Origin of the sequence: Planctomonas sp. JC2975, assembly GCF_012985205.1 — a bacterium.
Taxonomy (GTDB): Bacteria; Actinomycetota; Actinomycetes; order Actinomycetales; family Microbacteriaceae; genus Humibacter.
Window position 1 is genome coordinate 1,547,459 of the sequence record NZ_JABEKS010000001.1, and the last position, 57,047, is coordinate 1,604,505.

The window sequence follows — 57,047 nt, forward strand, 5'->3', positions numbered from 1 at the left end:
GTGCGGTTCACGACGGCCATCACGGCCACTCGCGCTGAGAAGTCGAAGGTGTGGGCCCCGATGGTGCGCACCGGGGTGCGAAGCGGAGGCAGGTAGACGCTCATGCGTCCGCCACGAGGTCGCCGAGCGGCACGGTCGGATCCGCCAGCCGAGCCTCGTCCACCGGTCGTGCGGAACGGATGAGTCCCTGAACCTGCTCGTTCACATCCCACACGTTCACGTTCATGCCGGCCACCACACGTCCCTCGCCGGTCACCCAGAAGGAGACGAACTCGCGCGCCGCCAGGTCTCCGCGGTACACGACATGGGTCCCGGGCATCAGCGGGGCGTATCCCGAGAACTCCATGCCGAGGTCGAATTGGTCCGTATAGAAATAGGGGATGTCGTCGTACTCGACGCCGCGATCGAGCATGTTGAGTGCAGCGGTGCGGCCCGTGCCGATCGCATTCGCCCAGTGCTCGCTGCGCAGCTGCCGCCCGAGCACCGGATGGAACGGGTCGGCCGCGTCTCCGGCGGCGAAAACGTCGGAGAATCCGGCGTGCATCCCGGCGTCGACCAGGATGCCGTTCTCCACCTCGAATCCCGCATCCTCCGCGATGCCCACGAGCGGAACGGCTCCGATCCCGACGACCACCAGGTCGGCGTCGACCTCGCCTGCGCTGTGCACGACACCTGTCACGCGCCCATCCGCGACGCGGAACGCCTGCACGTCCGCACCGCGCACGAGCCTTACGCCGTGATCCAGGTGGAGCCCGGCGAACACCTCGCCCAGCTCGTCGTCCAGGGCCGCCGACAACGGGACCTCCGAGTGCGACACCACGGTCACCTCGTTGCCGAAGCCTCGCACGGTGGCGGCCACCTCCATGCCGATCCAGCCCGAACCGACCACGACGACGCGCTTGTCCCCGGCCTCCGTGGCCTCTCTGATACCGCGGGAGTCTTCGAGTGTTCGCAGGTAGTGGATGCCCTCCGCATCCGCTCCCGGGACGTCCAGCCTGCGCGGCGCGGCGCCCGTGGCGAGCAGCAGGCGATCAAACGGCACCGTCGCGCCACCCTCCAGCACCACCTTGCGGCCGTCGGTGTCCAGCGAGCGCGCGTGCTGTCCGGAACGCACGTCGACGTCGTGCTCGTGCCACCAGGCATCCGGCTGCACCCACAGTTCGGACTCGTCGAGCCGCGCGAGGAAGGCCTTGGAGAGCGGCGGCCGGATGTACGGCTTGTGCGCCTCTCCGGCGATCAGCGTGATGTGTCCGTCGAAGCCCTCGTCCCTCAGTGTGGATGCCGCTGTGCCGGCCGCGAGACCGCCTCCGACGATGACGAATTCCGAAGCTGACATCTGGTTCCTCCCTGCACTGCTGTCGATTCGGCGCCGACGACGCCGTGCTCGTGAACACGCCGACACGGCGCCCGCGTGCATCCGATTCTTCAGTAATCGGCGCCCGAGTGTGCACAGCGCACACTGTTCGCGCCTCAAGCCGATCCCCGGCTCGCACACGTCACTCCACGGGATGTCGCACGACAGACTCACAGGAAGATTCCAGCCCACGCGCAGAGACTGAGCGCATGAGCACCGGACCCCGAATCCTCATCGTCGACGACGAGCCCAACATCCGCGACCTCCTCACCACGAGCCTCCGGTTCGCCGGATTCGCCGTGCGTGCCGTCGGCAACGGCGCCCAGGCCATCAGCGCGGTGCTCGAGGAGGAGCCCGACCTCATCATCCTCGATGTGATGCTGCCGGACATGAACGGTTTCGGCGTCACGAAGCGTCTGCGGGGCGCGGGATACACGGCGCCGATCCTGTTCCTCACCGCCAAAGACGACACCGAGGACAAGATCACCGGTCTCACCGTCGGCGGCGACGACTACGTGACCAAGCCGTTCAGCCTCGACGAGATCGTCGCGCGCATCAAGGCCATCCTCCGCCGCACGATGCAGGCGGACGACGACGCGATCATCCGCGCGGGCGAGCTCACCATGGACCAGGACACGCACGAGGTCTTCGTCGGCGACACCCCCATCGAGCTCTCCCCCACCGAGTTCAAGTTGCTGCGCTACCTCATGCTCAACCCGAACCGCGTGCTGTCGAAGGCTCAGATCCTCGACCACGTGTGGGAGTACGACTTCAACGGCGACGCCGGCATCGTCGAGAGCTACATCTCCTACCTGCGCCGAAAGGTGGATGCGCACTCCAGCGAGCCGCTCATCCAGACCAAACGCGGCTTCGGCTACATGCTGAAGGCCGCGAAGTCCTAGGTCGTGTCGGCCAACTCGTGGCGGCCCTATTCCACTCTGCGGTGACAAGCCGTTCTCCCAGCCCGGGCCGCTTAGGCTCCTACGTGTGAGGCAGGCTGCAATCTCGACGACGCGATTCGCTCTGCGACGCGGCGCCGCGTGCGCCGCTGGAACAAGGTACGCGTCGGCCCAGCCGCGCCGCGCCCGGCAGGGACGAGAGCCGAAGTGATACTCGATCACTGGAATTCGATCTCGCTCCGTACGAAGATCACGGGCGTCACGGTGCTCGTGCTCACGTTCGGCCTGCTCGTCGCCGGCCTCGGCACGATGCTCCTGTTCAAACCGGTGCTGATCAACCTCTTCGACCAGCAGCTCAAGGCGATCGCCGCCCAGCCGGACAGCATCAACGCCATCCTCCCCGACCAGGCCAAGTCCTCCAGCGGCCCGGTGTTGGGACAGGCGGGCACCGCGAGCTACTACGTCGCCCTGTACGGCTCAGACGGTCAGCTCATGCAGGAGAACTGGACCGCGGTTCCGGACGGCAAGAAGCCCGCCGTGCCCAGCTCCTTATCGCTCGAGCAGGGAGCCGCATGCGCGAACGAGGGCGCCGGCTGGGTGCAGAGCCGTGACGGATCCGGATCCTTCCGCAGCGTGTGCGCCGTCGTCCAGCTGCGCGGACAGACGCCGACCTACGGAACGGCGATCATCGCCATCTCGACCGCGCCCCTCGACAACACGCTGGCGAGCTACCTCTCCATCTTCTTCAGCTTCGGTGTCATCGTCGTCATCATCGGCGCGTTCCTCACCCGTGCCCTCGTGACGACCACCTTCCGGCCACTCCGCGAGGTGGAGCGCACGGCAGCCGAGATCGCCGACGGCGACTTCAGTCAGCGCCTCGGCGGCGCGACGCCCAACACCGAAGTCGGCCGGCTGAACCGCTCGCTGAACACCATGCTGAACCGCATCGACCGGGCCTTCAAAGACCGGGCGCGCAGCATCGAGCAGATGCGACGGTTCGTCGGTGATGCCAGTCACGAGCTGCGCACCCCCCTCGTCTCCGTGCGCGGCTACGCAGAGCTCTACCGCATGGGTGCACTGCAGACGCCGGAAGAGGTCGCTCAGGCCATGGAGCGCATCGAGAAGGAGGCCGTGCGCATGGGCCTCCTCGTGGAGGACCTCCTGGAGCTCGCCCGCCTCGACGAGACGAAGCCGCTCAACCTCGGCATCGTCGATCTCGTTCCGCTCGCACACGACGCCGCGCTCGACGCGAACGCGGGCAACCCCGATCGCGCCGTCTCCGTGCAGTTGTCACTGCCGCCCCTGCCTCCGCCCCCGCCGGGGCCGTCGATCGCAGGAGCAGCGGATGCCCACCAGGAGGAGAGCGCAGCGGAACCGGCCCCCACGCGTTCCGCTGGCGGCGAGTCGTCCCGGAACACGGGATCGCAGGGTCCCATCGGGTTCGCCGGCGCGACCCTGGCCCGCCTGCGGCGCCGGCCGCGCAAGGCGGATCCGGGCGTGGAGACGGCTCCGCTCGAGCTGGCAGACATCCCGGAACCGCCGCGCGTACGCGCACTGGTGATGGCCGAGGAGAACAAGCTCAGGCAGGTCATCGCGAACCTGATCGGCAACGCGGTGCGATACACCCCGTCTGGCAGCCCGATCGAGATCGGTGTCTCGGTCGATCGAGACCGCGATGTCGCGGTCCTCTCGGTGATCGACCACGGCGAGGGCATCCCGCCGCAGATCAGGGAGAAGATCTTCCAGCGCTTCTGGCGGGCCGACACCTCGCGCACCCGCGAGACCGGCGGCAGCGGTCTCGGCCTGGCTATCGTCGCCTCGATCGTCGGCGCCCACCACGGCACCGTGGAGGCCGTCGAGACCCCCGGCGGCGGTGCGACCTTCCAGGTGACCCTCCCGCTGGTCGATTCGCCGCATGCACCGAAGACCGCCGCAACGGCCTGACCGCCCGCCGCTCAACGCCCGATCCCGACTCCCACCGTGACGCTCTCCGCGCGTCGACCGATCGGACGCCCGCCGCCGCGTCCGCCGTGATTGTGCCTGCGCCGGCTCTCACATCGGCTCCGATCATCTGCATCCGAATTCGCGACGCAGAGGCGAACGCGCGCGTAATTGCGAGGTCGGCGCCACGGCCGACAGATCCGCGGCACCGCATTGCGGACAGGAATGCAGGAATACCCCTCCCCATCTGGTAAGGGCAATAGGGCTGTACCCCTCCCCATTCGGCAAACATCAATAGCGAATACCCCTCCCCTTCTGGTACTCGACTATTGCTCGGACCCCTCCCCCTGCGGCAATCGGGAATGTCCTGGACCACTCCCTCTTTGGCAAGACTCTGCGGCGATTCGCAAAGGAATCAGGTTTGTCCGCGGTTACCGTGGCGGCGTGCGCGATGACGAGTTACGACGCCTGTTGACCGAGAGCAATCCGTGGTGGACCGCCGCTGCCCGCGGCGCGGATCCCACGTCGTGGGTCGCCGGCAACCGCACGCTCCGCGAACGCACGCGATACGAGCTGGGCTACCGGAGCGGCATCCTCGACGACGTCGCCAGCGTCGAGCCCGATGGACGACTCGTCGTGCTCACGGGACCACGCCGCATCGGCAAGTCGGTGGCCCTGCTGGATGCCGCAGCCAATCTCTGCACGCTGCCCGGCGTCGATCCTCGTCAGGTCATCTACGTGCCGTGCGACACGATGCGCGGCCGCGACGTCACCCGCACACTCACTCTCGCCAGGATGCTCACCCGCTCCGTCGACCAGCCCAAGCCGCGCCCGCGCGTCTGGCTGTTCGATGAGATCAGCATGGTCAGCGGGTGGACGAGTGCACTCAAGCTCGCCCGCGACACCACAGCGTTCGGCGACGACACGGTCGTCGTCACGGGCAGTCGCTGGGCCCAGTCCGAGGACATCCAGGGCAACCTGCTCGCGGGGCGTGCGGGATCGACGGGGTCTCATCGCATTCGCCAGCTGCTGCCGATGTCATTCAGGGATTTCCTCACAGCCGCCTACCCTGGTCTGCCGACCGTCGCGGTCGTCAACCCGGCCGAGTTGCAGAGCGAGGAATCCCGCTGGGCGCTCGACGGCCTCCAGTTCGCCGTTGACGAGCTGGATCTCGCCTGGCAGGACTACCTCACGTGCGGCGGTTTTCCCCGCGCCGTCTTCGAGCACACCCGCGCCGGTGCGGTATCGGACGGCTATGCCCGCGACCTGCACGCGTGGCTGCGCCGCGATGTCGATCCGGATGCGCCGACCAACACCACCACGACACTCCTGCGCGGCATCAGCGAGCGCATGAACAGCCCGATCAACCTGACCTCGACGGCTCAGGATCTCGGATACGCGAGCCGACCCACCTTCACCGCCCGTGTCGACCGGCTGATCAGTACCCACGCCGCTCTCCGCTGCAACCAGGTGCGCGACGAAGGCGACCGCGTCGTCGGGGCGCACTACAAGCTGTATCTCGCTGATCCGCTGCTCGCCTGGATCCCCTCCATCGTGAGCCCTGGCCTGCCGACGCCCGATTTCACGCGGCTCACGGAGTCCGCGCTCGGGATCACGCTCGCCCGCGCGATCGAGGCGCTCGACGAGGGCCGCTGGCTCTCCGACGACTCCGTCGGCTACGCCCGCACGGAGTCGAACAACGAGATCGACTTCGCGCCGGTCCGAGTGCCCGTCGGGGGCACGCATTCGACGACGGTCCCCATCGAGAGCAAGTGGATCGACACGGGCTGGCGTGCGGAATCGCGGGTCATCGATGGCAAGTACGGGCGCGGCATCCTGGCGACGAAGTCCGTGCTCGATCTGGACGGCGACGTCTGGGCCGTTCCGGCACCGCTCGTGGCGCTGCTGCTGGCGTAGGGCCCGCTTGGTCTCGCCGTCCACGGGTTGCGTCTCCGATGTTCATCCACGAAGTGCCGAACGGCGCCGATCCATGCCCTGACGGATGCCTACTCTCGGTTCCACGCGCCCGCGCCGGCGGCGCACGAAGGAGGAACCATGACCACATATCGGGTGGACAGCGACCAGATGATCGCGGCGACGAGCGCCGTGCGCGGATCGATGAGCCGCATCCAGAGCGAGGTGGCGGGCCTGATGGGCCAGCTGAACGGTCTGCAGGGTTCGTGGAGCGGGCAAGCGGCCACTTCGTTCCAGGGCGTGGTCGCGCAATGGCGAGGCACGCAGCAACAGGTCGAAGAATCGCTCGCCGCCCTGAACCAGGCGCTCGGTCAGGCCGGGCAGCACTACGCGGAGGTGGAACTCACGAACGCGAAGCTGTTCTCGGTCTGACCGTGACGGGGCCAAGCACTCCGACCTGCCGCAGGAGCGGGTGCGGAAAACGAGAAGGGCGCCCCGAGGGGCGCCCTTCCGTTGGATTGCTTCGGCTTTAGAAGTCCATGCCGCCGGCGTCGCCACCGGGGATCGGAGCAGCCTTCTCCGGCTTGTCTGCCACGACCGCCTCGGTCGTGAGGAACAGGCCGGCGATGGATGCCGCGTTCTGCAGAGCAGAGCGGGTCACCTTCACCGGGTCGTTGATGCCCGCCTCGAGCATGTCGACGTACTCACCGGTCGCGGCGTTGAGGCCCTGACCCGAGGGAAGCTCGGCGACCTTGGCCGCCACGACGCCCGGCTCGAGTCCGGCGTTGAGGGCGATCTGCTTCAGCGGCGCCTCGATGGCGACCTTGACGATGCTCACGCCGGTCGCCTCGTCGCCACTGAGCTCGAGGTTCTCGAACGCCTTCTTGCCTGCCTGGATGAGCGCGACGCCACCACCGGCGACGATGCCCTCCTCGACGGCAGCCTTCGCGTTGCGCACGGCGTCCTCGATGCGGTGCTTGCGCTCCTTGAGCTCGACCTCGGTGGCCGCGCCCGCCTTGATGACGGCGACGCCACCGGCGAGCTTGGCGAGGCGCTCCTGGAGCTTCTCGCGGTCGTAGTCGCTGTCGGTGTTCTCGATCTCGTTGCGGATCTGCTGCACGCGGCCGGCGATCTGCTCCGGGTCGCCCGCGCCCTCGACGATCGTGGTCTCATCCTTGGTGATGACCACCTTGCGAGCCTGACCGAGCAGGTCGAGGGTCACGTTCTCGAGCTTGAGACCGATCTCCTCGCTGATGACCTGACCACCGGTGAGGATGGCGATGTCCTGCAGCTGGGCCTTGCGGCGGTCGCCGAAGCCAGGAGCCTTGACGGCGACCGACTTGAAGATGCCGCGCACCTTGTTGACGATCAGCGTGGCCAGGGCCTCGCCGTCGACGTCCTCGGCGATGATCAGCAGCTGCTTGCCCGCCTGGATCACCTTGTCGACGATGGGCAGAAGGTCCTTGATGTTCGAGATCTTCTGGTTGGCGATGAGGATGTAGGGGTCCTCGAAGACCGCCTCCTGGCGGTCGGGGTCGGTCACGAAGTACTGCGACAGGAAGCCCTTGTCGAAGCGCATGCCCTCGGTGAGCTCGAGCTCGGTGCCGAAGGTGTTCGACTCCTCGACCGTGACGACGCCTTCCTTGCCCACCTTGTCGATGGCCTCGGCGATGATCGCGCCGATCTCGGGGTCACCGGCGGAGATGGATGCCGTCGCGGCGATCTGCTCCTTGGTCTCGACCTCCTTGGCGGCGGCGACGAGCTCCGCGACGACGGCAGCCGTCGCGGACTCGATGCCGCGCTTGAGGCTGATCGGGTCGGCTCCGGCCGCGACGTTGCGAAGGCCCTCGCGCACGAGCGCCTGGGCGAGCACGGTCGCGGTCGTGGTGCCGTCACCGGCGACGTCGTCGGTCTTCTTCGCGACCTCCTTGACGAGCTCGGCACCGATGCGCTCGTACGGGTCGTCGAGCTCGATCTCCTTCGCGATGGACACGCCGTCGTTGGTGATCGTCGGGGCGCCCCACTTCTTGTCGAGCACGACGTTGCGACCGCGGGGGCCGAGGGTCACCTTGACCGCGTCGGCAAGCGTGTTGAGTCCACGCTCGAGGCCGCGACGAGCCTCCTCGTTGAAAGCAATGATCTTTGCCATGTTGTTTCTCGTCCCTCCCGGACGTACGCGAAAGAATCAATGGGTTAGCACTCAGAAGAAGTGAGTGCTAAAAGGATTCTGGCACTCGCCCCCCGTGAGTGCAAGACGAGCGGATGCGCCGCGTCACAGGGCGACGGCGACGTGCGGCACGCGGGGCTCAGCACGCCCGGCCATCATGGAGGGGCGTCCGGGCACTCGATCTGCAGGCCGAGGCAGCACGGCACTGTCGGCCGAACGAGCGATGTCGTCGGAAAGATCCCGAATGACTCGGCAAGACCGGTGAGCCCGGAGTCAGCGCCGTTCGAGGCGGCGGCGCCTGAGTGCCGACGCAACGGCATGCGCGGCCAGTGAGGCGGCAGCCGCAACCACCGCGCTGAGGAGAGCGAGCGCCGCGAAAACGGGCAGGGCGCCCACCATCGGTCCACCTCCGCTGTATCCGCCGACCAGGAAGGCCGCAGCGACGGCGAACCCGAAGACCGCCGCGCTCGTCACAGCGAGCCAGCGAGAGCGGATGGCGGCACCGATCGCCAGGCAGCACAGCGCCCACGGGATCAGAACCAGCGCTGTGCCCGAGAACAGAATCCTGACGCTCGCTGCGCCGATCAACGCCCCAGCCACCGCCAGCACGACGAACGTCGCGGCCGCTCCCCACCTCGTGGCGACCACGGACACGCTCACGAACGCCCGGCTGGGGTGAGAGTGCTCGCCATGGCGGGCACGAGCCGGATGCAGAAGTATGCCGCCAACGCGAGCGACACCGCCGCCTCGACGTACCAGAGTCCCTGCCCCCAGTGCCCGCGCAGGACGACACCGCCGATGCCTGCCGCGAGCAGCGCGAGTCCTGCGCCGCCGAATGCCGTCGCCCCGACCGCCCAGACGACGGGCCGAGGCACGCGGCGACGCGGGATGCTGGCCGCACGGCGCAACAGGAACGCCGCCAGCACCACGAGGCCGACCACGAGCAGCCCGGCGATGGAGCCGGCGACCGCGAAGAGGAACGAGTCGTCGGACGCCTCCATCGCGGCGGCCGTCCGGCAGTTGCCGGCCGTCGGCTGCACGAGCATCCAGTGCGCGCACTGAGCGGCAGCGAAGCGGTACGAGCTCGGCGCACCGTAGACCCACTGCGTGGACGTGAGCAGCGCGAGGAGACGCGCGATCCCAGCGGAGAGGCCGACGGCCACGAAGCCGATCGCCGCCAGCCAGCCGCCGGCGAGGGCGAAGGCCGTTGCCGCGGCCACGAACGGATGCGGATCGACGGCGCGCGCAACGTGCTCGGCCGACCCGAAGGCGTCGATGGCCGCCTGCTGCGCGGCATCCTCGTCCATCCCTGCCTCGACGGATGCCGCGGCAGCGTCCCGCAGATGGGCCTCCGCCTCCGCGAGCATGCTCCGGCACTCCGCCGGATCGCCGTGCAGACGACCGAAGAGGTCGTCGAGATACGAGTCGATGCGATCGCGCCCGTCGGTCATGCGAGACCCCCGATCACGCTGTCGACAGCGACCGAGAATCTGCGCCACTGGGCGGTCTGATCGGCGAGCTCCCTGGCACCCGCGTCGCTCAGCCGGTAGACGCGTCGGCGGCGCCCCTCCACCGCCTGCCAGTCGCTGTCGACGAGCCCGCCTGCCTCGAGACCGTGCAGCGCGGGATAGACAGTGCCTTCCGCCAGATCGAACTCGCCCTCGCTCCGCGCCTTGAGCGCCGTGATGACGTGGTATCCGTGAGCCGGTCCTGCACTGAGGATGCTGAGGAGCAGGAGGTCGAGGTTGCCCCGGATGCGATCGTGTCCCATACCTCGGAAGCCTAGGTATGGGACATCCGCATGTCAACGATCAACGCGGCACTGCAGTACAGACAAGAAAGAGGGGACGCTGCCTCGGCAGCATCCCCTCTTATCGATTCGTTGTCGTCAGGCGGGTCGGACGGACTCCGCCTGCGGCCCCTTCGATCCACTGCCGACCTCGAAAGTCACCTGCTGACCCTCTTCAAGGACCTTGTAGCCATTCATGTCGATTGCGGAGTAGTGAACGAAAACGTCCTGTCCCCCACCATCGACAGTGATGAAGCCGTAGCCCTTTTCAGCGTTGAACCATTTGACGGTTCCGTTCGCCATTTAATACTCCCATTGCCCTTCTGCAACGCCGCATGGTCGCGCACGTTGGATCCCGATAGTAGCGGGCGCCCTAGCCCAGTACGAGGGGTGTTTCCAGATTGAGACAATCAATGACAGACATCCGCTTCGCGCATCACAGCGCGGCAAACGGGGGCCTTTACTGGTGGGTGGGTTTGTAGTCGTCGCCGAGCACGATCGTGATGTCCGCTCCGGATGCCGCGAAGTCCTGGGTCACCTGGATCGGTGCGCCCGCGAGCTCCTGTGAGACGGCGAGCGCCGCGGCCTCGTTCTTCGGATCCGAGTAGTACACCGTTGTCGTCTTGACGTCGGTCGAGCTCGCGTTGGCCGGGGTGATGTTCTGCCAGCCGGCGGCTTTCAGTGTGGTGGTGGCGTCCGCCGCAAGGCCCGACTTCGTCGTGCCGTTCAGGACGATCAGGTTGAGTGCCGGATTGACGGCCGGCGTGATGGTCGGTGTCGGTGTCGGCGTCGCGGTCGGCGTCTGGGAGGCCGTCGCGTGCCCGAAAGGCAGGTTGACGTTCAGCGTGCCGTTGATGGCGAAGATGGCGAGAGCGCCGAGACCCACGATGACGATGACGGCTCCGGCGCACCAGGCGACCCAGATCCAGCCGTATCCCTTCGGCCGCGGAGCCCTGTGCGCGCCGATGCGCTCGAGATCGTCGGGGATCTGGTCGAATCGGTCGTTCGGGAACTTCTGGGCCATGGGCGGAGGTACTGATCCTTCAGTTCGGGCGCGGTGACCGCGATCGGGTGGCTTCGGATGACGGGATCACTGCGGCGGACGGAGGCGGTCCGCACGCGCTGCGAGACGGGCGGCACGCACCCGCTGCAGGCGACGCACCAGCATCGGGTCGTGCACGAGTGCGGCCGGCGACTCGATCACGCGGCCGAGGACCTGATAGTACCTGGCCGCGGAAAGACCGAACTGATCGCGGATCGCCTGTTCCTTGGCGCCGGCGTGCTTCCACCACCGTCGCTCGAACTCCAGAACCGCTCGATCGCGCTCGCTCAAGGCGCCTTCGTGGTCTGCGCCGACGCCGTCATCACCTGAGGTGTCGCGCGCGCTTCCCGGTTCACCCACGCGCCTCACCTCCTGCCGATCAGCGCCATTGTAGGGGTGCAGCGCAGCCGTCACCGGGAGGCGTGCCGCCTGCGACCGGGTGAGGCGTCGCCACCGGGAACAGCTCTGCGGCGGCGCTCGTTAACCTTGATGTGCCGATCGGCGCAGGCGGAGAGGATGCTCCGTCATTCAGGAAGGATTCCCAGCCATGACGTATGCCGTCTCCAAGTCCGACGACCAGTGGCGCGAGGAGCTCAGCCCGGAACAGTTCGCGGTGCTTCGCGAGGCAGCGACCGAACGGCCGTGGACCGGTGAGCTGCTCGACGAGAGCCGCGCAGGCATCTACACCTGTGCCGCGTGCGGTGCAGAGCTGTTCAAGAGCGGAACGAAGTTCGACTCCGGATGCGGCTGGCCGAGCTTCTACGAGTCCGTGCGTCCCGAGGCTGTCACCCTCATCGAGGACACGTCGCTCGGAATGGTGCGCACCGAGGTTCGCTGCGCATCCTGCGGATCGCACCTCGGCCACGTGTTCCCGGACGGGTTCGGCACCCCGACAGGCGACCGGTACTGCATGAACTCCCTCTCCTTGTCCTTCGCCGCAGACGGCGACCGGCCGGCCGAGGCGTGACGATGGGGTCCGCCCGCGATGCGATCGCCAGCAGGCGTTCGCAGTCGAAGGTGACGGATGTCGCGCCGAGCCACGAAGAGATCCTCGAGTTCGTCACCGTGGCGGCACGGGTCGCCGACCACAGTTCTCTGCGGCCGTGGCGGCTCATCGAGCTGCGCGGCGCCGCGCGCGAGCGGCTGGGCGCGGCGATCGCCGAGGCGGAGCATCCCGGCGAGAACCGCGAACCGTCGACGAAGCCGCTCAGGGCGCCGCTGCTCATCGCTGTGGTGTCATCGCGGCGGGAAAGCGTGAAAGTGGCCGCCTGGGAGCAGGATGCCGTGGCATCCGGCATCGCCCACATGCTCACCCTCCTGCTCGATGAGGCCGGCTGGGGCGTGATGTGGCGAACCGGCCACTACACGCGGTCCTCTGCCGTGGCCGCGATGCACGGACTCGGCGAGCACGAGCGGCTGCTGGGATGGCTCTACGTCGGCGGCAAACCTGATCCCAAGGAAGGGAAGGGCGACGGCGCACCGAAGCGGATCGATGCGCGCGAGTTCGTCAGCGTGCTCCAGTAGTTCCCCTTGAGAGGTCAGCAGACTTGCGGACTCGGCAGGCTTCAGAACTGGGCGCACGTCAGCGACGCCGCCGAATGCCGGAATCGCAGCGGCGCCTCGGATGTGCGGGCGCCCCACTGGCAGCCCGTAAGATGGTTCGGCGAGACGGACCCCCGTCCGGCCGGCTTGGCGCAATCGGTAGCGCAACGCTCTTGTAAAGCGTAGGTTGCGGGTTCGAGTCCCGCAGCCGGCTCAGAAAAGGCCCGGTCAGAATCGATTTCTGACCGGGCCTTTGCCGTCACGTTATGCGAGTCACTTGGTGCTGGTCGCAGTGGGAGTCGGGGTCGGGGTGGGCGTCGAGTACGTGTCGGCCTGCGCCTTCACGATGAACCCGCGGAACTCGTCCGCGTCGGTCAGCGACCCGCCGTACTGCTTGCCGTTGACGAGCACGAGCGGGGTGCCCTTGAGCTGCTTCACGCTCGAGTTCGGGATCGGACCCGTCAGTGTGCGATCAAGGGCGTTCTGCGCCCATTGCTCGTAACGTCCGTCGTCGATGCACTTGGCGATGGAGTCGTAGTTCTTGGCGCCGGACTGCTTCACGAGGTTCTTGAGCTGCTGATCCGTGAGCCCCGCCGTGTTCTCCTGCGGTTGGTTCTCGAACAGCGCCTTGTTGAGGGCCCAGAACGAGTTCGGATCGTAGTTGGCGACGCAGGCCACTGCATTGTCTGCGCGCAGCGAGTACTTGGTGCCGTTCGAGTGGCTGGCCAGCAGTGGAATGGGATGGATCTCGATGGTCGCTGCACCGCTGTCGACGAGCTTGCCGATCTGATCCGCGTTCGTCCGCTCGAAGTCGCCGCAGTAGGGGCACAGGTAGTCGACGTAGGTGACGATGCTGACCGTCTGGCCCGAGGAGTCAGGCTTGTTGGCCACCGGCTTGGCATCCGCTGCCGCCGCGGAGGTGCGATCCACCTTCATGCCCTTGCCGATCAGGATGCCGTCGCTCGCCATGTTCGCCGGCCCGCGGGACGGCTCGTGGATGGAGGAGACGATGACGACGGCCACGATGGCTGCGGCAGCCACGACGAGCGTGATGATGGTGGATCGAATGGCCGCACGGCGACGGCGTTCCTGCTTGCGGTGCGCCTCTCGCAGCTGCCGCGCCTTGTCACGGGCTGCGGCGCGTCGCTCACCATTGATCGGGCGCTGCGCAGGATCGCCGTTGCTCATTCGGTCTCACTTCGGGTGTGGAACTGCGGGGGGGGTCGCGGCATGCACCGGAACCGGCATGCGAACGCACCGACGATCGTAGAGCGGCACTCTGAGAAATGCCCAGACGGGTCCTGGAGATCCTTCGGACGCCTCCGGTGCGAACGCTGCGTCTCAGCCGTCCGGATCGGGCCTCGATTAGCCGGGACGGGCGCCATGTCGTAGCATCGGTGCTGGTCAGCGGCGACTGCCGTTGGCCACATAACATCCATTCACTCGGATCGTCCGGCACGTACCTGCCGGTGAAGGAGACACACAACCATGGCAACAGTCACGTTCGACGATGCGACGCGCATCTATCCCGGTGGCACGCGTCCCGCAGTCGACAAGCTGAACCTCGACATCGCCGACGGCGAGTTCCTCGTGCTCGTCGGCCCCTCCGGATGCGGCAAGTCGACGTCGCTCCGCATGCTCGCAGGCCTCGAAGAGGTCAACGAGGGCAACATCTTCATCGGCGACCGCAACGTGACCGACGTTCCGCCGAAGGACCGCGACATCGCCATGGTCTTCCAGAACTACGCGCTGTACCCGCACATGACCGTCGCCGAGAACATGGGCTTCGCGCTCAAGATCGCCGGCGTCAAGAAGGACGAGCGTGCGACCCGCGTTCTCGAGGCCGCCAAGCTGCTCGACCTCGAGCCTTACCTGAACCGCAAGCCGAAGGCGCTCTCCGGTGGTCAGCGTCAGCGCGTCGCGATGGGCCGTGCCATCGTCCGCTCCCCCCAGGTCTTCCTCATGGACGAGCCGCTGTCGAACCTCGACGCCAAGCTCCGCGTTCAGACCCGTACGCAGATCGCGTCGCTGACCCGTCGCCTCGGCGTCACCACCGTCTACGTGACCCACGACCAGACCGAGGCTCTGACCATGGGCGACCGCATCGCGGTGCTCAAGGACGGCGTGCTCCAGCAGGTCGGAACCCCGCGTGAGCTGTACGCAGAGCCGAACAACGTGTTCGTCGCCGGCTTCATCGGCAGCCCGGCCATGAACCTCTTCGCGGCCGACGTCACCGAGGGCGGCATCCAGTTCGGCAGCGCCGTCGTCCCCGTGGACCGCGAGGTCCTCGCCAAGGCCGGCAAGCAGGTCACCATCGGCGTGCGTCCCGAGGACGTCGTCGTGTCGACCAACGCGAGCTCCGGTCTCACCGTCGCCGTCGACCTGGTCGAGGAGCTCGGTGCAGACGGTTACCTCTACGGCCACACCGAGGTCGACGAGAAGCGCGTCGACATCGTAGGCCGCGTCGACGGCCGTCAGCACCCGAACGCGGGCGAGACGGTCTACATCACGCCGAAGCCGGGCCACGTGCACCTCTTCGACGCCGAGAGCGGCGAGCGCCTCGGCGGCGCCGTGGTCGACTAAGACCCCAGCTGTACGGAAAGCCCTGGCCCGAGTCTCTCGGGCCAGGGCTTTCCGCATTTCACGGATGAGGCCGGCAGCCTGAAGGCCGCTAGCCTTGTCGTCTATGGCTGGCTCCGTCAACATCACCGCGGCCACGGTCGATCCCGCGCTCCTCGACCTCCCGTGGAACCTCCCGTTGGACAAATGGTCCAACGAACACATCGCCATGCTGCCCAAGGGCATCTCACGGCACCTCGTGCGCTTCGCGCACCTCTCCGGCTACGTCATCGCCGTCAAGGAGACGACCGGCGAGATGGCCAGGCGCGAGTACGACATGCTCCGCACCCTGCAGCGACTGGACGTGCCGTGCGTGGAACCGGTTGCCGTGATCGAGGGCCGAACGGATGACAACGGCAAGGCCCTCAAGCCCGTGCTGGTCACGCGTCACCTCAAGTTCTCCCTCCCCTATCGCGCCCTGTACTCGCAGACGCTCCGTCCCGATACGGCGACCCGCCTCGTCGATGCGCTCGCCGTGCTCCTGGTGCGGCTTCACATGGTCGGATTCTTCTGGGGCGACGTCTCGCTCTCGAACACCCTGTTCCGCCGGGATGCCGGCGCCTTCGCCGCCTACCTCGTGGATGCCGAGACCGGCCAGCTCTACGAAGGCGGCCTCTCGAACGGGCAGCGCGAGAACGACCTCGAGATCGCCAGGGTCAACATCGCGGGCGAACTGATGGACATCGCGGCCGGCGGCCGCCTGGCTGAGGAAGTGGATCCGGTCGAGGTGGCAGGGGGCATCGTGGCCGCCTACCGCTCGCTGTGGAAGGAGCTCACGGGCAGCGAGTCCTTCTCCGCGTCCGAGAGGTGGCGCATCGCCGAACGCGTACGCCGGCTCAACGAGCTCGGATTCGACATCGAGGAGCTGGCCATCCGCACCGGGGAGGACGGCGCGAGCGTGCGCATCCAGCCCAAGGTCGTCGACGCCGGACACCACCAGCGGCGTTTGCTGCGCCTGACCGGACTCGACGCCGGCGAGAACCAGGCGAGGCGACTGCTGAACGACCTCGACTCCTACGCCGCGACCGTTGCGAAGCCCGGGCTCGACGAGGAGGGCATCGCCCACGAGTGGCTGCTGCGGGTCTTCGAACCTGTGGTGCGCGCCATCCCGGCCGACCTGAGGGGCAAGCTCGAGCCGGCAGAGGTGTTCCACCAGCTGCTCGACCACCGGTGGTTCATGTCGCAGGAGGAGGGACGGGATGTCCCGCTCGCCGAGGCGCTGACCTCCTACATCAACGACGTGCTGCGCCACCGTCGCGACGAGGCCACCGTGATCGCTCCGGTCACCGAGGCCTTCACCCTGCCGATCGACGTCGCAGACGACGACGCAGACGGCGACGACTGGAGGTCGAAGGTCTGACGCTCAGCCTGCGGACGGCATCGCCGTCCAGCTGATGGTGCCGTCCGTCTGCCAGGTGACGGTGACCGCGAGCGGACGCCCGTCGATGTCCCGGACCGCGTCCTTGGTGAGGGTCAGGCCGTGGGTGGCGATCCCGCCGAGCGACGCGCACGTCTCAGCGGCGCGCTCGCCGTCGACGACGGACACGAGGCAGTACTCGTGGTCGAGGCGCTGAGCCGCGTAGATCGTGCTGCTCTCCTGCATCGTCACGGAGCCCGCCACCACGTGGAACGACGTGGCGACGAATCCACGCGTCACGTCGTCCGGCAGGTCTCCGACACCGGGCGACTTCGCGAAGAACTCCTGGATCGCCGGGCCGGGAAGCGGACGGTATCCGCCGTCGCGCGCAGCCGCCGTCGGCGAGCTCTCCGCGCCGACGGGCGACGACGGCGCAAGGTGTGCGATGGTGGCGGAGACACCCACCGTGATCAGCACACCGAGCACGAACCCCGCAGCGGCGAGCAGCGTGGGAAGGGCACGACGTGAAAGCCGGCGACGGGCGGATGCGGCATCCGCTCCGCGATCGTCCGACCCGGACTCGCCCGGTCCGCCGGCCGGCGGGGCGCCATCGAGCGACGAGGCGAAGCCTTGGGGCTGGTCGGATGGCGGAGGGCCGCCGGCGTCATCGTGCTCTGCGCCGACTCGAGCCTCGCCCTTGGCCGCACGCCGGTGACCGTTCCCTCTGTCGTATTCGGCGAGCGCCCATTCGCTCGGTGTCATGCGCACCGGTCTACCGGTCGACGGGTCGCGGTACTCCCTCGGGGTCTCCTCCGCGCCCTCGCGCGAGTAGATGCGCTCGAACAGCCGTCGTCGCTCGTCCACGGATCCGCACCTCCCGCCGCCTCGCGAGCCGATGCCACCAGGTTATGGCGGCGACCGCGAGCGCGGGGAACGCGGCTACGCCTCCGAGCGACGCTTGGCGATCTCGTAGAGCGTGACGCTCGCCGCGATACCGGCGTTCAGCGACTCCGTCGCCGCGTTGATCGGGATGGACACGATGGCGTCGGCCGTCTCGCTCACGAGACGCGAAAGCCCCTTGCCCTCGCTGCCGACGACGATGACGACGCCTCTGTCGGCGAGCTCGAGGTCGTGCAGAGACACGTCCCCGTCACCGGCGAGTCCGAGGACGAACAGGCCCCGCTTCTGCAGTCCCTTGAGCGTCTGGGTGAGGTTCGCCGCCATCGCGACAGGTGTGCGGGCCGCAGCACCCGCCGAGGTCTTCCACGCGGACGACGTCACGCCGACCGACCGACGATGCGGCACGATCACGGCTTGTCCGCCGAATGCCGCGGTGGAGCGGATGATCGCCCCCAGGTTGCGCGGATCGGTCACGCCGTCGAGCGCCACGAACAGCGGCGTCTGCCCTCTGCCCAGCACCTGATCGAGGAGGTCGTCGATGTGGGCGTACTCGTAAGGCGGGACCTTGAGCGCGATGCCCTGGTGCACTACGTCGCGACCGGACAACCTGTCCAGCTCGGGCCGCATCACCTCCAGCACGGGGATGCCGCGCTTCGTCGCCGTGCTGAGGATCTCCTTGACACGGTCGTCCACCTCGATGCGCGCAGCGACGTAGAGGGTCGTGGCCGGAATGCGTGCGCGGAGCGCTTCCAGCACGGAGTTGCGCCCGGTGACGATCTCCGCCTCGTCTGGGGTGGCGCGACGGGATCCCGTTCCGCCGCCCGTGTTGGAACGCTGGCCGCCCCTCGTCGCCGACTTCGCAGCGGCGCGATCGGCGAGCGTCTTTCGCTTGTTCGCAGCGTGGTAGGTGCGATCCTCCGCCTTCGGCGTCGGTCCTTTGCCTTCCAGCGCCTTGCGGCCCTGGCCGCCAGACCCCTTCGTCGGGCCTTTCTTCGATTTGCGCACGGCTCCCGCGCGAGGCTTATTCGCCATCGATACTCCAATGCGCACCCATAGGGGTGTCTTCGATCGTGATGCCCGCCTCTGCGAGCTCTGAGCGGATGCGGTCTGCCGCAGCGAAATCGCGCGCCTTGCGGGCCGCCTCGCGGTCGTCGAGCAACCGGCGGAGCAGTGCGTCGAGGGCGGCGCGGGTGGGAGCATCCGTACGGATCTGCCACTGCGGCGACAGCGGGTTGATGCCGAGCACCTCGGTCATCGCGGTGACCTGACCGCCCGCACTCGCCGCGGCCCCGAGGTCTTCTCCGTCGAGCGCCTGGTTGCCGGCCCGGACGGTGTCGTGCAGCACGGCGAGCGCCTGCGGCACGCCGAAGTCGTCGTCCATGGCCTGCGCGAACGCATCGGGGATGATCTCGACCCCGCTGGAGGCGAACCTGGTGCCCGCCAGCCTGCGGTCGACGCGCTCGAGGAAGCCGGAGATGCGCTCCAGCGCGGCCTCCGCCTCGGCGAGCGAGCTCTCCGTGAAGTCGATGGTCGACCGGTAGTGCGCCGACCCGAGGTAATAGCGGACGACGAGCGGACGCGCGGCACCGAGCAGGTCGGCTGCGTAGACCGAGTTGCCCAGCGACTTGGACATCTTCTGGCCCGACACGTTCACGAGCCCGTTGTGCACCCAGTAGCCGGCGAACGCGTCACCGGCCGCCGAGGACTGCGCCAACTCGTTCTCGTGGTGCGGGAACCGGAGGTCGAGGCCGCCGCCGTGGATGTCGAACGCCGCCCCCAGATAGCGCGCCGACATCGCGGAGCACTCGATGTGCCATCCGGGCCGGCCGCTGCCCCATGGGCTGTTCCATGACGCGGATGCCGGCTCGTCGTCCTTGCGTCCCTTCCAGAGTGCGAAGTCGCGGGGGTCGCGCTTGGCGCGGGGATCGGCATCCGCCGCCGCTTCCATCGCGTCGATGCTCTGCTTCGTCAGCTCGCCGTAGCTCGGCCAGCTGCGCACGTCGAAGTACACGTCACCTGACTCGTCGTCAGCCGCATACGCGTGCCCGCGATCGATGAGCCGAGCGATGATCTCCTGCATTTGCGGAATGCTCGCCGTCGCCCTCGGCTCGTACGTCGGAGGCAGTATGCCGAGTGCGGCATAGGAGTCCGTGAACTCGCGCTCGTAGCGGTAGGCGAGCGCCCACCACTGCTCTGTGCTGCCGGATAGCTGTGCTGCCGCCGCGTTGATGAGGACCTTGTCGTCGACGTCCGTCACGTTGCGCACAAGTGTCACGTCGAATCCGCGGTAGTTGAACCAGCGACGGATCTGGTCGTAGACGAGTGCGGAACGCAGGTGCCCGATGTGCGGAGAGGACTGCACGGTGGGCCCGCACACGTAGACGCCCACCCGACCGTCGACCAGCGGAACGAAGTCGCGCAGCGCCGCAGCGCGCGTGTCGTACAGTCGGATGCCCACCCGTCTAGCCTACGGGCGATTGAGGCGAGAGCCGTGTGAGCCCGTTCGCACGGCCGAGCCGATTGAGCCCGTGAGTCGCGCAGCGGCGAAACGGGCGATTGAGGCGAGAGCCGTGTGAGCCCGTTCGCACGGCCGAGCCGATTGAGCCCGTGAGTCGCGCAGCGGCGAAACGGGCGATTGAGGCGAGAGCCGTGTGAGCCCGCTCGCACGGCCGAGCCGATTGAGCCCGTGAGTCGCGCAGCGGCGAAACGGGCGATTGAGGCGAGAGCCGTGTGAGCCCGCTCGCACGGCCGTCAGCGCACCACCACCAGTGCCGTCGCAATGGCCGTGACGCCCTCGCCGCGGCCGGTGAAACCGAGCCCGTCCGTCGTGGTCGCCGAGATCGAGACCGGCGCGCCCAGGATGCCCGACAACACACCCTCCGCCTCGGCCCGCCTTGGCGAGAATCTCGGCCGATTGCCGATCAGCTGCACACTCACGTTGCCGATTCGGATGCCCGCCCCGGCCAACCGCTCCCGCGTCGCCGTGAGGAACACCTCGCCGCGGGCGTCGGCGAACCGCGGATCATCGGTGCCGAACACCGATCCGATGTCCCCGAGTCCGGCCGCGGACAGCAGGGCGTCCACGATGGCGTGGGCGACCGCGTCGCCGTCGCTGTGACCGGCGAGCCCCCGTTCTTCCGGCCAGTGGAGACCGGCGAGCCACAGGTCGCCGTCGCCTCCAAAGGCGTGCGTGTCGGTGCCGAGACCGATGCGCGGTACGGATGGGCCGGCATCCGCAGCGCCCAGCAGTTGCTCAGCACGCGCGAGGTCGGCGGGCGTGGTCACCTTGAAGGCGAGCGGGTCCCCTGCCACGATGCGCACCGGGTGGCCGATCGCCGCAACGAGCGCTGCGTCATCCGTCACGTCCTCCGTGGCCGCCGCGTACGCAGCCACCAGCCGGTCGCGCGGAAAGCCCTGGGGCGTCTGCACGGCGACGAGCTCGGAACGGTCGACGGTTGCGGTGATGCGGGAGTCGGCATCCGTACGTTTGACCGTGTCGCTGACGGGGAGCCCGGGAACCGCGCCCTCCCCCGAGACGTCGACGGATGCCACCACCTCGTCGAAGAGGCTGGAAGGCGTGAACGCCCTTGCCGCATCGTGCACCAGGACGACGTCGATGGCGTCCTCGAGGCTCGCGAGCCCGGCGGCAACGGACGCCTGGCGTGTGACGCCGCCTGTCACGGCACGCGCGCCTGGGCTGACGGAGTCGAGGAGGCTCTGCGAGTCATCCAGCCGGTCAGCTGGAACGACCGCGATCAGTTGCACTGCCTGGCGCATGCCGTTCACGGCATGGACGGCGTGTTCGAGCAACGTGCGGCCTCCCGCCGTCACGAAGGCCTTGGGCACCGCAGCACCCAGCCGTGTGCCCGAACCGGCGGCCACGACGATGACCGCGACGCGGGGCGAGGAAGCACTCATGGCGTCGAGCGTAGTGCGACCTCGAGAGGTCGCGGAGTTCGGTGGGTTCGCGTCGCGACCCACCGAATCGGATGCTGCCTCAGGAAGCGAGGACCTCGTCGAGCACGCTGGATGCCTGCTCTTCGTCGGTCTTCTCCGCGAGGGCCAGCTCCGAGATGAGGATCTGACGCGCCTTCGCGAGCATGCGCTTCTCACCGGCGGAGAGACCGCGGTCCTGGTCGCGACGCCACAGGTCGCGGACGACCTCGGAGACCTTGATCACATCACCGGAAGCGAGCTTCTCGAGGTTGGCCTTGTACCGGCGGGACCAGTTGGTCGGCTCCTCCGTGAACTGCGCCCTGAGCACCTCGAAGACCTTGTCGAGGCCTTCCTTGCCGATCACGTCGCGAACGCCCACGAGGTCGACGTTCTCTGCAGGGACCTCGATCGTGAGGTCTCCCTGCGTGACGTTGAGCTTGAGGTAGACCTTCTCTTCGCCCTTGATGATTCTTTTCTTCACCTCGGTGATCGTTGCGGCACCGTGATGGGGGTAAACGACAGTCTCGCCGACCTCGAAAAGCATAGATAGCAGTCCCTTCAGCAGCGTCTAGAATACCACAGCGGTGGGGTGCTATCCTGTGCCACCCACGCCAGGAGAGGCCCCGCTCATGGGGTAGGCTCGACACGCATTCCGCGGTGTTCCGACAGGCCGATCCGGCCGGCGCGGTGCGACTTGGAGGATCTGAAGTGAAGGCGCGTGTCGCGGCATCCATCGTTCTCGCTCTCGGGCTCACCGTCGGCATGTCCGGCTGCACGCTGCTCACCATTCAGGACACCAAGTACATCAAGGAGTCGGCGAACGGCGTCAACGGAACGGTCGGCAAGGTCGACATCCGCAATGCCCTGATGATCACGAACACCAAGGGCACTGAGGGCAACCTCGTCGTGACGTTCGTGAACAACGACGACAAGCCGCACTACGTGGCCGTACAGCACGGTTCGAAGACCCACTCCGTGTCGGTGCCCGCCATGGGGGTCAAGAAGATCGGCGCCGAGGGCGGCATTCGCGTCGAATTCGCCGGGATCGACGCGAAGCCAGGCTCGCTCACCGACGTGTACTTCACCTACCCGGGTGCAACGGGCACTCAGCTGCAGGTTCCCGTGCTCGCCTCGACCTTCCCGGGCTTCGAGGATTACGCGCCGTCGACGCCGGTCCCGCTGCCGACCGTCGTGCCAGAGCCCACCACGACGGCCACACCGACTCCCTAGCATCCGCCTGATCGCGGAGCGATACGGCTTCATACGACGAACGGCCCGCCGAGTGATCGGCGGGCCGTTCGCGTTGCCGGCGGCGAGTCAGCTCGCCTCGAAGCGGTACCCGAGTCCGCGAACCGTGACGAGCATCTGCGGATCGGACGGGTTCGGCTCGATGCGCGAACGGATGCGCTTGATGTGCACGTCGAGCGTCTTCGTGTCACCGAAGTAATCGCTTCCCCACACCCGATCGATGAGCTGCCCGCGGGTGAGCACGCGGCCGGCGTTGCGCAGCAGGAGCTCGAGCAGCTCGAATTCCTTGAGCGGCATGGGCGTCTCCGCGCCGGAGACTGACACAGTGTGACGGTCCACATCCATGCGAACGGTTCCGGCTTCGAGGATGCCATCCTCGAAGTCCCCGTCATCCGAACGGCGGCGGAGCACGGCACGGATGCGTGCCAGTAGCTCCCTCGTCGAATACGGCTTGGTGACGTAGTCGTCCGCCCCGAGCTCGAGCCCCACGACGATGTCGACCTCGGAGTCCTTGGCCGTCAGCATGATGATGGGGACGCTGGATCGCGTGCGGAGCTGCTTGCACACCTCCGTGCCCGGCATGCCGGGAAGCATCAGGTCGAGGAGGACCAGGTCGGCGCCGTCGCGGTCGAATTCCGCGAGCGCGCCGAGGCCGTTGTCGGCCACCGCCACCTCGTATCCCTCACGGCGCAGAAGGAACGCGAGCGGCTCGCTCAGCGCTTCCTCGTCTTCCACCAAAAGGATGCGGGTCATGTCGTACGTTCTCCTTGCTTGACGGGCGCCTGCTTGGGGAGCCCTGGTTTCAGAGGTTCAGGGGCGATGTGCTCCGCCTCCGGAAGCCGGATGGTGAAGGTGGATCCGCTGCCCGGCTTCGACCAGACACGGACCTCACCGCCGTGGTTCTGCACGGCGTGCTTGACGATGGAGAGGCCGAGGCCGGTTCCGCCGGTAGCCCGCGAGCGCGCCTGGTCGACGCGGTAGAACCGCTCGAAGACCCGGTCGAGGTCATCCGCGGGGATTCCGGGACCCTGATCGGTGACAGTGATCTCCACGATTCCGTCGTGCAGCCGCGTTCCGATACCCACCCTGGTGCGGTCGGGCGAATAGCGGACCGCGTTCGAGATGAGATTGTGCACGGCGGTGGTCAGCAGGTTCTCGTCACCGAAGACGATGGCGTGCGAGTGTCTTCCCGTCGCCAGCTCGATGCCGCGGGACTCGGCGAGCACGCGGTTCTGGTCGACGGCCGATGTGACGACGTGATCGATGGAGACGCGCTCGGCGTGCGGGACGATGTCCGCGGCCTGCAACCGGGAGAGGTCGATGATGTCCTGGGTCAGCCTGGCAAGACGACCCGCCTCGTTCGTGAGGCGTGATGCGAAGTGCCGCACCTGTTCGGGATCATCCGGCGCACTCTCCAGTGCCTCGGCGAGAACGCTGATCGCACCGATCGGCGTCTTCAGCTCGTGACTGATGTTCGCCACGAAGTCCCTTCGCACCTGCTCCAGTCGGACGGCCTCCGTGCGGTCATCCGCGAGCAGCAGGATGTAGCGGGAGCCCAGTCGCGCGACGCGCACGGTCAACAGCACCGTGGCATCCCCCAGCGCGCTGCGCGCCAGTTCGAGGTCTTCCTCGAGCGGATCGCCGGTGCGACGCACGGCGTCGACCAGCTCGACGAGCCTCGGCTGGCTGAGCGCGGCGTTCCACACCAGGCCGAGTCCGTAGGCGCCTGCGGATGCGCGCACGACGTTGTTGCTCGGATCCACAACGATGCCGGCGGTCGGCAGGGCTTCAAGAACCTGATCGACGCCGTCCGGCACGGTCGGACTCACGATCTCGGTCGCGCGGTGGCTTCTGGACGCCGCCGAATACAGCAGCCACACGAATCCGGCACCGACCACGAGGCCGAGTGCCAGAGACAGCAGCACCAACCAGGTGGAGTCCATACCGTCAGGCTAGCGGCGCGCTCCCTGTGCCCAGCCCCGAAGTTGCCTCCGGTGGGCTTCGCTTCGCGGAATGTTCGGACCTCGGACACCGCCCGTTAACCTGTCATGGGGACCATGACACAAGGGATCGGACAGCCCGATCCTTCTGCGCGCCATGAGAAGGACAGCCGAGTATGCGTGACGTATTCCAGCACGAGATGCGGGAGGTGCAAGACCGCCTCGTGGAGATCGCCGAGCTCGTCGTGGTCTCCATCCGCAACGCCACGGAGGCGTTCAACGAGGGCGATGTTTCGCTCGCGGAGACGGTCATCCAGAACGACCAGAAGATCGACGCCCTCACGGTGGTGCTGGACGAGCTGTCCATCCAGATCCTCGCCAGGCAGAATCCCGTCGCCAGGGACCTGCGCATCGTGGTGAGCGCGCTGCGCATCAGTGCATCGCTGGAACGGATGGGAGACATCGCGGAGCACATCGCGCAGTTGGCCCGCTACCGCTTCCCCGACAAGGTGGTTCCGAAGAGCCTCCGCGGCACATTCCAGGAGATGGGACGCCTCGACGTGCTCATCGCCGAGCGCCTCGTCGAGTTGCTGCGCACGCAGGATCCGCGCATCGCCGATGAGATCCGCGACCAGGACGACGACATCGACGAGCTGCACGTGAGCGTCTTCGACAAGGTGCTGGGCGAGACGTGGAAGGGCGAGGCCGTCGACACGGTGGATGCGACCCTCGCGTCGCGCTACCACGAGCGGTTCGCGGACCACGCCGTTTCCATCGCGAAGAAGGTCCAGTACCTCGTGACCGGGGATTGGGTGCCGGAGGCCTCCTGAGCAAACGCACGGCGCGGCCGGGTGTCGGCCGTGTCTGTGTTGTGCGCGACGTCAACCGAGTCGTCGCGCACAACAGGGCTGGCGGACAATGGTCGGTATCCCGCCCCGGTCTGGAAGGATCCGCTGTGCCCGACTACGACGTCACAACCCCGCTCGACACGGACTACTACGAGGTCTTCGCCGATGTCCCGGCGGAGGATCGAGCGTTCTGGGACCGGGCACGGCAGTTCTCGATCGAGACGCAGGACGAGCTCACCGACGCGTGGGACAAGGCGGAGTATCCGCTCCACGTCGTGCGCCGGCTCGGTGAACTCGACCTCCTGACCGACGGTGTAGTCGGCGACGGCCTCTCCCCGATGTCGCCGCTCGCAGCGGGCCTCGTGAACATGGAGGTCTCGCGCGGCGACGGCTCGATGGGCACCGTCATCGCCGTACAGGGCGGTCTCGCGCTGCGCAGCATCGCGCTGCACGGCAGCGATGAGCAGAAGGCGAAGTGGCTCGTGCCGCTGGCGAAGGCGGAGGTCTACGGTGCCTTCGCACTCACCGAGCCCGATCACGGCTCCGACTCGACGTCTCTGGAGACCAGGGCTCACCGTACCGACGACGGCTGGGTCATCAACGGCGAGAAGAAGTGGATAGGCAACGGATCCGTCGGCGGAGTCACGGTGGTCTGGGCGCGTGACGACGACGGCGACGTGCGCGGCTTCCTGGTCGAGCAGGACACTCCCGGATACCGAGCCGAGACGATCACGGGGAAGGGATCCCTCCGCGCCATCTACCAGGCCCGCATCACGCTCGATGACGTGCACGTGCCTGCCGACGCCCTGCTGCCGGGTGCGCGGACCTTCCGGGACACGTCGACCGTGCTTCTCGCAACGCGCGCGGCGGTGGCGTGGTCAGCACTCGGACACGCGACAGCGGTGTTCGAGGCGGCACTGAGCTACTCGAAGCAGCGCATCCAGTTCGGCAAGCCGCTCGCGTCGTTCCAGATCGTGCAGGAACGCCTGACGGAGATGCTGTCGCAGCTCACGTCGATGCAGCTCTACTGCCGCCGCGTCGCCGACCTGGATGCCGCCGGCACGCTCACCCCGACGCAGGCCTCCCTGACGAAGTACCACTGCACCCGCACCGCGCGGCAGATCGCGGCGAACGCACGCGATCTGCTGGGCGGCAACGGCATCCTGGTGGAGAACCGGGTGATCACGCACATGGCCGACATCGAGGCGATCCACACGTACGAGGGCACGGAGAGCATCCAGGCCCTGCTCATCGGCCGCAGCCTCACGGGTGTGAGCGCGCTCGCCCGCTGACCGGAAGGGTGCCGGCGCCCTACGCCGACCGCGCACTCTCGAGCGGAGAAACGGGCACTCTCGAGCGGAGAAGCGCTCACTCTCGAGCGGCGAAACAGGCACTCTCAAGCGGCGAAACGGGCACCCGCGAGCGGCGAAACGGGCACCCGCGAGCGGAGAAACGGGCACCCTCGGGAGGCGAAACGGGGACTCTCGAGCGGAGAAACGGGCACCCTCGGGGTAGGGGGGCTGGCACCTTGGGGTGCCAGCTGGCGCTACTTGGCGCCCTGGGCTGCCACGGCGGCGGCGCCGGCGGCGGCAGCCTCCGGGTCCAAGTACTCACCGGGGCCGAGGGGCTTGAAGTCCTCGTCGAGGCGGTAGACCAGCGGGATGCCAGTGGGGATGTTCAGCTCGGCGATGTCGTCGTCGCTGATGCCGTCCAGGTGCTTGACCAGGGCGCGCAGCGAGTTACCGTGCGCTGTGACCAGCACGGTCTTGCCTGCCTGCAGGTCCGGGATTATGTCGGAGTACCAGTAGGGCAGCATCCGCTCGATGACGTCCTCGAGGCACTCCGTTCTGGGCAGCTCGTCGTCGCCGAGGTCGGCATAGCGAGGGTCGCCGACCTGCGAGTACTCGGCGTCGTCGGCGAGAACGGGCGGCGGCACGTCGAACGAACGACGCCACAGCATGAACTGCTCGTCGCCGTACTTCTCCTTGGTCTCCGCCTTGTCCAGTCCCTGCAGCGCACCGTAGTGACGCTCGTTGAGACGCCAGCTGCGGCGCACCGGGATCCACAGGCGGTCGGAGGTCTCCAGCGCGAGGTTCGCCGTCTGGATCGCCCGCGACAGCACGGAGGTGTGCAGCACCTCGGGCAGCAGGCCGCTGGATGCCAGCAGCTCACCGGCGCGCGCTGCCTCCGCGCGTCCCTTCTCGGACAGCCGCACATCGACCCATCCCGTGAAGAGATTCTTCTGGTTCCACTCGCTTTCGCCGTGGCGCAGCAGGATCAAGGTGTAGGGAGAGGGCATGCCACCAGTTTATCGGCGCTCCAGGATGCTCACGACGACGGCGGCGACGGCGACACGGGCGCGCACCGGTACGACGAGCCGCCGGGATACTTGAAGCATGGCAGGCGGCACGGGCGAGAGGCGACGAGGCCGCCCGGTCGGCACGATCACCCGCGGAACCACGAACACGAACCGCCTGCGCCGCGTGGATCGCTGGATCGCGGCGCAACCCGCGCTGCGGAGGGCACCCGATCCGCTCGTCGTCGACCTCGGCTACGGGGCCAGCGGCGTGACGGTGTTTGAGCTGGAGCGCAGGCTGCGTCGCGTTCGGGACGACGTGCGGGTGCTGGGGCTGGAGATCGATCCGGAGCGGGTGGAACGGGCATCCGTTCAGCTTCAGGAGCTGCGCGCAGGACGGACACCGTTCCGTGCCGACGCGCACGTGTCGTTCGGCCGCGGCGGATTCGAGGTGCCGACGCAGCACGGCACACCGGCAGCGATCATCCGCGCGTTCAACGTGCTGCGCCAGTACGACGAGTCGGAGGTGGCTGACGCCTGGACACTGCTCCGCTCGCGCCTGCGGCCGGGAGGACTGCTCGTGGAGGGGACGTGCGACGAGCTCGGCCGCGTTGCGAGCTGGGTCGGTCTGAACGAGAACGAGCCGGTGTCGTTCACGGTGTCGGTGCGCCTGTCGGGGCTGGAGCATCCGTCAGTCGTCGCGGAGCGGCTGCCGAAAGCGCTCATCCATCGCAACGTTCCCGGTGAGCCCGTGCACGCGTACCTCGCGGCGCTCGACGCCGCCTGGATGCACTCCGCGCCGCTGTCGACCTACGGGCCGGTGCAGCGTTGGCTGGCCACCATCGAGCGGATGCTCGCCGACGGCTGGCCCGTCACCGGCGGCCGAACGAGATGGCGACTCGGCGAGGTCAGTGTGCCGTGGACTCGCGTGGCGCCCGTGTGACGGCACCCAGCCGCGGGATGCGCGGCACATCGGCTTCGGCGCCGGCGTCCGTGGGAACGATGGTCTCCTGGGCGGCCGCGACGAGTTCGTCGCCCACCCGGACCACGAGGTCGGCCGACGGATCCGTCGAGCGCTTCACCACGGCGAGCGCGATCGGCCCCAGTTCGTGATGGATGCCCGACGACGTCACGCGACCCACGACGTTCTCCCCCGCGAGCACCTCCGCCCCGGCAGGCACCTGCACGCCCTGGGACCCGTCGAGGTGCAGGAACACCATCCTGCGTGGGGGATGGCCCAGGTTGTGCACCTTGGCGATCGTCTCCTGTCCGCGGTAGCAGCCCTTGTTGAGGTGGACTGCGGTGCGCAGCCAGTCGAGCTCGTGCGGAATGGTGCGCTCGTCCACCTCGGCGGCCAGGCGGGGCCGCCAGGCGGCGATCCGCAGCGCCTCCGCGGCGAGCACACCTGCGGCCGTCAACTCGCCGGCTGCCACTGCCTCGGCGAGCGCGCCGAGCGCGTCCCGGGGGACGAGCGTTTCCACCCAGCGATATGCGGCACCGGGATGCTGATGCTCCGGTCGTGCGTACTGGTGGCCGCCGGCGACCACCTCCGGCCACGGATCGTGCCACACGAGCGCGACGCCGTTCGACGCCGCCGCTGCGCCGGCCACGGCTGGCGGGAGTCCTGCGAGACCGTCGGATCCTGCGGCCTGTCCGTCTGCTGTCACCAGTTCGGATCCGGCAGCGAGCAGCGAGCCGATCGTGGCGAACTCTGCTGTGCGATCGGTGGGCTCGACGCGCAGCATGAACCGCATCTTGAGCAGGAAGTCGAGCACGGCATCCGTGTCGTCGCGTTCCACGAGGAGCCAGGTGGTCTCGCCGTCGTCGATCACACGGAGCGCGTGCTCGACGTGCCCTGACGGGTCGAGCAGGAGTGCCTCCGCTGAGCATCCCGGCGCCAGTGCGCGGAGCGACTGGCTCGACATCGAGTCGAGCCACGACAAGCGGTCGCCGCCGGAGATGGAGACGACGCCGCGGGTCGACAGGTCGACGACCGCCCCTCCGGCTTCGAGGGCGCGTTGCTCGGCGAGAGGGCTGCCGTAGTGGGTCGGCACTCGGCGATCGACCCCGTCGTCGGCCGATGCGACAGCACCGGGGAGATCGAGGAAGGGGGAACGTGGCAGCTCGGACGGCACGATCCTCACTCCTCGTCCTCGCCGTGATCCACGGCGGATGTCTGCTGCTCGTCGGATGCCTGCTGGACCATGGGGTGTCCGTCGTCGGACCCGCCTGCCAGGTCGGTGCGGGCGAGGCGGGCGGAGGCGTGGGTGCGCAGATCCTGGCCGAGGGCCGCGATATCCCACGCCCACAGCAGGTGCGACTCCACAAGGCCGTACAACCGGGTGGCCGCCGCGTAGTCCTTGGCGCCGGAGGTGCGGAGAACGGCATCCGTCGTCAGGTCGATGCGAGGGCCTTTCACCTGGCCCAGGTAGAGCTCCGAGATGCCGTCCGGATGCAGGATCTGCACCTCGATGTCGAATCCACCCGTCGAGGTGCGCAGCGACTCGACCGACTGCGCCGTGCTGAATGGCCGCACGTCGGATCCGGGCAGAAGACCGGGGCCGGCGTCCTCCGGCAGGAGCGTGCGGCTGAGCCGCCAGTACCCGAGCTCGGTGCTGAGGGGCGTCTGCTCCTCGTCGAGCAGCCAGGTGTACGAGTTGTATGCCAGAGCGGGAAGTCCGTCGTGCGTGAAGCTGACCCGCTGGCCGAACTCCCGCTCGACGTGCTCATCGCCGACCTTGTAGTCGAGCACGCCCGTGCCCTCCCAGACTCCGAGAAGCCACGAGAGAGGAACGAGCTCCGCGGGGAGCCCTTCTGGGATGGAGATCAGCGCTGGCCCCTGAACAGGTTGTAGACGACGAGGACGGAGACGCCGGCAATCGCGAGGACGGCCAGCGAGAGCAGGCCGACGAACACGAGTTCGAGGGTGACGAGCATGGCACCCAGTCTATCGGCGTGCGCGCTGGAGCTAGGAGCTGTGGCCCGTTTCAGGCCTCCCCCGCGACGCCGGACGTGCCGGCAGTCGGGACTCGGACGCACCTCGCTAACGCAACACGCTCCACGTTGCGGCGGCGTGTACGCCGCAACAGACCCAGCCATCCACGCGAGTCGACCGCGGCGCGCCGGGCGGGGACCGGCGCACTCAGAGGTGCAGCAGAGCCAGCACGCCCGTCGCGAGCGCAAGGAGAACGAAGGATCCCACGATGCTCGCACCCATGCGCATGACGAATCCGCGCTTGTCCTGCGTGCCCAGTTGCACGGCCATCGTGACGAGGATGCTGCCCGCCATGACCACGCCGAGCCATCCGAGGTACTCGTGCGCCGACGCGAAAACACCGACCAGCACGGCGGCGATCGCCGTGGCCGCCCACACCGGAACGATGGACGTCCACCTCATGGGCGGAGCGGGGCTTTCGAGGGTCACCAGGTCATTCTCCCCCGCAGCCCCGCGTCGGGCCAATGGCACACGGTCGGGATGGACCTGCGCGGGGTGCGGCCACGAGGCGATCAGCGCGGAATCCGCTCCGATAGGATCGGGATACTTCGGAGGCGGCGGGAGGTCGCGTGGCTCAACTCTTGGTGCTGACGCCTACGCCGCAGGTCGAGGTGCTGCCCGCGCTCGGCCTGCTCTCGCATCGAGTGCGGCAGATCCCAGCAGACGCATCAGCGTTGGTGGGTGCGCCCGCCGCCGATCTGATCATGGTGGACGCGCGCCGCGACCTCGCAGGCGCCCGCTCGCTGTGCAAGATCCTTGCGACGACCGGCAACTCGACACCTGTCGTGCTGGTCCTCACGGAGGGCGGACTGACCGCTGTGACCGGAGACTGGAGCATCGACGACGTCGTGCTGGAGGGCGCCGGACCCGCTGAGACGGATGCCCGCATCCGTCTCGCCATGGACCGCCGTTCGAACGATCCGATGCAGTCGAAGATCCAGGCGTCGGGCGTGACGATCGATGAGGCGAGCTACTCGGCGAAGGTGCACGGGCGTCCGCTCGACCTCACCTTCAAGGAGTTCGAGCTGCTGCGGTTCCTCGCGACGCATCCGTCGCGAGTGTTCACGCGCGAACAGCTGCTCAGCGAGGTGTGGGGCTACGACTACTTTGGCGGCACCCGCACGGTAGACGTTCACGTGCGGCGGCTGCGCGCCAAGCTCGGCGACTCCGAGTCGCTCATCGGCACGGTGCGCAACGTCGGCTACCGCTTCAACGTGATCGACGACGACGAGGAAGCGTGATTCCGTGTCGTCCGGAGACTCTGCGCCGCAGCTGACCGTCGCGACAGTGGCTGCCGACGCGCTCCAGGACGTTCTCGGGATCGCGGATGCCGCGCACCGAGCAGACGGCACCGATCCGTTCAACGAGCAGACCCGTCTCGACCTGCCATCGGGCCGTCGCGTCGCGCACACTGGCGCCCTTGACGGCATCGTGGTCGCCGCCGCGGCGACAGCCGAAGGCGAGCTGGACCTCGTCGTGGCCCCCGAGCAGCGCGGACACGGGTACGGGACCGCCATGCTCGAGCGCCTGCTGCCGTCGCTAGAAGGCGACGTGTCTGCGTGGTCGCACGGGAATCATCCGGCGGCCGGAGCTCTCGCAGCCAGCCACGGATTCGAGCGCGTGAGGACCCTGCTGCGGCTCGTGCTCCCGCGGCTCGACGACGTCGCCGCGATCGGCGACAGGTCCGGGATCGGTGCGCCGGACGGCATCAGGCTCACGACGTTCGATCACGACGCGGACTCCGCCGACTGGCTCGCGCTGAACGCCCGCGCCTTCGCGAGGCATCCCGAGCAGGGTTCGATGACCGCTGCCGATCTCGCCGAGCGCGAAGCCGAGCCCTGGTTCGACGGACGCGACTTCCTGATCGCCCGGGATGCCGACGACCGCATGGTCGGCTTCCACTGGATGAAGCGCGAACCGGGCTCGCCGGAAGGCGAGGTGTACGTGCTGGGCGTCGATCCGGACACCGCAGGCAAAGGCCTCGGCCGCTTCCTGCTGACGCAGGGGCTGCGCCGGATGCGCGAGAACGATGCGACGCGGGCATCCCTCTACGTCGAAGGGGACAACGAGCGCGCGCTCGCCCTGTACCGTCGCATCGGTTTCGTGGACGACACGATCGACGTGCAATACAGGCGATCGAGGGAAAAACCGTGAGATCTCGCTCGCACGGCCGACCCGTTCGGCCGGTGAGCGACGCAGTCGGGACACGGCCGTGGCCGCGATATCGGCAGTGTGCACCGCAGGCGGTCTGACGCGAGTTAACCCCGTGTTCTTCCCCTGATGCCATGATGAAGTGATGGACGGCGAGGACACCATTATCGGCACGGGGCTGAGCCCCGAATTCGATGACGACTTCGAGCAGCCGTGGAATCCGCAGCTCGATCCGAGCCTTCCGCCTGACCGCTACCTCGATCGCGAGTTGAGCTGGCTGGCGTTCAACCAGCGCGTGCTGGAACTGGCGGAGGATCCGCTGATCCCCGTGCTCGAGCGATCCAACTTCCTCGCCATCTTCGCGAGCAACCTCGACGAGTTCTTCATGGTGCGGGTCGCGGGCCTCAAGCGACGCATCCTGACCGGTCTCGCCGTTCCGACGAACACGGGACGGGCGCCGGTGGACGTGCTCGCCGACATCTCGGAGAAGGGGCACGAACTGCAGCGGCGTCACGCCGATGCCTACCAGGCCGGCGTGCTTCCGGCGCTCGATCAGGTCGGCATCTCCGTAGCCACCTGGGACAGCCTCGACGACGCCGACCGTGTTCAGATGCGCGACGTGTTCTCCCGGCAGATCTTCCCGGTGCTGATGCCGCTGGCGGTGGACCCGGCCCATCCCTTCCCGTACATCTCCGGGCTGTCGCTCAACCTCGCCATCCGGGTGCGCAATTCGAAGACCGGCAAAGAGCAGTTCGCCAGGCTCAAGGTGCCGACGATGCTTCCCCGGTTCGTGCGCATCGATCAGCGCGAGTCCGTCGGCCAGATGCGCTTCATGATGCTCGAGGACCTCATCGCCAACCATCTGAGCGACCTGTTCCCCGGCATGGAGGTGCTCGAGCACCACGTTTTCCGGGTGACGCGCAACGAGGATGTCGAAGTCGACGAGGACGAGACGGAGAACCTCATCCAGGCGCTGGAGCGGGAATTGCTGCGTCGCCGGTTCGGGCCGCCGATCCGGCTCGAGGTCTCGGAAGACATGGATCCGATCACGCTCGGCCTTCTCGTGCGCGAGCTGGACATCACCGAGCAGGAGGTCTACCGGCTGCCGGCTCCGCTCGACCTCGGCGGGCTGTTCGAGTTCTCCAGGATCGATCGTCCGGAGCTGCACTATCCGACGCATGTGCCGACGACCGCCGCGCAGCTCATGCCGCTGGAGCCGAACGCGAAGCCGGATGTGTTCGCGTCCATCAAGCGGGGACCGATCCTGCTGCACCATCCGTACGAGTCGTTCGCCACGAGCGTTCAGGCGTTCCTGGAGCAGGCCGCCAGGGATCCGCACGTGCTCGCCATCAAGCAGACCCTGTATCGCACCAGCGGCGACAGCCCGATCGTGGAGGCGCTCATCGACGCCGCCGAGCGCGGCAAGCAGGTGCTCGCGCTCGTGGAGATCAAGGCCAGATTCGACGAGCAGGCCAACATCGACTGGGCGCGCAAACTGGAGAAGGCCGGCGTGCACGTCGTCTACGGGCTCGTCGGCTTGAAGACCCACTGCAAGCTGGCGCTCGTCGTGCGCGAGGAAGACGGCGTTCTCAAGCACTACAGCCACATCGGAACGGGCAACTACAACCCCAAGACCTCGCGCATCTACGAGGATCTCGGCCTCCTCACGGACGACGACCAGGTGGGCAAGGATCTCACCAGGCTGTTCAACGAGCTCTCCGGATACGCGATCGAGAAGAAGTTCAAGCGATTGCTCGTCGCCCCGCTGCACCTGCGCAAGGGGCTGCTCAAGGCCATCGACAACGAGCGTCTCAATGCCGAGTCCGGACGACCGAGCGGCATCCGCATCAAGGTGAACTCGATCGTCGACGAGGCGATCATCGACGCGCTCTACCGAGCGAGCCGGGCAGGGGTGCCCATCGATCTGTGGGTGCGTGGCATCTGCGGCCTGAAGGCCGGGCAGGAGGACTACAGCGCGAACATCCGGGTGCGCTCCATCCTGGGCAGGTACCTCGAGCACTCGCGGATCTTCGCGTTCGCGAACGACGGCGATCCGCAGGTCTTCATCGGCAGCGCCGACATGATGCACCGCAACCTCGACCGACGCGTCGAGGCGCTGGTAAGACTGACGGATGCCGCGCACATCGCAGAACTGGGCGACCTGTTCGATCGCGCCATGGACGACCGCACGTCGTCGTGGTGGCTGGAGTCCGACGGCAGCTGGGTGCGGCACAACCTGGACCAGGATGGACAGCCGCTCGACGACCTGCAGAATAGGCTCATGCAGTTGATCACCCAGCGCCCGCGTTCTGGCAGCCGCCGGTGACCGACACGGTCATCTACGCCGGTGGCGCCGTGTGCTGGCGCATCGTCGACGGAACCCCGCACATTCTGGTCGTGCACCGCGCGAAGTACGGCGACGTCACGCTGCCGAAGGGCAAGGTCGATCCGGGCGAGACGCTCCCCCAGGCGGCCCAGCGCGAGGTTCTCGAGGAGACCGGCCTGCAGATCGCGCTCGGAGTGCCGCTGGGCATCACGAACTACGTCATCTCCAGCGGGCGCGAGAAGTTCGTGCACTACTGGGCCGCCGAGGTCACCGAGCGCGCCGTGCAGGCGTCGACGTTCGTGCCGAACGACGAGATCGCCGCGATCGAGTGGGTGCCACTGCGCCGCATGCGCAAGTACCTCAGCTACAAGCGCGACGCCGAGATCGTCGACCAGTGGGCAGCGCTCTACGACGAAGGCGTGACGAAGACGTTCGCGCTCATCGTGCTGCGGCACGCCAAGGCCGCACCGCGCTCAGGCTGGAAGGGAGCGGATGCGTTGCGCCCGCTCACGAAGACCGGCATCCTTCAGGCGGCGAGCAACGTTCCCACGATCGCTGCCTGGATGCCGAAGCGGATCATCACCTCGACCGCCGTGCGGTGCGTCGCCACCGTCGCGCCGCTCGTCGCCGCGTACGGCATCGAGCCCAAGCGCACGGCCAAGCTCTCGCAGGACCTCTGGGAGGACGGCGAGGCGGCCGCCGGCATTCGTGAGGTGATCGGCAAGCGCGTGCGATCCCGCAAGACGGCGGTGTTGTGCAGCCACGGACCCGTCATCCCGGACGTGCTGCGCGAGATCGCGCTCGCGACCGGCACGACGACCGGCAGCTACATCAGGGATGCCGCGGCTCTCGAGGTGGGCGAGTACTCGGTCGTGCACCTGTCTGCGACGAATCCGTCCTCAGGGATCATCGCGATCGAGACGCACAGCCCGAGGGACTGAGGCTTCTTTCTCGTATCCGTCGGCCGAGACGCCGGCGGCGCAGAAATCGCCTCCGCTCACGGCTTCAGCGCGCAGCGGCACGAAGCCTACGCGTCGAGGTCCGTTCACCTCTCGTTTACCATCCCGCGAGACTCTGGTCACGCCCCGCGCATAGCTTCGCAAGCGGGCCGACACCGGCCCATGCCGCACGCCTCACACAGCGTCCACCCGAAAATCCGGGCGCAGCGTTTCGAGGCTTGAACCCCAGGCGTAGCGGCAGACACCCACTTCCGAAAGGGAACACAGTGAAGTTCAAGAATGCAGCCGCCGCGGGCGCCATCGCGCTCGCCACTGCGCTCGCGCTGTCCGCTTGCTCCGGCAACGGCGGCGGCTCCGACAGCACCTCGACGGCCACGGCGTCGAAGACCGCCGCAGCTGTCGACTACAGCTCGCTGTCGGGCACGCTCACCGCGGGTGGCTCGAGCGCCCAGGCGAACGTGCAGCAGGCATGGACCGCCGCGTTCCAGGCACAGGCGGGCAACGTCAAGATCAACTACGACAAGTCGCAGGGCTCCGGCGGTGGCGTCACCAACTGGCTCAACGGCAGCTACGACTTCGCGGGCACGGACGCCGCCCTCAGCGCCGACCAGTTCACCCAGGCCAAGACCACCTGCGGCGCAGACGGTGCCGTCAACATCCCGGTGTACCTCTCCGGTGTCTCGATCATCTACAAGCTCTCGGGTGTCGACAAGCTGAACCTCGACTCGAAGACCATCGCGTCGATCTTCTCCGGTGCCATCACGACCTGGAATGACCCGGCGATCGCCGCTCTCAACAAGGGCGTCACGCTGCCGTCCACGCCGATCTCGGTCGTGCACCGTTCGGACGGATCCGGTACGACCAACAACTTCACCACCTACCTGCACCAGCAGCAGCCGTCCATCTGGACGTGGGACGCCAGCACCGCATGGCCGAACTCGACCGGTAGCGGCCAGCAGGGCGGATCCGGTGTCGTGAACACGGTCGAGGCCGGCGACGGCACGATCGGATACGCCGACCAGAGCTCCATCGGCACCGCGACCGCGGCCGCCGTCGAGGTGGGCACGAGCGGCAAGTTCGTCAGCTACAGCGAGGCCGCCGCGACCGAGTCGCTGGCGCAGTCCGGCAGCATCACGCCGCAGGGCAAGGGCGACCTGACCGTCACGATCGACACCACCAAGATCAACAACGCCAAGGCGTACCCGATCCCGCTGCTGTCGTACGACGTGCTCTGCAAGACCTTCAAGGACTCCAACCAGGGCAAGGTCACCGCGGCCTACCTCGGCTTCATCGTGAGCAGCACCGGCCAGCAGGTCGGCGCCAAGAACGCCGGCGCAGCACCGCTGCCCGACTCGTTCCTCTCGAAGGCTGCCGAGACCCTGGCTTCGGTCAAGTAACATCGCACCACTCGGCGCACACCCCTTCCACCCGTACCGACAAGCCGTAGAGAGCAAGAAGTGACAGAGAACACCGCCGTGCGATCTGCGTTGAACAGCCTGCCGGACGACCGTGTGAAGACGGCAACGCCACAGCGTCCCGGTTCCCCCAAGCGGGGAACCGGGACGTCCCGGGTGAAGGCCCGGCCCGCCGACCGGATCTTCAAGTTCCTGAGCACGGGATCCGCCGGACTGATCATGGTGATCCTCGCCGGCGTCGCGCTCTTCCTCGTCATCAAGGCCGTCCCCGCGATCACTGCGAACTGGTCGACGACCGCCGACCTCACAAGCGGCACCACCCAGGGTCACTCCTCGTTCTGGAGCTACGTCGGCCCGCTGATCTGGGGCACGCTCTGGTCGGCGCTCATCGCCCTCGTGCTCGGTGGACCCGTCGCCATCGGCATCGCGCTCTTCATCTCGCACTACGCACCGCGACGTCTCGCGAGTGTTCTCGGATACCTCGTCGACCTGCTCGCCGCCGTGCCGTCCGTCGTCTTCGGCCTCTGGGGCATCTTCGTCATCCGGCCGTTCCTGATGCCTTTCCAGGACTGGCTGAATCAGTACCTCGGCTGGATCCCGCTCTTCGGCGGACCGGTCTCGCGCACCGGATCCACGATGCTCGCCGGCGGCGTGGTGCTGGCCGTGATGATCCTGCCGATCATCACCTCGATCTCCCGCGAGATCTTCCTGCAGACACCGCGCCTCCACGAGGAGGCCGCTCTCGCACTGGGCTCCACGAAGTGGGAGATGGTGCGTCTCGCGGTGTTCCCGTATGCCCGCAGCGGCATCGTCAGCGCCACCCTGCTCGGCCTCGGGCGGGCCCTCGGCGAGACGATGGCCATCGCGATGATCATCTCGCCGTCGCTGATCTACTCGATCCACATCATCACCGACACCAAGAACTCGCAGACGATCGCCGCCAACGCGGCCCTCAACTTCCCCGAGTCGAACCCCTTGCAGCGCGACGCACTCATCGCGACCGGCCTCGCGCTGTTCATCATCTCCTTCGGGGTCAACTTCATCGCGCGCTGGATCATCTCGCGCACCGGTGCAGGCAACCGTCGCAAGAACAAGGCCGCCGCCAAGCTGCCTCCGACCGATCCGACCACCGTGCTCACCGCCGACGCGACCAGCAGCCCGGTGCGGATCCGGTCCGAGATCGCCGCCGAAGACCGCGAAGCAGGCGACCAACGCACTGAACTGGCAGCAGAGGAGAACCCGGACCGATGACCGCCACCGCCGTCTCCAACCCGCGACGTCCGCGCGGGCCGGTTCCCAACGCACTGACATCCGCTCAGCTGCCGCGGTTCGTCGAGCTCTACACACTGATCGGTGCTCTCGTCGTGTCCGCAGCAGTACTGGCGATGCTCGGCTTCAGCATCGTCGGATGGCTCGTGCTCGGCGCGGTGATCTACTTGCTGGGCATCGGGATCCTCTCCGCGGTGGTGGAGAACCGCCGCAAGGCAACGGATCGCGTGATCCGGGGCCTGGTCACCATCGCGTTCTTCCTCGCGCTCATCCCCCTCGTCTCCACGCTGATCACCGTCATCTTCAACGGCACACCGGCACTGACCTGGGACTTCATCTTCAAGAGCGGTGGCACGGTCTTCGACCCGAACACCCTCAAAGTCACGGTGATCCAAGGCTCACTGCAGGCTCTCGTCGGCACGCTCATCATCACCGGAATCGCGGCCGCCATCTCGATCCCGATCGGCATCCTGGCTGCCATCTACCTCGTCGAATACGCCCAGCCGAAGCAGTGGATGGCGCGCACTGTGACGTTCCTCGTCGACGTGATGACGGGCATCCCGTCGATCGTCGCCGGCCTCTTCGCGTTCTCCCTGTTCACGCTGATCGTCGGGCCCAAGGCCTTCAGCGGCTTCTCGGCGTCGATCGCGCTGTCGGTGCTGATGATCCCGATCGTCATCCGCTCCACCGAGGAGATGCTCAAGCTCGTCTCCACCGAACTGCGCGAGGCGTCGTTCGCGCTCGGCGTGACCAAGTTCTCGACCATCGTGCGCATCGTGCTGCCGACCGCCATCGCCGGCATCGTCACCGGAGTCATGCTCGCCATCTCGCGCGTCATCGGCGAGACCGCGCCGATCTTCATCGCGGCGAGCTTCACGAACAACTTCAACGCGAACCCGTTCGATGGCCCGATGCAGACCTACCCGGTCATGGCGTACTCGGAATACAAGTTCCCGTCGACCGATATCGCGGCCTCGTATCAATCAGCGTGGGGCGCCGCCCTGCTGCTCGTGATCCTCGTCGTGATCCTCAACCTCATCGCCCGAATCATCGCCAAGGTGTTCGCACCCAAGGGTCTCCGGTAGAGACTCGAACCGGTACGGAAACCACAACAGGAGCCATCGTGTCCAAGCGCATCAACGTGAACGACCTCAACGTGTACTACGGCGACTTCCTCGCCGTCGAGGGCGTCAGCATGACGATCGAGCCGCGCACCGTGACGGCCTTCATCGGCCCGAGCGGATGCGGCAAGTCCACCTTCCTCCGCACCCTGAACCGCATGCACGAGGTGATCCCCGGCGCTCACGTCGAAGGCGAGGTGCTCATCGACGGCGACAACCTCTACTCGGCGGGCGTGGACCCCGTGATCGTCCGCCGCCAGGTCGGGATGGTGTTCCAGCGGGCGAATCCGTTCCCCACGATGTCGATCCGCGACAACGTGCTGGCCGGTGTCAAGCTGAACAACCGACGGATGTCGAAGAACGACCAGGACGAGCTCGTCGAGCAGTCACTGCAGGGCGCGAACCTGTGGAACGAGGTCAAAGACCGACTGCAACTGCCGGGATCCGGCCTCTCCGGCGGCCAGCAGCAGCGTCTGTGCATCGCGCGCGCGATCGCCGTCTCCCCCGACATCCTGCTGATGGACGAGCCCTGCTCCGCCCTCGACCCGATCTCCACCCTGGCGATCGAGGACCTCATCGAGGAGCTGAAGAAGGAGTACACGATCGTCATCGTGACTCACAACATGCAGCAGGCCACGCGGATCTCCGACCGCACGGCGTTTTTCAACATCGCGGGCACCGGCAAGCCGGGCAAGCTCATCGAATACGACGACACCGCCACCATCTTCACCAAGCCGTCCGTTCAGGCCACCGAGGACTACGTCTCCGGCCGCTTCGGATGATCCGACGTCCCGTGCCCGTCCGGTAAACTTGTCCGCGGCCGGGCCGCAGTAACCCCGGGCTCCATCATTCGCCGCTTCGAGCGGCCTCGCGCCGAGAGGCGTTCTGCGGCCTGGCCGCTACTGTGCTCGCCGCAGTCCGGCGGCGCACACTCCCGGACTCAGTCCAGGGAGTCGCTGCGCCAGAGGCCTGCCGCGGTCACCAACTCGAGCGCGAACTCCGAGAACCGTAGCGCACGACGCGTCAGGACAGTCGCCCGCTCCGGCTCGGTCGGATCCGCGTCGTCGGCGAGGCTGGTGCAACCCGCGGCGCTCACCCGGCAGAACGCGGCCGCCCGCTCCAGCGCCACGGCGAAGTCGCCCTCGAAGATGCCGCGCAATATCCGGTCTGCAAGCTCGATGATCTCCGTCGGACCAGTGGGAATCTCCGCTCCGGCCACCACGGGGTCGATGGACGACAGCACCTCGGTGCCGCGCTGGTACTGCAGGCTCGCGGCGTGCGGATCTTCACGTATCGCCAGCCGGATCAGGTAGATGCGCCACAACGCGCCAGGGAGGCTGTGCGCGGTCGCACGCGACCACAGTTCCGCGATCGCGTCGATTCCGTTCTCGTCCGTGTACGCCACGAGACGGGAGACCACTTCGGGCTCCGGATGCCGCCGCACCCGTTCCAGCAGGGCCGCGGCGGTCTCGTGCGCGATCCGGCTCGTCTCTGCTGGATCATCAGCACCGTGCAGGTTCTCGAACTTCGCTGACGAGAACTTGGTCGGCTTGTGGAAGGGGCGGCGTTCGTCTGACACCCCTCAAGGATTCCGCATCGGCACGGCTCCCGCAGCGTGCGGGACACGCTTGCCAGCCCGGTAGATTGGTGGATGCGCCCCTCTAGCTCAGTTGGTAGAGCATCGGACTTTTAATCCGCGGGTCGCCGGTTCGAGCCCGGCGGGGGGCACCGACTGATCACTGGGATCCAAGCCTGTGCGCGACTGAATCGGTCTCCTCGTTCGATCTGCCACCGCGAGCCCGACCGGACCGGCCGATGGCCGCCGAGAGACAGGGAAAGTCGAATGGACATGACCGCCACCGGATTCACCTTCGGCATCTACCCGCTGCGCGTGGCCGGCACTCCGTTCGGTGTCGCTGACGGCCCCGCAGACGACTACGCGCGCATCCGTTCGGCGCTCTCGGATCTGGCCGGAGTCAGTTCGCTCACTCCGCGCACCTACCTGATCTACACGCCCAGCTGGGAAGAACGCATGCTCGACAATGCCGAGGTCTACGCCGACAACGGCCTGCTCGGTGACGTCGTCATCGGCTGCGGCGACTGGACCGATGCCGTCGAGCAGGAGCTCGAGTTGGAACGCTGGGTCGACTTCGTCCGCACGATCGTTCGCCGGCACGGCGAACGACTCAGTTCCGTGCAGATCACGAACGAGCCGAACCTCTCCTTCATGGAGGGCTCAAAGGCGTACATCTACGACGCACTCGTCCGAGGCGTGGTCGCCGCGAAGCACGAAGTCACCAAGCTCGGCCTGAGCGCCCAGGTCGGCTTCGGATCGGTTCCGGACAGCCAGGTCGCGGTGCCCGGATACTGGGACACCCTCCAGAACGCGGCCCGCCCGGAGTTCCTCGCGGCCGTCGACTTCGTCGGACACAACTTCTATGTCGATGTGTTCGAAGACGGGCCCGTTGCGTTGCAGGAGATCCCGGAAACCGTCGAGGGCATCCTCTCCGCGCTGCGCACGCATCTGACCGGTCTGGGTCTGCCTTCGTCGGTCGCGATCAGGGTCACCGAGAACGGGTGGCCGACCGGCACCAATCAGTATTCGGGTCGCGTTCGATCGCCGGAAGAGCAGGCCACCGTCTTGGAGGCCGTCATCCGCACCGTCTACGACCTGCGAGTCGAGTACAACGTCTCCCGGTACGTGCTGTTCGGCTTGCGCGACGCCGACAGCGGCGAGAGCGACATCTTCCATCAGTACGGCATCGTCCGCGATGACTACACCCCGAAGCCCGCGTTCACGACGTACCAGAGACTCATCCAGCAACTCAGCGACTGATCGCGCTCGGAGTCGATGCGCGGCCACGGCATCGCTCACTTCTGCTGGAACGAATACTCCCTGGTCACAGAGAAACCTGCGCACGCTCGACCTGATATTTGGGCCCGGGTAAGAATCAGCGCTGCGACTTCACGTATCAGTGAGGTCGTACGCCGAGACGCCGACTCGCTCCGCTTGAGCCCCAACGACGCTGCCTGCCGAGGGATCGGCTTCCGGTCAGGTTTACCAGTCAGCGCTCGGCCGGTTCCCGCCCAGGCGGGCGAGGAACTCCGCACACCATGCACGATCCCCGCGGAGTCCGTGCGCGTTGAGGCGGAAGATCTCGGCGACGTGCGAGGGTGCTAGGAAAGCGGATCGTTCGAGCATCTCGTCCTGGAGGGAAAGCGCGACGTCGATCGCCTCGATGCGGGCAGACAGCCCGGCCAGGAGCTCGGCGGCAGGCAGGGTAGGCGTGAAGTGCAGCAGCGGAACCAGACTCAACGGACGCACCTCTCGTTCGTGCAGGAGGTCGAGCAGCAGACGATGAAGTTCTTCCTGACCGGCGGTCGTGCACCGATACTCAGTCGCTCGGCCCGAAGCCGGCGCGACGGGTTCGATCAGCTCCTCGCTGTTCAGCGTCTTCAGCTGCTGATAGATCGAGGGCGGCGCGATGCTCGCCCAGCGCTGCACCGCCCACTCGTTGAAAGTCTTCTCGATCCCGTAGCCGCCGATCGGCCCTCGATAGGCGACCACGCCGAGCACCATCAGCCTCGTGGTCGACCTCGACATCCCGCCCCACCCATCACTAGAGTTACTACAACTTTAATAATAAGGATGATTATGGCACACAGGCGGCTCGCGGGCTCATACGGAGTGGACGCACCGTGGGTTCCGTGGATGTGGGTCGCATACGCCGTCGTTTACGGCGCACTGGCTGTCCTGTCACTGACGCTCTGGCATGCATGGTGGTGGGTCAGCGCCCTTCTCTGCGTCGCGACGATCGTCTCGGTGCTCGGCGCGGCGCTGTTCTGGTACGCGTCGCTCCGCGGCAAGTTCGTGCTCTGGGCCGGGCTTCTCGATTCCGTCCGACTTCCGCAGAACGGCGCGGCACTCGATCTCGGCTGCGGACACGGCATGGTCGCGATCATGACCGCACGTCGCTCGCCGAGCCTGAGTGTCACGGGCATCGACTTGTGGCGCTCCGTCGACCAGTCCGGCAACGATCCCCTGGCGGCAGCGGCCAACGCCGAACTCAACGACGTCGCCGACCGAATCCGCTTCGACACCGGAGACATGACCCGACTGCCGTACCAGGACGGGACCTTCCGGCTCGTCACAGCGAGCCTGGCGATCCACAACATCAACACCCGAGACGGACGCCGAACCGCGATCCACGAGGCGGTCCGCGTGCTCGCCCCCGGTGGGACCATCCTCATCGCCGACATCCGACGCACGGATGAGTACGCGACGGAGCTGCGCTCGGCGGGACTCGAGACCCGAACTCGCCCACTCGGCTGGCCAGGATGGTGGAGCGGGCCGTGGATGCCCACCACCGCCGTCATCGCGACGACCCGCGTGGGCTCAGGTCGAGACGAGTGAGCCCGCTCGTCCGGGCCAGGGTGCATCGCGTCTCCCCATCCCGCGCGCGCTCGCGTCACCCATCCCGGGTGGATAGTCGGTCGGGTGGAGGGATCTCGCAGATGCCTCACCAGGATGGGTAAGAGTGGCTTGATCGCGTAGCCGTCAAATGGGGGACTTCATGCCGAATGGGAAGCCGAACATCCTGGTGATCTGGGGCGATGACATCGGAATCACGAATCTGAGCTGTTACAGCGACGGACTCATGGGATACCGCACGCCCAACATCGACCGCATCGCCGACGAGGGTATGCGCTTCACCGACTCGTACGGGGAGCAGAGCTGCACGGCCGGGCGCTCGTCGTTCATCACGGGTCAGAGCGTTTTCCGCACCGGTCTGAGCAAGGTGGGTGTGCCGGGGGCGGACCTTGGCCTGAGTGCAGAGGATCCGACCATCGCTGAGCTGCTCAAGCCGCACGGATACGCGACGGGTCAGTTCGGCAAGAACCACCTGGGCGACAAGAACGAGTTCCTGCCCACGGTGCACGGCTTCGACGAGTTCTACGGCAACCTCTACCACCTCAACGCCGAGGAGGAGCCCGAGTACCCCAATTGGCCATCGCAGGAGGAGTTCCCGGGCTTCAACGAACGAGCGCGCCCGCGTGGCGTCATCCACTCGTGGGCCACCGACGACGACGATGACACGGTCGAGGGCCGTTACGGACGTCGCGGCAAGCAGCGCATCGAGGACACCGGGCCGCTGACCAGGAAGCGCATGGAGACGGTGGATGAGGACTTCGCCGACGCCGCGATGGACTTCATCGGCCGCGCCCACGACTCCGACACCCCGTTCTTCGTGTGGATGAACACCACGCACATGCACTTCCGAACCCACCCGAAACCCGAGAGCGTCGGGCAGTCGGGTCGGTGGCAGTCCGAATACCACGACGTCATGATCGACCACGACAAGGTCGTCGGCACCCTGCTCGATCAGCTCGACGAGCTCGGCATCGCCGACGACACGATCGTCATCTACTCGACCGACAACGGACCGCACATGAACACGTGGCCGGACGGCGGCATGACACCGTTCCGCAGCGAGAAGAACACCAACTGGGAGGGCGCATTCCGTGTGCCCCAGCTGATCCGCTGGCCGGGACACATCGAGGCGGGAGTGGTCTCCAACGAGATCATCCAGCACCATGACTGGCTGCCGACATTCCTGTCAGCGGTCGGCGACCACGAGACGGTCGACGCCCTGAAGAAGGGGCTCGAGGTCGGCGACTCCACGTTCAAGGTGCATATCGACGGCTACGACATGCTGCCTTACCTGACCGGTGAGGTGGAGAAGAGCCCGCGGCCGGGCCTGGTGTACTTCTCGGACGACGGCGACGTCCTGGCCTTGCGCTTCGACAACTGGAAGGTCGTGTTCATGGAGCAGCGCGTCCAGGGCACGCTGCAGATCTGGGCAGAGCCGTTCGTGCCGCTGCGAGTCCCCAAGCTGTTCAATCTGCGCACGGACCCGTTCGAGCGCGCGGACGTCACGTCGAACACGTACTACGAGTGGCTCTTCGAGAACGACTACCTGATCTTCGCGGCAACCGCGATCATCTCGCAGTTCCTCGCCACCTTCGAGGAATTCCCGCCGCGGCAGAAGGCGGCGACGTTCAGCATCGACCAGGCAGTGGAGAAGCTGCAGGCGTTCCTGGGCGGCGCAGACTGAGCGGCGTCGCGGTGGGGGCCGCCTCGCTCAGCGAGCTGACCGCGATCGCGGGCGGCGAGTTCGTCATGGGCTCGGACGCACACTATTCGGAGGAGGCACCCGCGCACCGTGTGTGTGTCGAGGGCTTCTCGATCGCCCCGACGACGGTGACCAACCGGGAGTTCGCAGCGTTCGTCCGCGCCACGAGGTACCGCACGGTCGCTGAGCGAGCGCTCGATCCCGCGGACTTCCCGGGCGCGCCCGCGGAGAACCTGGTGCCCGGGTCGATGGTGTTCACGGGCACGCCAGGGCCGGTGGATCTGCGCCACCTGAGCCAGTGGTGGGCGTGGACTCCGGGAGCGAACTGGCGTCGGCCGTTCGGGCCCGGTACCTCGATCGGAGACCGGCCAGACCACCCCGTCGTCCACGTGGCGTACGAGGACGCCGAGGCATACGCGGAGTGGGCCGGGGCTCGTCTGCCGACCGAGGCGGAGTGGGAGTTCGCCAGTCGTGGCGGACACGAGGGCACCCGCTTCACCTGGGGCGACGAGCCGGAAGCGCAGGACGAGCGACTCGCGAACTACTGGCACGGCGAGTTCCCATGGCGGGCGCGCCGCGGCTACGGCTCGACCACGCCCGTCGGCTCATTCCCGGCCAACGGGTACGGGCTCTTCGACATGGCCGGCAACGTCTGGGAGTGGACGTCCGACTGGTATTCGGATCACGATGCCGGCGATTCGTGCTGCGTACCGAGCAACCCGAGAGGCGGCGACCGGGATGGCAGCGTCGATGCCGCACAGCCGTTCTCGGTGCCGCGACGGGTGGTCAAGGGCGGATCGTTCCTGTGCGCCGACAGCTACTGCCAGCGCTACCGGCCGGCGGCACGCCGCGCACAGATGATCGACACGGGGATGAGCCACATCGGCTTCCGGATCGCCCGCTAGGGCGGCCGAGGAATGCGTCGCCTCTTCGACCGCGATGGGCGCGCTCTGGATGCGCTTGCCGAACAGGCTCGCCGTGTGGGGTCATCTGCTTGTCGTCGCCCTCCTGATGTGCGTGGTTCCGTTCCTGCTCTTCGCGTGGGCCGAGCAGCACATCTCCTCGGGTCTGGCCAGTATTTTCAACGCCACGACGCCGTTGATGACGACGATCGCAACAGTGGTCATCCTGAGGAGCGAGCGACCGACGTTGGGCCGGACCCTCGGAGTGCTGTTGGGGTTCGCAGGCATCCTGGTCCTGGCCGTTCCGTCGGCCGGGTTCGGTGATGCGGACGTTCCAGCCCAACTCGCATGTCTTGCATCAACGGCCTGTTACGGGATGGCGTTCACTGACCTGCGCCGCTTCGTCGCTCCACTGGGCTTGCCTGCGCTGAGCACGGCCTGCGTCCAAGTGGGCCTTGCCGCGGCCGTCCTGGTCGTGTTCACGCCGTTCGCCGGCGGCCCCGTCCACCGGGTCGACCCTGGCGCCGTCATCAGCGTTCTCGCCCTCGGCGCCGTGGGAACCGGACTCGCCTACGTGTGGAACACGAACATCGTCGCTGCATGGGGTGCGACGAACGCATCCACGGTCACCTACCTCACGCCGGTCGTCGGCGTCACGCTGGGAGCGGTGATCCTCGGCGAAAAGCTGTCGTGGACGGAACCGGTGGGCACAGCGTTGATCCTCATCGGAATCGTCATCGCCCAGGGCCGGCTGCGCATCCCCCGCAAGCAGCCCACTCCGACCGCGACGCAGTCCGATTGAGTTCAAACCCTGCGCAGGGCTCCGATCGGTCGCCTGCGGAGGTCCAGCGCATCCCCTACCAACCGCATCAGGACGACCCCCGGCGGTATCCCTCTGCGGGCTTGCGGGTCGCGTGTTGTCCGGATCAGCGTTGAACGAGTTCGGGAGCCGGGTCCATGTGAGGTTCACTCGACGCGTGCGCCCGAGCAACGAGCCGGGAATGATAGGTATCGACCCGATGTTCATAATCTATGCAAACGCATACAACTGCAGAGCATCCAACAGCAAAGCGAACCGATCCGGTTCTCCGACAGGGGGTCATCCCAATGCAATTCGGCATCTTCTCGGTCAGCGACATCACGCGCGATCCGGTCACCGGGGTGACGCCAAGCGAGGCAGAGCGCATCGACGCCGAGGTGCGGATGGCCGTCAAGGCCGAAGAGGTCGGCCTTGACGTCTTCGCCATAGGCGAGCACCACAATCCGCCGTTCTTCTCGTCCTCGCCGACGACCCTTCTCGCGCACATCGCAGCGCTCACGAAGCGCCTCGTGGTGACGACGTCGACCACGCTCATCACGACGAACGATCCGGTGCGCATCGCCGAGGAGTACGCGATGCTGCAGCACCTGTCCAAGGGGCGAATGGACCTCATGCTCGGCCGCGGCAACACCGCGCCCGTGTACCCGTGGTTCGGCCAGGACATCCGCCAGGGCCTTCCCCTAGCGCTCGAGCACTACAACCTGCTGCACCGCCTGTGGCGTGAGGATGTCGTGGACTGGGAGGGCAATTTCCGCACGCCGCTCCAGGGCTTCACGTCCACGCCGCGTCCGCTCGACGACGTGCCGCCGTTCGTCTGGCACGGATCCATCCGAACGCCGGAGATCGCCGAACAGGCCGCGTACTACGGCGACGGATTCTTCGCCAACCACATCTTCTGGCCGAAGGAGCACACGCAGCGCATGGTGGAGTTCTACCGCCAGCGCTTCGAGCACTACGGCCACGGCACCGCGAAGCAGGCCATCGTCGGGCTCGGCGGACAGACGTACATCGCGAAGAACTCGCAGGACGCCAAGCGCGAGTTCCGGCCTTACTTCGACGAGGCGCCCGTCTACGGCAACGGCCCGACCATGGAGCAGTTCACCGAGATGACCCCGCTCACGGTCGGCAGCCCGCAGGAGGTCATCGACAAGACCCTCGGGTTCCGCGACTACGTCGGCGACTACCAGCGCCAGCTGTTCCTCGTCGACCACGCAGGACTCCCGATCGAGAAGGTGCTCGACCAGATCGAACTGCTCGGCAGCGAGGTCGTGCCTGTGCTGCGCAAGGAGTTCGCATCGCTGCGCGACGCCGAGGTGCCTGACGCCCCGACCCACGCGAGCCTCGTCACGGCCAAGTATGGAGACGCGGAGCCGCGCCAGCCCCGTCCGAACGCCAACCGCGGTGACAACGTGACCGGCGGATCCCCGTACCAGGACACGGACGCCGTCGCGGACGCCTCGCAGAGCGGCGCACCCTTCGGCGGCGACACCTTCGGAGAGGACGACTGAGGTGACGGAATCCGAGGGCTCGCGCACCTTCCGGGTGGCGGTCGTGAACGCGGGGATCAGCGATCCGTCGTCCACGAAGCTGCTCGGCGACCGCATCGCGCAGGCCGTGCGAGAGATCGCAGTGCGGCGCGGTCACGTCGTCGAGATCACCACCATCGATCTGCGGGATGTGCTGCCTGAGCTGGCGGGGGCACTGGCATCCGGTCTGCTCGGTCCACGGTTCACCGCTGCCGTGAACGCGCTGCACGAGGCGGACGGCGTGATCGCGAGCACGCCCGTGTACAAGGCCGGCCCGAGCGGGCTGTTCAGCTCGTTCTTCCAGGTGCTCGACAACGACCTGCTGATCGCCAAACCGGTCGCCCTGGCCGCGACCGCCGGCACGGCGCGGCACGCGCTCGTCGTCGACGAGCAGATGCGGTCGCTCTTCGCGTACCTGCGGGCGATGAGCGTGCCCACCTCCGTGTTCGCGTCGACCGAGGACTGGCAGGACAAGGCCCTCGGGTCGCGCGTCGACCGGGCCGCGTTCGAGCTTCTGCTGCTCATGGAGAGCGGCTTCGAGCGCGAGGTGCGCGGCTCCAGTTGGCGCAAGTACCAGCACGAATACGGCAGCGCCGGCGGCAACGAGCTGACGATCGACCTGGACAGCGACCTGATGCGCCTGGCGACCGGCGGGTCGCTCAAGCCGAAGAACTCGGTGATCGAGGGGATCGACGAGAGCTGAGATCGGCGGGCTGCCGGCCGTCGCCGGCCCGCCGCCGGTCCCCCTATTGCCGAACGGCCGGCATGCCGACGTCGCCTCCGGGACCTGACGCGGCAGGGGGACCGCTCGGCGGCGAGGACGCCATGAGGCGCCGATGGGGCCGGAGCGTGACCCTGACCGGATTCAGGTGAAATCGGGGGTGCGGCCGCACGTTCGACCTCGCTATGCTTGGCGCATCCCATTCAGAGAGCGCTCTCTTAGGCCTGTCTCCCCGCAGCTGCACCATCGACGCGATGCACTTCCGCGCCGTTTCCTGCTGGGCCTTCGCCTCGGGCGCCCGAGGCGAAGGCGGCTCGTGACAGGCTCGGCACCATCGTTCAGCAGAAGGCAGTTGTTCACCGCAACGGGCGCAATGGCCGTCGGCGGCGTTGCGCTCGCGACACTCGCCGGATGCTCCACCCCGGCCCCCGCGAAGACGGCGATGTGGACGCCGCCTGCGACACCCATGGCGTTCCCCAAGGGCTACGTGTGGGGCGCAGCGACGAGCGCCTACCAGATCGAGGGCGCGTGGAACATCGACGGCCGCGGCCCCTCCGTCTGGGACACGTTCGCGCTGTACAGCGGCAAGATCGCCGACGGGTCGACCGGTGAAGTCGCGGCCGACCACTACCACCGGTGGAAGACGGACTTCGACCTGCTGAAGACGCTCGGGGTCGGCGGGTACCGATTCTCGTTGGCGTGGCCGCGCATCCAGCCGACGGGGTCCGGGGCTATCAACCAGAAGGGCCTCGACTTCTACAAGCAGCTGCTGGACGGTCTGGCGGAGCGGAGCATCCGCCCCGCCATCACGCTCTTCCACTGGGACCTGCCGCAACCGGTGCAGGATGCCGGCGGCTGGCCGAATCGCGACACCGCGAACCGCTTCGCCGACTACGCCGACATCGTGTTCGGCGCGTTCGGCGACGTGGATGCCGACTGGTTCACGCTCAACGAGCCGAAGACCCATGCGTTCAACGGCTACTGGTACGGCAACCACGCGCCGGGGCTCACCGATCCGAATGCCGCAGCGGCCGCCGTCCACCATCAGCTGCTGGCGCACGGCCTCACCGTGCAAGCCTTCGATGCGCAGGGCGTGAAGGGTCGCGTTGGACCCGTGCTCAACCTCACGCCGGTGTCGGCGTCCGATCCGGCCGCCGCCGACCAGACGAAGAACGTGGACGCCCGTGAGAACCGGCTCTTCCTCGACCCCGTGCTGAAGGGCAGCTACCCGACGGATGCCATCGGCACAGAGAACGGGCAGCTCCCGGCCGACCCCGCCCAGTTCGCCTCCCTCGTGAAGGAGGGGGACCTGAAGACGATCTCCTCCCCCATCGGCGTGCTCGGCGTCAACTACTACGGCGTGGCGGGCGTCGACCTGAACGGTGACGAGGTGCAGATACATCCGACGTCGACCGCCGAGTGGGAGCAGATCTGGGCGCCGGGGCTGTACACGCTGCTCACGCGCATCAAGCGCGAGTACAAGAAGGTGCCGATCCTGCTGACGGAGAACGGCATCCCCGACGATCTGTTGCAGGACGGCGTGGACGATCCGCAGCGCATCGACTACCTGCGCAGCCATTTCCAGCAGGCAGCGCGCGCCATCGAGGCCGGTGTCCCGTTGGAGGGCCATTACGTGTGGTCGCTGCTCGACAACTTCGAGTGGGCGGAGGGTTACACGCAGCGCTGGGGGCTCACGCACGTGGACTTCACGACGCAGAAGCGCACACCGAAGAAGAGCTTCCACTGGTACTCGACAGTGATCGCGGCGAACGCCGTGGCGCCGAAGTAGCGCCCGGCGGGAGGCGATTGCGCCAGGATCTCGTGACCGCGCCTGAACTGGTGGCGCAATAGTCATAGCCTGGCGCGATCGCCAGCAGCTCCGGCGGGCCGTCGGGCCTCAGCGCTGCACGACCACCTTGCCGACGGTGCGACCGGATTCGACGAACCTGTGCGCTTCGCGGAAGGTCGCGGCGTCCCATCCCGACAGGATGGTCTGCACCGTGCTGGTCACGCGGCCGACGTCGACCAGGTCGGCGACCGCATCCAGCAGCTCGTGCTGCCGGATCATGTCCGGCGTGCGCTGCATCGGACGCGTGAACATCAGCTCCCAGTGCCAGCTCTGGCTCTTCGGCTTGAGGGCGTCGAGGTCGACATCCTTCGCAGAATCAATCGCGACGACGGCCCCGAACGGCCTGAGCATGTGCGCGTAGTCGGCGGCGCGCCCTGCGCTGTGCGCCGAGAAGATCCAGTCGACGCCGTCGGGCTCGGCCTCGAGCGTCTGCGCGACGAGGTCGGCGTGGTGGTCGACGGCCGCCGACGCGCCGAGCGATCGCACCCAGCGCTCGTTGTCGTCATTGGATGCCGTGGCGACGGTGCGCATGCCAGGCACGAGCTCCCGCACGAGCTGAAGCATGATCGATCCAACGCCGCCCGTGGCGCCGACGACCAGCAGGCTGCCCTCAGATGTCTCGGTGAGACCGAGCTTGTCGAACAGCGACTCCCACGCGGTGATGGCCGTGAGCGGCAGCGCAGCGGCCTCCGCGAAGCTCAGCGACGATGGCTTGCGGCCGACGATGCGCTCGTCGACGAGCTGGAGGTCGGCATCCGACCCCTGCCTGTCGAGCTGGCCGGCCCACCACACCTCGTCGCCCTGCGCGAAGAGAGTGACCTCGGAACCGACGGCACGAACGACGCCGGCGCCGTCGAAACCGAGCACACGGGGCTCGGCGAGCTCCGGGCTGGCCGCTCGTTGCTTCACGTCGACAGGATTCACGGATGCCGCACGCACCTCCACGAGCACGTCTCGCGGTCCCGGCGTCGGATCCGGCAGCTCCGCGTCGACGAGGCTCTGCTCGTCGTCGATCGGCAGACCCCTGGTCAGTGCTACGGCGTGCATGCGCGTCCTCTCGGTTCCGCTGGAAACCCACTGGTTCGAAACCCCGGGCGGAGCCGAACCCTTCCCGATGTCAGAGCACCAGCGCGGACTCGATGCCCCAGCGAGCCGTGAACGTCTCGCCCGGCGCCAGCCAGCGCAGTCCCTGCCCGGAGTTGAGGGCGTTCGCGGGAGCAGTCATCGGCTCGAGGGCGATGGCCACCTCGCCCTCAGGCAGGGTTGCGAACGAGCGGTGCGTGTAGGCCTGCACGTATCCGAAGGAGTCGTCGACCCACAGCGTGACCGATCGTCCGTCCGCGGCCGTCAGCGAGTGCTCCCCGCGCCCGCCGTGGTGCAGCACGCCGCCGAAGCCGTCGTCCAGCTGGAGGTCCGAGACGCGGCGTCCGCCGCGGAGGTCGAACTCGGTGCCGTGAACGGGATGCTCGGCGACCACGTTCATCCGCTCGTCGACCTCGAAGTGGGTCGTCGCATCCAGCCGCAATGTCAGGTCGGAGGTGCGCACGCCGCCGATCTTCAGGTACGGATGCGCACCCAGCGCGACCGGAGCATCCTGCTGGCCGGCGTTGACGATCGTGTGCTGCACGCTCAAGCCCTCTGCGCTGACCGAGTACCGCACCGTCGTGTCGAGCAGGAACGGATACCCGAGCTGCGGGAACACCGTCGCCCCGAGCGTGATCGAATCGCGCCGGCGCATTACGGGGAGGTACGGCGAGTAGCGCAGCAGCCCGTGGATGGCGTTGCCTCGCGCCGGCTCAGAGACGGCGAGGCGCTGCTCGGTGACGGATCCCGAGGAGTCGCGCATCCACCACGTGGCGTCCTTGACCCGGTTGGGCCACGGCACGAGCACGATTCCGCAGCCCGACGGGGGCGTCGACGACTCGTCGTACGGCTCCGTCAGGTCTATGCCTGCAACGGAATAAGAACGGATGGCGGCAGCCACCTGCGTGATCACCGCCCGCGCCTGTCCGGCAGGCGTGTCGCACGTCAATTCGTACTGGTCCCCCGTGGGTGCGCGCATGTGCCCAGCCTAGGGAACGGACGGACTCCGCGTGACGTCGGCGCGGGATCAGACGGGGTCCGGCTCGACGCGGACGACGCTGGATCCGGCGTGCCTGAGCGAGCGCATGACCTTGTCGTCCGTCGAGGCGCCGAGGTAGATGGTCTCGAAGTCCCGCAGGTCGCCGATCCGACCGAGGTGCACGCGGCCCGCCTTGGATCCATCCGCCACGACGACCGCCCGCTCGGACGCGCGGACCATGTCCCGCTTGAGCTCCGCCTCCGGAAGGTTGATGTTGGTGATGCCGGCACGGGCGTCGACGCCGTTGCATCCGATGAACGCGAGGTCGGCGTGCACGTGCTCGAACATGGCGGCGGCGAGCGGTGCCACGAGCGAGTGCTGCAACGGACGCAACGTGCCGCCCGTGACGATCACCTGCACCCGCGGAATCGCGTTCTCGAGCTCGAGCGCCGTCGACAGGCCGTTGGTGATCACTGTCACGTCGTGCAGGTCCTCCCTGCGCACGAGCTCCCTTGCGACAGCCATGCACGTGCTGCCGACGTCGACGATGACGCTCATGCCGGGCTCGACGAGCCCGGCGGAGCGGCGCGCGATGGCGCGCTTCTCCTCCGCCGAGCTCTCGAGCGCCTCTTCGAACGAAGGTTCCTGCATCGGACCGGTCACCCGCGGCATGGCCCCACCGTGCACGCGGCGGATCCCCTGCGTTCCCTCGAGTACCGCGAGATCGCCCCTCACCGTCACCTCGGAGACGGAGAACGTCTCACTCAGCTCCCCGACGCGCACGAACCCGCGCTCCCCGATGAGCGCCAGAATGCGCTGGCGTCGGATCGTCGCGGGCGCGCCGGCATCGGGGACGGAGTCGATGATCTCGGGCACGCGACCAACTTACGTTTGCTTTTGTTTTGTTGTCAATCCGTAAGCTAGTGTTTCGGTGTGGGCACCATCACCAAGCGCGAGCACCGGCTGGCCGACGGACGCGAACTCTTCTACTTCGATGACGCGGACACGACGTTGCCCCCGGACAGGGCGCCCGACCTCCGCACGCTGGGTCCGCGACCGCAGACTGCACGCATGCGCCAGGATCCGCTGACCGGCGAGTGGATCTCGATCGCCGCCGCCCGCCAGAACCGCGTCGTGCTGCCCCCGGCAGAGCTCGATCCGCTCGCCCCGCAGACGCCGGGCAATCCGTCGGAGATCCCCAGCGATTACGACGTCGCGGTCTTCGAGAACAAGTCGCCGTCGTTCGGGCCGACGACGGAGGATGCCGACGCCCCGCGCGATCTCGCCGACCTCGCCGAGGTGGGCATCGGTCGCATCCGCACGTCGATCGGCCGCTGCGAGGTCGTCTGCTTCAGCCCCGAGCACACCGGATCGTTCGGCAGCATTTCGCCGTCGCGCGCGCGCACGGTCATCGAGGCTTGGGCCGACCGCACGGCAGCACTCTCGGCGATGGCCGGCATCCAGCAGGTCTTCCCGTTCGAGAACCGCGGCGAGGCGATCGGCGTGACGCTCGGGCATCCGCACGGGCAGATCTACGCCTACCCGTACATCACGCCGCGTACCCACCGCCTGCTCGCGTCTGTCGAGTCGTACGGCCCGACGCTGTTCGGCGACATCCTCGACTTCGAGCGCGCGGGCGAGCGGATGCTCCTCTCCGGCGATCACTGGAGCGCCTACGTCCCCTTCGCTGCGAGGTGGCCCCTCGAGGTGCACGTCATGCCGCACAGGCAGATGGCCGACTTCGCCGCAACGACGGACGCGGAACGCACCGAGCTCGCCTCGCTCTACCTGCGGATCCTCCGCGGCGTCGACGCCCTCTACGACACCCCTACCCCCTACATCGCCGCCTGGCACCAGGCGCCGGTGAACGTGCACCGCGACGACGTGCGCCTGCACCTTCAGCTCACCTCGCCGCGCCGTGCCGCCGACAAGCTCAAGTTCCTCGCCGGTAGCGAGGCGGCCATGGGAGCATGGGTCGGCGACGTTCCGCCCGAGACGCAGGCGCTCGCTCTGCGCGAGGCGATCTCGCGCGCCGACGTCGAGAACCCGGTCTGATCCGCACCCGAAACGTCACCACCAGAAATCCAGGAGAATCCGGCATGACCGACCTCGTCGCATCCGCCCGCGCACGCTTCACGGAGCTTTTCGGGCACGCACCAGAGGGCGTCTGGTCCGCTCCGGGCCGCGTGAACCTCATCGGCGAGCACACCGACTACAACGACGGATTCGTCTTCCCGTTCGCCATCGACCGACGCACCGTCGGCGCGCTCGCGCTGCGCGACGACCGGAGGATCCGCGTCACCTCGTCGTTCGCCGACGAGGTGCTCGAGACCTCGATCGCCGACCTGGGTCCCGGTGCAGCTGCCGGATGGCAGAACTATCCGCTCGGTGTGGCGTGGGCCCTCGGCCAGCTCGGCGCGGACCTCGAAGCGGTCCCCGGATTCGACCTCTACCTGGACTCGGCGGTCCCGGTCGGTGCCGGGCTGTCGTCATCCGCAGCCATCGAATCGGCCGTGGCCATCGCCCTCAACGACGTGTGGCGCCTCGACCTCGACCTCAAGACCCTCGTCAAGGCCGGTCATATCGCGGAGAACGAGGTCGTCGGCGCGCCGACCGGGATCCTCGACCAGTCGGCGTCGCTCCTCGGCCGTGCGGACAGCGGCATCTTCATCGACTGCCGCACGCTGGAGACCGACGTCATCCCGCTCGGGTTCGACGAGGCGGGCCTCGAGGTGCTCGTCATGGACACGAAGGTGCACCACGAGCACGCGACGGGCGGATACGCCGCGCGCCGCGCATCCTGCGAGGCCGGCGCCAAGACGCTCGGCGTGGAGTCGCTGCGGGAAGTCACCGTTGCAGACCTCCCGCGAGCGCGCGAGGTGCTCGACGGCGAGACGTTCCGCAGAGTTCGCCACGTCGTCACCGAGAACCAGCGCGTGCTGGACACCGTGCGCACGCTGCGCGAGCAGGGCCCGCGCGCCATCGGCGACCTGATGGACGCCTCG

Annotated in this window: 55 protein-coding genes, 2 tRNA genes and 1 pseudogene (2 of these 58 running past the window's edge); 32 read left to right on the top strand and 26 right to left on the bottom strand. The window is 67.5% G+C overall.

Annotated elements, in window-relative coordinates; genetic code table 11:
• A protein-coding gene (gene folP, locus HII28_RS07150; RefSeq protein ID WP_170024767.1) for a dihydropteroate synthase crosses the window boundary here: on the bottom strand, positions 1–104 show its start. It extends 808 nt beyond the left edge of the window; 104 of the gene's 912 nt are visible here — the first part of the coding sequence; it begins with the start codon at positions 102–104; the stop codon falls past the left edge of the window.
• Positions 101–1,336, bottom strand: a complete 1,236-nt coding sequence (locus tag HII28_RS07155; protein ID WP_170024768.1) for an FAD-dependent oxidoreductase — start codon at positions 1,334–1,336, stop codon at positions 101–103. Before HII28_RS07155 ends, folP begins: the two co-directional genes overlap by 4 nt.
• A gap of 227 nt (positions 1,337–1,563) precedes the next feature.
• Here HII28_RS07155 and HII28_RS07160 point away from each other — a divergent pair, with 227 nt between their 5' ends.
• The 4 genes from HII28_RS07160 to HII28_RS07175 all read left to right on the top strand — a co-directional run bounded on the left by HII28_RS07160 (position 1,564) and on the right by HII28_RS07175 (position 6,540).
• Positions 1,564–2,256: a response regulator transcription factor gene (locus HII28_RS07160; protein ID WP_170024769.1), complete on the top strand. Its 693-nt coding sequence runs from the start codon at positions 1,564–1,566 to the stop codon at positions 2,254–2,256.
• A 204-nt stretch (positions 2,257–2,460) separates the two neighbouring features.
• Positions 2,461–4,197, top strand: coding sequence for a HAMP domain-containing sensor histidine kinase (locus HII28_RS07165; RefSeq protein ID WP_170024770.1), 1,737 nt, complete (start codon positions 2,461–2,463; stop codon positions 4,195–4,197).
• 441 nt (positions 4,198–4,638) lie between these two features.
• Complete coding sequence (locus tag HII28_RS07170) at positions 4,639–6,111, top strand: AAA family ATPase (RefSeq protein ID WP_170024771.1); 1,473 nt, start codon at positions 4,639–4,641, stop codon at positions 6,109–6,111.
• A 138-nt stretch (positions 6,112–6,249) separates the two neighbouring features.
• The gene (locus tag HII28_RS07175) at positions 6,250–6,540 is read left to right on the top strand and encodes a WXG100 family type VII secretion target (protein ID WP_170024772.1); all 291 of its coding nucleotides are present in this window, start codon (positions 6,250–6,252) and stop codon (positions 6,538–6,540) included.
• 97 nt (positions 6,541–6,637) lie between these two features.
• Here the strand turns inward: HII28_RS07175 and groL are convergent, their stop codons facing one another.
• The 7 genes from groL to HII28_RS07210 form a co-directional block, all read right to left on the bottom strand.
• Positions 6,638–8,257, bottom strand: coding sequence for a chaperonin GroEL (groL, locus tag HII28_RS07180; RefSeq protein WP_170024773.1), 1,620 nt, complete (start codon positions 8,255–8,257; stop codon positions 6,638–6,640).
• A 291-nt stretch (positions 8,258–8,548) separates the two neighbouring features.
• The gene (locus HII28_RS07185) at positions 8,549–8,935 is read right to left on the bottom strand and encodes a hypothetical protein (RefSeq protein WP_170024774.1); all 387 of its coding nucleotides are present in this window, start codon (positions 8,933–8,935) and stop codon (positions 8,549–8,551) included.
• Positions 8,932–9,726: a permease prefix domain 1-containing protein gene (locus tag HII28_RS07190; RefSeq protein ID WP_170024775.1), complete on the bottom strand. Its 795-nt coding sequence runs from the start codon at positions 9,724–9,726 to the stop codon at positions 8,932–8,934. The genes HII28_RS07185 and HII28_RS07190 overlap by 4 nt, the downstream gene beginning before the upstream one ends.
• Positions 9,723–10,046 (bottom strand): helix-turn-helix transcriptional regulator, encoded by a 324-nt coding sequence (locus HII28_RS07195; RefSeq protein ID WP_170024776.1) that lies wholly within the window; start codon positions 10,044–10,046, stop codon positions 9,723–9,725. The genes HII28_RS07190 and HII28_RS07195 overlap by 4 nt, the downstream gene beginning before the upstream one ends.
• A 117-nt stretch (positions 10,047–10,163) precedes the next feature.
• Positions 10,164–10,367, bottom strand: a complete 204-nt coding sequence (locus tag HII28_RS07200) for a cold-shock protein (protein ID WP_170024777.1) — start codon at positions 10,365–10,367, stop codon at positions 10,164–10,166.
• A gap of 157 nt (positions 10,368–10,524) precedes the next feature.
• Positions 10,525–11,088 (bottom strand): LytR C-terminal domain-containing protein, encoded by a 564-nt coding sequence (locus HII28_RS07205; RefSeq protein ID WP_170024778.1) that lies wholly within the window; start codon positions 11,086–11,088, stop codon positions 10,525–10,527.
• Positions 11,089–11,154: 66 nt separating this feature from the next.
• Positions 11,155–11,397, bottom strand: a complete 243-nt coding sequence (locus HII28_RS07210) for a DUF3263 domain-containing protein (RefSeq protein WP_240977647.1) — start codon at positions 11,395–11,397, stop codon at positions 11,155–11,157.
• A gap of 256 nt (positions 11,398–11,653) precedes the next feature.
• On the opposite strand from HII28_RS07210, the gene msrB reads away from it, so the two are divergent.
• The 3 genes from msrB (at position 11,654) to HII28_RS07225 (ending at position 12,862) form a co-directional block, all read left to right on the top strand.
• The gene (gene msrB / locus HII28_RS07215; protein WP_170024780.1) at positions 11,654–12,073 is read left to right on the top strand and encodes a peptide-methionine (R)-S-oxide reductase MsrB; all 420 of its coding nucleotides are present in this window, start codon (positions 11,654–11,656) and stop codon (positions 12,071–12,073) included.
• Between the two features lie 2 nt (positions 12,074–12,075).
• Positions 12,076–12,630: a nitroreductase family protein gene (locus HII28_RS07220; protein WP_170024781.1), complete on the top strand. Its 555-nt coding sequence runs from the start codon at positions 12,076–12,078 to the stop codon at positions 12,628–12,630.
• A gap of 159 nt (positions 12,631–12,789) precedes the next feature.
• A tRNA-Thr gene (locus HII28_RS07225) sits at positions 12,790–12,862 on the top strand.
• A gap of 59 nt (positions 12,863–12,921) precedes the next feature.
• Here HII28_RS07225 and HII28_RS07230 read toward each other — a convergent pair.
• Entirely contained in the window at positions 12,922–13,836 is a 915-nt protein-coding gene (locus HII28_RS07230) for a thioredoxin domain-containing protein (RefSeq protein WP_170024782.1), read from the bottom strand.
• A 300-nt stretch (positions 13,837–14,136) separates the two neighbouring features.
• Here HII28_RS07230 and ugpC point away from each other — a divergent pair, with 300 nt between their 5' ends.
• Together ugpC and HII28_RS07240 are read left to right on the top strand one after the other, a co-directional pair.
• Positions 14,137–15,231, top strand: coding sequence for a sn-glycerol-3-phosphate ABC transporter ATP-binding protein UgpC (gene ugpC, locus HII28_RS07235; protein WP_170024783.1), 1,095 nt, complete (start codon positions 14,137–14,139; stop codon positions 15,229–15,231).
• 103 nt (positions 15,232–15,334) lie between these two features.
• A complete protein-coding gene (locus tag HII28_RS07240) occupies positions 15,335–16,627 on the top strand; it encodes a DUF4032 domain-containing protein (RefSeq protein WP_170024784.1) in 1,293 nt (430 codons plus the stop codon).
• A 3-nt stretch (positions 16,628–16,630) separates the two neighbouring features.
• Here HII28_RS07240 and HII28_RS07245 read toward each other — a convergent pair whose 3' ends face one another.
• The 5 genes from HII28_RS07245 to HII28_RS07265 all read right to left on the bottom strand — a co-directional run bounded on the left by HII28_RS07245 (position 16,631) and on the right by HII28_RS07265 (position 22,004).
• Positions 16,631–17,488 carry a hypothetical protein gene (locus tag HII28_RS07245; RefSeq protein WP_170024785.1) on the bottom strand — a complete coding sequence of 286 codons (858 nt, stop codon included), beginning with the start codon at positions 17,486–17,488 and terminating at the stop codon, positions 16,631–16,633.
• A gap of 75 nt (positions 17,489–17,563) precedes the next feature.
• The gene (gene rlmB, locus HII28_RS07250; protein ID WP_170024786.1) at positions 17,564–18,556 is read right to left on the bottom strand and encodes a 23S rRNA (guanosine(2251)-2'-O)-methyltransferase RlmB; all 993 of its coding nucleotides are present in this window, start codon (positions 18,554–18,556) and stop codon (positions 17,564–17,566) included.
• A complete protein-coding gene (cysS, locus tag HII28_RS07255) occupies positions 18,546–19,982 on the bottom strand; it encodes a cysteine--tRNA ligase (RefSeq protein ID WP_170024787.1) in 1,437 nt (478 codons plus the stop codon). The genes rlmB and cysS overlap by 11 nt, the downstream gene beginning before the upstream one ends.
• 293 nt (positions 19,983–20,275) lie before the next feature.
• Positions 20,276–21,442: a 2-C-methyl-D-erythritol 4-phosphate cytidylyltransferase gene (gene ispD, locus HII28_RS07260; protein WP_170024788.1), complete on the bottom strand. Its 1,167-nt coding sequence runs from the start codon at positions 21,440–21,442 to the stop codon at positions 20,276–20,278.
• Positions 21,443–21,521: 79 nt separating this feature from the next.
• Entirely contained in the window at positions 21,522–22,004 is a 483-nt protein-coding gene (locus tag HII28_RS07265) for a CarD family transcriptional regulator (RefSeq protein ID WP_170024789.1), read from the bottom strand.
• 164 nt (positions 22,005–22,168) lie between these two features.
• Here HII28_RS07265 and HII28_RS07270 point away from each other — a divergent pair, with 164 nt between their 5' ends.
• Positions 22,169–22,690 (top strand): hypothetical protein, encoded by a 522-nt coding sequence (locus HII28_RS07270; RefSeq protein ID WP_170024790.1) that lies wholly within the window; start codon positions 22,169–22,171, stop codon positions 22,688–22,690.
• 87 nt (positions 22,691–22,777) lie between these two features.
• On the opposite strand, the gene HII28_RS07275 is transcribed toward HII28_RS07270, so the two are convergent.
• Both HII28_RS07275 and HII28_RS07280 read right to left on the bottom strand, forming a co-directional pair.
• Entirely contained in the window at positions 22,778–23,461 is a 684-nt protein-coding gene (locus HII28_RS07275) for a response regulator transcription factor (protein WP_170024791.1), read from the bottom strand.
• Positions 23,458–24,651 carry an ATP-binding protein gene (locus tag HII28_RS07280; protein WP_170024792.1) on the bottom strand — a complete coding sequence of 398 codons (1,194 nt, stop codon included), beginning with the start codon at positions 24,649–24,651 and terminating at the stop codon, positions 23,458–23,460. The genes HII28_RS07275 and HII28_RS07280 overlap by 4 nt, the downstream gene beginning before the upstream one ends.
• A 173-nt stretch (positions 24,652–24,824) precedes the next feature.
• On the opposite strand from HII28_RS07280, the gene phoU reads away from it, so the two are divergent.
• Positions 24,825–25,478, top strand: coding sequence for a phosphate signaling complex protein PhoU (gene phoU, locus HII28_RS07285; protein WP_170024793.1), 654 nt, complete (start codon positions 24,825–24,827; stop codon positions 25,476–25,478).
• 110 nt (positions 25,479–25,588) lie between these two features.
• A complete protein-coding gene (locus HII28_RS07290) occupies positions 25,589–26,788 on the top strand; it encodes an acyl-CoA dehydrogenase family protein (protein ID WP_170026013.1) in 1,200 nt (399 codons plus the stop codon).
• A 254-nt stretch (positions 26,789–27,042) separates the two neighbouring features.
• On the opposite strand, the gene HII28_RS07295 is transcribed toward HII28_RS07290, so the two are convergent.
• A complete protein-coding gene (locus HII28_RS07295) occupies positions 27,043–27,795 on the bottom strand; it encodes a phosphoglyceromutase (protein WP_170024794.1) in 753 nt (250 codons plus the stop codon).
• 97 nt (positions 27,796–27,892) lie between these two features.
• Between HII28_RS07295 and HII28_RS07300 the strand changes: the two genes are divergently transcribed.
• The gene (locus tag HII28_RS07300) at positions 27,893–28,735 is read left to right on the top strand and encodes a class I SAM-dependent methyltransferase (RefSeq protein ID WP_170024795.1); all 843 of its coding nucleotides are present in this window, start codon (positions 27,893–27,895) and stop codon (positions 28,733–28,735) included.
• Here HII28_RS07300 and HII28_RS07305 read toward each other — a convergent pair.
• The 3 genes and pseudogenes from HII28_RS07305 to HII28_RS07315 form a co-directional block, all read right to left on the bottom strand.
• A complete protein-coding gene (locus tag HII28_RS07305; protein ID WP_346769227.1) occupies positions 28,701–29,927 on the bottom strand; it encodes a glycine cleavage T C-terminal barrel domain-containing protein in 1,227 nt (408 codons plus the stop codon). The genes HII28_RS07300 and HII28_RS07305 overlap by 35 nt on opposite strands.
• A gap of 101 nt (positions 29,928–30,028) precedes the next feature.
• Positions 30,029–30,622 (bottom strand): annotated as a pseudogene (locus HII28_RS07310) (FABP family protein); the annotation flags it as partial.
• 312 nt (positions 30,623–30,934) lie between these two features.
• On the bottom strand, positions 30,935–31,216 hold the full coding sequence (locus HII28_RS07315) for a hypothetical protein (RefSeq protein ID WP_170024796.1): 282 nt from the start codon (positions 31,214–31,216) through the stop codon (positions 30,935–30,937).
• 140 nt (positions 31,217–31,356) lie between these two features.
• Here HII28_RS07315 and HII28_RS07320 point away from each other — a divergent pair, with 140 nt between their 5' ends.
• The 8 genes from HII28_RS07320 (at position 31,357) to pstB (ending at position 40,810) form a co-directional block, all read left to right on the top strand.
• Positions 31,357–32,028: a response regulator transcription factor gene (locus HII28_RS07320; protein ID WP_170024797.1), complete on the top strand. Its 672-nt coding sequence runs from the start codon at positions 31,357–31,359 to the stop codon at positions 32,026–32,028.
• Positions 32,029–32,032: 4 nt separating this feature from the next.
• Positions 32,033–32,941: a mycothiol synthase gene (gene mshD / locus HII28_RS07325; RefSeq protein ID WP_170024798.1), complete on the top strand. Its 909-nt coding sequence runs from the start codon at positions 32,033–32,035 to the stop codon at positions 32,939–32,941.
• 142 nt (positions 32,942–33,083) lie between these two features.
• Positions 33,084–35,264, top strand: coding sequence for an RNA degradosome polyphosphate kinase (locus tag HII28_RS07330; protein WP_170024799.1), 2,181 nt, complete (start codon positions 33,084–33,086; stop codon positions 35,262–35,264).
• Complete coding sequence (locus tag HII28_RS07335; RefSeq protein ID WP_170024800.1) at positions 35,261–36,205, top strand: NUDIX hydrolase; 945 nt, start codon at positions 35,261–35,263, stop codon at positions 36,203–36,205. Before HII28_RS07330 ends, HII28_RS07335 begins: the two co-directional genes overlap by 4 nt.
• Before the next feature lie 284 nt (positions 36,206–36,489).
• A complete protein-coding gene (pstS, locus tag HII28_RS07340; RefSeq protein WP_170024801.1) occupies positions 36,490–37,620 on the top strand; it encodes a phosphate ABC transporter substrate-binding protein PstS in 1,131 nt (376 codons plus the stop codon).
• A 174-nt stretch (positions 37,621–37,794) separates the two neighbouring features.
• The gene (gene pstC / locus HII28_RS07345) at positions 37,795–38,889 is read left to right on the top strand and encodes a phosphate ABC transporter permease subunit PstC (protein ID WP_346769321.1); all 1,095 of its coding nucleotides are present in this window, start codon (positions 37,795–37,797) and stop codon (positions 38,887–38,889) included.
• Complete coding sequence (gene pstA, locus HII28_RS07350) at positions 38,886–39,992, top strand: phosphate ABC transporter permease PstA (protein ID WP_170024802.1); 1,107 nt, start codon at positions 38,886–38,888, stop codon at positions 39,990–39,992. The genes pstC and pstA overlap by 4 nt, the downstream gene beginning before the upstream one ends.
• A gap of 38 nt (positions 39,993–40,030) precedes the next feature.
• Complete coding sequence (gene pstB, locus HII28_RS07355) at positions 40,031–40,810, top strand: phosphate ABC transporter ATP-binding protein PstB (protein WP_170024803.1); 780 nt, start codon at positions 40,031–40,033, stop codon at positions 40,808–40,810.
• A gap of 158 nt (positions 40,811–40,968) precedes the next feature.
• Here the strand turns inward: pstB and HII28_RS07360 are convergent, their stop codons facing one another.
• Positions 40,969–41,607, bottom strand: a complete 639-nt coding sequence (locus tag HII28_RS07360) for a DNA-directed RNA polymerase subunit beta (RefSeq protein WP_170024804.1) — start codon at positions 41,605–41,607, stop codon at positions 40,969–40,971.
• Between the two features lie 76 nt (positions 41,608–41,683).
• Between HII28_RS07360 and HII28_RS07365 the strand changes: the two genes are divergently transcribed.
• Positions 41,684–41,756: transfer RNA gene (locus HII28_RS07365), tRNA-Lys, on the top strand.
• A 115-nt stretch (positions 41,757–41,871) separates the two neighbouring features.
• On the top strand, positions 41,872–42,864 hold the full coding sequence (locus HII28_RS07370) for a hypothetical protein (RefSeq protein ID WP_205864595.1): 993 nt from the start codon (positions 41,872–41,874) through the stop codon (positions 42,862–42,864).
• Between the two features lie 222 nt (positions 42,865–43,086).
• Here the strand turns inward: HII28_RS07370 and HII28_RS07375 are convergent, their stop codons facing one another.
• On the bottom strand, positions 43,087–43,632 hold the full coding sequence (locus HII28_RS07375; RefSeq protein ID WP_170024805.1) for a helix-turn-helix transcriptional regulator: 546 nt from the start codon (positions 43,630–43,632) through the stop codon (positions 43,087–43,089).
• A 51-nt stretch (positions 43,633–43,683) separates the two neighbouring features.
• On the opposite strand from HII28_RS07375, the gene HII28_RS07380 reads away from it, so the two are divergent.
• From HII28_RS07380 to HII28_RS07410, 7 genes are all read left to right on the top strand, one after another.
• Entirely contained in the window at positions 43,684–44,442 is a 759-nt protein-coding gene (locus tag HII28_RS07380) for a class I SAM-dependent methyltransferase (RefSeq protein ID WP_170024806.1), read from the top strand.
• Positions 44,443–44,602: 160 nt separating this feature from the next.
• A complete protein-coding gene (locus HII28_RS07385; protein ID WP_170024807.1) occupies positions 44,603–46,144 on the top strand; it encodes an arylsulfatase in 1,542 nt (513 codons plus the stop codon).
• Between the two features lie 11 nt (positions 46,145–46,155).
• Positions 46,156–47,067, top strand: coding sequence for a formylglycine-generating enzyme family protein (locus HII28_RS07390; RefSeq protein ID WP_170024808.1), 912 nt, complete (start codon positions 46,156–46,158; stop codon positions 47,065–47,067).
• Positions 47,068–47,116: 49 nt separating this feature from the next.
• A complete protein-coding gene (locus HII28_RS07395; protein ID WP_205864596.1) occupies positions 47,117–47,866 on the top strand; it encodes a DMT family transporter in 750 nt (249 codons plus the stop codon).
• Between the two features lie 305 nt (positions 47,867–48,171).
• Positions 48,172–49,392 (top strand): LLM class flavin-dependent oxidoreductase, encoded by a 1,221-nt coding sequence (locus tag HII28_RS07400; protein ID WP_170024810.1) that lies wholly within the window; start codon positions 48,172–48,174, stop codon positions 49,390–49,392.
• A 1-nt stretch (position 49,393) separates the two neighbouring features.
• Positions 49,394–50,113 (top strand): CE1759 family FMN reductase, encoded by a 720-nt coding sequence (locus HII28_RS07405; RefSeq protein ID WP_170024811.1) that lies wholly within the window; start codon positions 49,394–49,396, stop codon positions 50,111–50,113.
• A 334-nt stretch (positions 50,114–50,447) separates the two neighbouring features.
• On the top strand, positions 50,448–51,920 hold the full coding sequence (locus HII28_RS07410; protein ID WP_346769228.1) for a GH1 family beta-glucosidase: 1,473 nt from the start codon (positions 50,448–50,450) through the stop codon (positions 51,918–51,920).
• Positions 51,921–52,028: 108 nt separating this feature from the next.
• Here the strand turns inward: HII28_RS07410 and HII28_RS07415 are convergent, their stop codons facing one another.
• From HII28_RS07415 to HII28_RS07425, 3 genes are all read right to left on the bottom strand, one after another.
• On the bottom strand, positions 52,029–53,027 hold the full coding sequence (locus HII28_RS07415; protein ID WP_170024812.1) for a zinc-binding alcohol dehydrogenase family protein: 999 nt from the start codon (positions 53,025–53,027) through the stop codon (positions 52,029–52,031).
• 70 nt (positions 53,028–53,097) lie between these two features.
• Positions 53,098–54,042, bottom strand: coding sequence for an aldose 1-epimerase family protein (locus HII28_RS07420; protein ID WP_170024813.1), 945 nt, complete (start codon positions 54,040–54,042; stop codon positions 53,098–53,100).
• A gap of 48 nt (positions 54,043–54,090) precedes the next feature.
• Entirely contained in the window at positions 54,091–54,918 is an 828-nt protein-coding gene (locus HII28_RS07425) for a DeoR/GlpR family DNA-binding transcription regulator (RefSeq protein WP_346769230.1), read from the bottom strand.
• A gap of 57 nt (positions 54,919–54,975) precedes the next feature.
• On the opposite strand from HII28_RS07425, the gene galT reads away from it, so the two are divergent.
• Positions 54,976–56,097 carry a galactose-1-phosphate uridylyltransferase gene (galT, locus tag HII28_RS07430; protein WP_170024814.1) on the top strand — a complete coding sequence of 374 codons (1,122 nt, stop codon included), beginning with the start codon at positions 54,976–54,978 and terminating at the stop codon, positions 56,095–56,097.
• A 44-nt stretch (positions 56,098–56,141) separates the two neighbouring features.
• On the top strand, positions 56,142–57,047 hold the 5' portion of the coding sequence (galK, locus tag HII28_RS07435) for a galactokinase (protein WP_170024815.1). 255 nt of this gene lie beyond the right edge of the window; 906 of the gene's 1,161 nt are visible here — the first part of the coding sequence; its start codon is at positions 56,142–56,144; the stop codon falls past the right edge of the window.

Excerpts from the sequence above, each read along its gene's own strand:
- HII28_RS07155 (WP_170024768.1), bottom strand. The coding sequence starts at position 1,336 with ATGTCAGCTTCGGAATTCGTCATCGTCGGAGGCGGTCTCGCGGCCGGC.
- HII28_RS07160 (WP_170024769.1), top strand. The coding sequence starts at position 1,564 with ATGAGCACCGGACCCCGAATCCTCATCGTCGACGACGAGCCCAACATC.
- HII28_RS07175 (WP_170024772.1), top strand. The coding sequence starts at position 6,250 with ATGACCACATATCGGGTGGACAGCGACCAGATGATCGCGGCGACGAGC.
- groL (WP_170024773.1), bottom strand. The coding sequence starts at position 8,257 with ATGGCAAAGATCATTGCTTTCAACGAGGAGGCTCGTCGCGGCCTCGAG.
- HII28_RS07190 (WP_170024775.1), bottom strand. The coding sequence starts at position 9,726 with ATGACCGACGGGCGCGATCGCATCGACTCGTATCTCGACGACCTCTTC.
- HII28_RS07195 (WP_170024776.1), bottom strand. The coding sequence starts at position 10,046 with ATGGGACACGATCGCATCCGGGGCAACCTCGACCTCCTGCTCCTCAGC.
- HII28_RS07200 (WP_170024777.1), bottom strand. The coding sequence starts at position 10,367 with ATGGCGAACGGAACCGTCAAATGGTTCAACGCTGAAAAGGGCTACGGC.
- HII28_RS07205 (WP_170024778.1), bottom strand. The coding sequence starts at position 11,088 with ATGGCCCAGAAGTTCCCGAACGACCGATTCGACCAGATCCCCGACGAT.
- msrB (WP_170024780.1), top strand. The coding sequence starts at position 11,654 with ATGACGTATGCCGTCTCCAAGTCCGACGACCAGTGGCGCGAGGAGCTC.
- HII28_RS07220 (WP_170024781.1), top strand. The coding sequence starts at position 12,076 with ATGGGGTCCGCCCGCGATGCGATCGCCAGCAGGCGTTCGCAGTCGAAG.
- HII28_RS07230 (WP_170024782.1), bottom strand. The coding sequence starts at position 13,836 with ATGAGCAACGGCGATCCTGCGCAGCGCCCGATCAATGGTGAGCGACGC.
- ugpC (WP_170024783.1), top strand. The coding sequence starts at position 14,137 with ATGGCAACAGTCACGTTCGACGATGCGACGCGCATCTATCCCGGTGGC.
- HII28_RS07240 (WP_170024784.1), top strand. The coding sequence starts at position 15,335 with ATGGCTGGCTCCGTCAACATCACCGCGGCCACGGTCGATCCCGCGCTC.
- rlmB (WP_170024786.1), bottom strand. The coding sequence starts at position 18,556 with ATGGCGAATAAGCCTCGCGCGGGAGCCGTGCGCAAATCGAAGAAAGGC.
- ispD (WP_170024788.1), bottom strand. The coding sequence starts at position 21,442 with ATGAGTGCTTCCTCGCCCCGCGTCGCGGTCATCGTCGTGGCCGCCGGT.
- HII28_RS07265 (WP_170024789.1), bottom strand. The coding sequence starts at position 22,004 with ATGCTTTTCGAGGTCGGCGAGACTGTCGTTTACCCCCATCACGGTGCC.
- HII28_RS07275 (WP_170024791.1), bottom strand. The coding sequence starts at position 23,461 with ATGACCCGCATCCTTTTGGTGGAAGACGAGGAAGCGCTGAGCGAGCCG.
- HII28_RS07280 (WP_170024792.1), bottom strand. The coding sequence starts at position 24,651 with ATGGACTCCACCTGGTTGGTGCTGCTGTCTCTGGCACTCGGCCTCGTG.
- phoU (WP_170024793.1), top strand. The coding sequence starts at position 24,825 with ATGCGTGACGTATTCCAGCACGAGATGCGGGAGGTGCAAGACCGCCTC.
- HII28_RS07295 (WP_170024794.1), bottom strand. The coding sequence starts at position 27,795 with ATGCCCTCTCCCTACACCTTGATCCTGCTGCGCCACGGCGAAAGCGAG.
- HII28_RS07300 (WP_170024795.1), top strand. The coding sequence starts at position 27,893 with ATGGCAGGCGGCACGGGCGAGAGGCGACGAGGCCGCCCGGTCGGCACG.
- HII28_RS07330 (WP_170024799.1), top strand. The coding sequence starts at position 33,084 with ATGGACGGCGAGGACACCATTATCGGCACGGGGCTGAGCCCCGAATTC.
- pstA (WP_170024802.1), top strand. The coding sequence starts at position 38,886 with ATGACCGCCACCGCCGTCTCCAACCCGCGACGTCCGCGCGGGCCGGTT.
- HII28_RS07370 (WP_205864595.1), top strand. The coding sequence starts at position 41,872 with ATGGACATGACCGCCACCGGATTCACCTTCGGCATCTACCCGCTGCGC.
- HII28_RS07375 (WP_170024805.1), bottom strand. The coding sequence starts at position 43,632 with ATGTCGAGGTCGACCACGAGGCTGATGGTGCTCGGCGTGGTCGCCTAT.
- HII28_RS07380 (WP_170024806.1), top strand. The coding sequence starts at position 43,684 with ATGGCACACAGGCGGCTCGCGGGCTCATACGGAGTGGACGCACCGTGG.
- HII28_RS07385 (WP_170024807.1), top strand. The coding sequence starts at position 44,603 with ATGCCGAATGGGAAGCCGAACATCCTGGTGATCTGGGGCGATGACATC.
- HII28_RS07395 (WP_205864596.1), top strand. The coding sequence starts at position 47,117 with ATGCGCTTGCCGAACAGGCTCGCCGTGTGGGGTCATCTGCTTGTCGTC.
- HII28_RS07400 (WP_170024810.1), top strand. The coding sequence starts at position 48,172 with ATGCAATTCGGCATCTTCTCGGTCAGCGACATCACGCGCGATCCGGTC.
- HII28_RS07415 (WP_170024812.1), bottom strand. The coding sequence starts at position 53,027 with ATGCACGCCGTAGCACTGACCAGGGGTCTGCCGATCGACGACGAGCAG.
- HII28_RS07420 (WP_170024813.1), bottom strand. The coding sequence starts at position 54,042 with ATGCGCGCACCCACGGGGGACCAGTACGAATTGACGTGCGACACGCCT.